The sequence below is a fragment of the Thioclava sp. UBA3469 genome (assembly GCF_002378135.1).
GTDB classification, from domain to species: domain Bacteria; phylum Pseudomonadota; class Alphaproteobacteria; order Rhodobacterales; family Rhodobacteraceae; genus Thioclava; species Thioclava sediminum.
The window spans coordinates 1-49,531 of sequence record NZ_DFRG01000068.1 but is presented as its reverse complement, the minus strand read 5'-3'; the positions used below and the strand labels follow the sequence as shown (position 1 = coordinate 49,531).

General features: G+C 65.6%; 43 protein-coding genes. 25 read left to right on the top strand and 18 right to left on the bottom strand.

Annotated elements, in window-relative coordinates; all coding sequences use genetic code 11:
- The 5 genes from B3D39_RS06090 to B3D39_RS06070 form a co-directional block, all read left to right on the top strand.
- Positions 1-847: hypothetical protein (locus tag B3D39_RS06090; RefSeq protein ID WP_286789510.1), on the top strand; the 847-nt coding region annotated here is incomplete at its 5' end.
- A gap of 38 nt (positions 848-885) precedes the next feature.
- Positions 886-2,085 carry an iron uptake system protein EfeO gene (gene efeO / locus B3D39_RS06085; protein WP_286789509.1) on the top strand — a complete coding sequence of 400 codons (1,200 nt, stop codon included), beginning with the start codon at positions 886-888 and terminating at the stop codon, positions 2,083-2,085.
- Between the two features lie 17 nt (positions 2,086-2,102).
- A complete protein-coding gene (locus B3D39_RS06080) occupies positions 2,103-3,359 on the top strand; it encodes a Dyp-type peroxidase (protein WP_286789508.1) in 1,257 nt (418 codons plus the stop codon).
- Positions 3,360-3,592: 233 nt separating this feature from the next.
- Positions 3,593-4,537 carry a sensor histidine kinase gene (locus B3D39_RS06075; RefSeq protein ID WP_286789507.1) on the top strand — a complete coding sequence of 315 codons (945 nt, stop codon included), beginning with the start codon at positions 3,593-3,595 and terminating at the stop codon, positions 4,535-4,537.
- 154 nt (positions 4,538-4,691) lie between these two features.
- Positions 4,692-5,858: a glycosyltransferase family 4 protein gene (locus tag B3D39_RS06070; protein WP_414717973.1), complete on the top strand. Its 1,167-nt coding sequence runs from the start codon at positions 4,692-4,694 to the stop codon at positions 5,856-5,858.
- A 64-nt stretch (positions 5,859-5,922) separates the two neighbouring features.
- Here the strand turns inward: B3D39_RS06070 and B3D39_RS06065 are convergent, their stop codons facing one another.
- From B3D39_RS06065 to glgX, 4 genes are all read right to left on the bottom strand, one after another.
- The gene (locus B3D39_RS06065; RefSeq protein ID WP_286789506.1) at positions 5,923-6,990 is read right to left on the bottom strand and encodes a sugar phosphate nucleotidyltransferase; all 1,068 of its coding nucleotides are present in this window, start codon (positions 6,988-6,990) and stop codon (positions 5,923-5,925) included.
- A 266-nt stretch (positions 6,991-7,256) separates the two neighbouring features.
- Positions 7,257-9,536: a malto-oligosyltrehalose synthase gene (gene treY / locus B3D39_RS06060; protein WP_286789505.1), complete on the bottom strand. Its 2,280-nt coding sequence runs from the start codon at positions 9,534-9,536 to the stop codon at positions 7,257-7,259.
- The gene (gene treZ / locus B3D39_RS06055) at positions 9,536-11,263 is read right to left on the bottom strand and encodes a malto-oligosyltrehalose trehalohydrolase (protein ID WP_274961811.1); all 1,728 of its coding nucleotides are present in this window, start codon (positions 11,261-11,263) and stop codon (positions 9,536-9,538) included. Before treZ ends, treY begins: the two co-directional genes overlap by 1 nt.
- Positions 11,260-13,335 carry a glycogen debranching protein GlgX gene (gene glgX, locus B3D39_RS06050; protein ID WP_274961810.1) on the bottom strand — a complete coding sequence of 692 codons (2,076 nt, stop codon included), beginning with the start codon at positions 13,333-13,335 and terminating at the stop codon, positions 11,260-11,262. The genes treZ and glgX overlap by 4 nt, the downstream gene beginning before the upstream one ends.
- A gap of 223 nt (positions 13,336-13,558) precedes the next feature.
- Here glgX and B3D39_RS06045 point away from each other — a divergent pair, with 223 nt between their 5' ends.
- A complete protein-coding gene (locus B3D39_RS06045) occupies positions 13,559-15,073 on the top strand; it encodes a catalase (protein ID WP_274961809.1) in 1,515 nt (504 codons plus the stop codon).
- A gap of 77 nt (positions 15,074-15,150) precedes the next feature.
- On the opposite strand, the gene B3D39_RS06040 is transcribed toward B3D39_RS06045, so the two are convergent.
- The gene (locus B3D39_RS06040; protein ID WP_274961808.1) at positions 15,151-15,618 is read right to left on the bottom strand and encodes a nucleoside deaminase; all 468 of its coding nucleotides are present in this window, start codon (positions 15,616-15,618) and stop codon (positions 15,151-15,153) included.
- Between the two features lie 528 nt (positions 15,619-16,146).
- Between B3D39_RS06040 and B3D39_RS06035 the strand changes: the two genes are divergently transcribed.
- The 3 genes from B3D39_RS06035 to B3D39_RS06025 all read left to right on the top strand — a co-directional run bounded on the left by B3D39_RS06035 (position 16,147) and on the right by B3D39_RS06025 (position 19,647).
- Positions 16,147-16,683, top strand: coding sequence for a YcbK family protein (locus B3D39_RS06035; protein WP_274961807.1), 537 nt, complete (start codon positions 16,147-16,149; stop codon positions 16,681-16,683).
- 229 nt (positions 16,684-16,912) lie between these two features.
- Entirely contained in the window at positions 16,913-17,386 is a 474-nt protein-coding gene (locus B3D39_RS06030) for a (2Fe-2S)-binding protein (protein WP_078569612.1), read from the top strand.
- Positions 17,383-19,647, top strand: coding sequence for a xanthine dehydrogenase family protein molybdopterin-binding subunit (locus B3D39_RS06025; protein ID WP_274961806.1), 2,265 nt, complete (start codon positions 17,383-17,385; stop codon positions 19,645-19,647). The genes B3D39_RS06030 and B3D39_RS06025 overlap by 4 nt, the downstream gene beginning before the upstream one ends.
- 52 nt (positions 19,648-19,699) lie before the next feature.
- Here the strand turns inward: B3D39_RS06025 and B3D39_RS06020 are convergent, their stop codons facing one another.
- Entirely contained in the window at positions 19,700-20,131 is a 432-nt protein-coding gene (locus tag B3D39_RS06020; protein WP_274961805.1) for a MarR family winged helix-turn-helix transcriptional regulator, read from the bottom strand.
- 109 nt (positions 20,132-20,240) lie between these two features.
- Here B3D39_RS06020 and B3D39_RS06015 point away from each other — a divergent pair, with 109 nt between their 5' ends.
- On the top strand, positions 20,241-22,136 hold the full coding sequence (locus B3D39_RS06015) for an FAD-dependent monooxygenase (RefSeq protein WP_274961804.1): 1,896 nt from the start codon (positions 20,241-20,243) through the stop codon (positions 22,134-22,136).
- Positions 22,137-22,143: 7 nt separating this feature from the next.
- Here the strand turns inward: B3D39_RS06015 and B3D39_RS06010 are convergent, their stop codons facing one another.
- Positions 22,144-23,004 carry an NAD(P)-dependent oxidoreductase gene (locus B3D39_RS06010; RefSeq protein WP_274961803.1) on the bottom strand — a complete coding sequence of 287 codons (861 nt, stop codon included), beginning with the start codon at positions 23,002-23,004 and terminating at the stop codon, positions 22,144-22,146.
- Between the two features lie 377 nt (positions 23,005-23,381).
- On the opposite strand from B3D39_RS06010, the gene B3D39_RS06005 reads away from it, so the two are divergent.
- The 3 genes from B3D39_RS06005 to B3D39_RS05995 are packed head-to-tail and all read left to right on the top strand — an operon-like array spanning position 23,382 to position 27,068.
- Positions 23,382-24,098, top strand: a complete 717-nt coding sequence (locus B3D39_RS06005; protein ID WP_274961802.1) for a sugar dehydrogenase complex small subunit — start codon at positions 23,382-23,384, stop codon at positions 24,096-24,098.
- Positions 24,098-25,693, top strand: a complete 1,596-nt coding sequence (locus B3D39_RS06000; protein ID WP_274961801.1) for a GMC family oxidoreductase — start codon at positions 24,098-24,100, stop codon at positions 25,691-25,693. Before B3D39_RS06005 ends, B3D39_RS06000 begins: the two co-directional genes overlap by 1 nt.
- 1 nt (position 25,694) lies before the next feature.
- On the top strand, positions 25,695-27,068 hold the full coding sequence (locus B3D39_RS05995) for a cytochrome c (RefSeq protein ID WP_274961800.1): 1,374 nt from the start codon (positions 25,695-25,697) through the stop codon (positions 27,066-27,068).
- Positions 27,069-27,077: 9 nt separating this feature from the next.
- Here the strand turns inward: B3D39_RS05995 and B3D39_RS05990 are convergent, their stop codons facing one another.
- The gene (locus tag B3D39_RS05990) at positions 27,078-28,370 is read right to left on the bottom strand and encodes a sensor histidine kinase (RefSeq protein ID WP_414717974.1); all 1,293 of its coding nucleotides are present in this window, start codon (positions 28,368-28,370) and stop codon (positions 27,078-27,080) included.
- Between the two features lie 17 nt (positions 28,371-28,387).
- On the bottom strand, positions 28,388-29,083 hold the full coding sequence (locus B3D39_RS05985) for a response regulator (protein WP_078539881.1): 696 nt from the start codon (positions 29,081-29,083) through the stop codon (positions 28,388-28,390).
- A 73-nt stretch (positions 29,084-29,156) separates the two neighbouring features.
- Here B3D39_RS05985 and dsbD point away from each other — a divergent pair, with 73 nt between their 5' ends.
- The 3 genes from dsbD to B3D39_RS05970 are packed head-to-tail and all read left to right on the top strand — an operon-like array spanning position 29,157 to position 32,445.
- Positions 29,157-31,085: a protein-disulfide reductase DsbD gene (gene dsbD, locus B3D39_RS05980; RefSeq protein ID WP_274961799.1), complete on the top strand. Its 1,929-nt coding sequence runs from the start codon at positions 29,157-29,159 to the stop codon at positions 31,083-31,085.
- Positions 31,082-31,834 carry a L,D-transpeptidase gene (locus B3D39_RS05975; protein WP_078545931.1) on the top strand — a complete coding sequence of 251 codons (753 nt, stop codon included), beginning with the start codon at positions 31,082-31,084 and terminating at the stop codon, positions 31,832-31,834. The genes dsbD and B3D39_RS05975 overlap by 4 nt, the downstream gene beginning before the upstream one ends.
- Positions 31,831-32,445, top strand: coding sequence for a DsbA family protein (locus B3D39_RS05970; RefSeq protein ID WP_274961798.1), 615 nt, complete (start codon positions 31,831-31,833; stop codon positions 32,443-32,445). Before B3D39_RS05975 ends, B3D39_RS05970 begins: the two co-directional genes overlap by 4 nt.
- Positions 32,446-32,546: 101 nt before the next feature.
- On the opposite strand, the gene B3D39_RS05965 is transcribed toward B3D39_RS05970, so the two are convergent.
- From B3D39_RS05965 to B3D39_RS05955, 3 genes are all read right to left on the bottom strand, one after another.
- Positions 32,547-33,122: a YSC84-related protein gene (locus B3D39_RS05965; RefSeq protein WP_274961797.1), complete on the bottom strand. Its 576-nt coding sequence runs from the start codon at positions 33,120-33,122 to the stop codon at positions 32,547-32,549.
- Positions 33,123-33,286: 164 nt separating this feature from the next.
- Complete coding sequence (locus B3D39_RS05960) at positions 33,287-34,327, bottom strand: glycosyltransferase family 4 protein (protein WP_274961796.1); 1,041 nt, start codon at positions 34,325-34,327, stop codon at positions 33,287-33,289.
- A gap of 158 nt (positions 34,328-34,485) precedes the next feature.
- Complete coding sequence (locus tag B3D39_RS05955) at positions 34,486-35,508, bottom strand: LacI family DNA-binding transcriptional regulator (protein WP_274961795.1); 1,023 nt, start codon at positions 35,506-35,508, stop codon at positions 34,486-34,488.
- Between the two features lie 108 nt (positions 35,509-35,616).
- On the opposite strand from B3D39_RS05955, the gene B3D39_RS05950 reads away from it, so the two are divergent.
- The 4 genes from B3D39_RS05950 (at position 35,617) to B3D39_RS05935 (ending at position 39,208) form a co-directional block, all read left to right on the top strand.
- On the top strand, positions 35,617-36,153 hold the full coding sequence (locus tag B3D39_RS05950; RefSeq protein WP_208607939.1) for a gluconokinase: 537 nt from the start codon (positions 35,617-35,619) through the stop codon (positions 36,151-36,153).
- 24 nt (positions 36,154-36,177) lie between these two features.
- Positions 36,178-37,197 carry a TRAP transporter substrate-binding protein gene (locus tag B3D39_RS05945; RefSeq protein ID WP_274961794.1) on the top strand — a complete coding sequence of 340 codons (1,020 nt, stop codon included), beginning with the start codon at positions 36,178-36,180 and terminating at the stop codon, positions 37,195-37,197.
- Positions 37,198-37,274: 77 nt separating this feature from the next.
- A complete protein-coding gene (locus tag B3D39_RS05940; protein WP_274961793.1) occupies positions 37,275-37,886 on the top strand; it encodes a TRAP transporter small permease subunit in 612 nt (203 codons plus the stop codon).
- Positions 37,883-39,208: a TRAP transporter large permease gene (locus tag B3D39_RS05935; RefSeq protein WP_078519825.1), complete on the top strand. Its 1,326-nt coding sequence runs from the start codon at positions 37,883-37,885 to the stop codon at positions 39,206-39,208. Before B3D39_RS05940 ends, B3D39_RS05935 begins: the two co-directional genes overlap by 4 nt.
- Before the next feature lie 75 nt (positions 39,209-39,283).
- On the opposite strand, the gene B3D39_RS05930 is transcribed toward B3D39_RS05935, so the two are convergent.
- Positions 39,284-40,288, bottom strand: coding sequence for an LLM class flavin-dependent oxidoreductase (locus B3D39_RS05930; RefSeq protein WP_274961792.1), 1,005 nt, complete (start codon positions 40,286-40,288; stop codon positions 39,284-39,286).
- Positions 40,289-40,437: 149 nt separating this feature from the next.
- Here B3D39_RS05930 and B3D39_RS05925 point away from each other — a divergent pair, with 149 nt between their 5' ends.
- Together B3D39_RS05925 and B3D39_RS05920 are read left to right on the top strand one after the other, a co-directional pair.
- On the top strand, positions 40,438-41,241 hold the full coding sequence (locus tag B3D39_RS05925) for a crotonase/enoyl-CoA hydratase family protein (RefSeq protein ID WP_274961791.1): 804 nt from the start codon (positions 40,438-40,440) through the stop codon (positions 41,239-41,241).
- A gap of 59 nt (positions 41,242-41,300) precedes the next feature.
- A complete protein-coding gene (locus B3D39_RS05920) occupies positions 41,301-41,810 on the top strand; it encodes a winged helix DNA-binding protein (RefSeq protein WP_075776310.1) in 510 nt (169 codons plus the stop codon).
- A gap of 19 nt (positions 41,811-41,829) precedes the next feature.
- On the opposite strand, the gene B3D39_RS05915 is transcribed toward B3D39_RS05920, so the two are convergent.
- From B3D39_RS05915 to B3D39_RS05905, 3 genes are all read right to left on the bottom strand, one after another.
- Entirely contained in the window at positions 41,830-43,131 is a 1,302-nt protein-coding gene (locus tag B3D39_RS05915) for a TRAP transporter large permease (protein ID WP_274961790.1), read from the bottom strand.
- Positions 43,132-43,134: 3 nt separating this feature from the next.
- Positions 43,135-43,659 carry a TRAP transporter small permease gene (locus B3D39_RS05910; protein ID WP_274961789.1) on the bottom strand — a complete coding sequence of 175 codons (525 nt, stop codon included), beginning with the start codon at positions 43,657-43,659 and terminating at the stop codon, positions 43,135-43,137.
- Between the two features lie 86 nt (positions 43,660-43,745).
- Positions 43,746-44,711 (bottom strand): TRAP transporter substrate-binding protein, encoded by a 966-nt coding sequence (locus B3D39_RS05905; RefSeq protein ID WP_274961788.1) that lies wholly within the window; start codon positions 44,709-44,711, stop codon positions 43,746-43,748.
- A gap of 135 nt (positions 44,712-44,846) precedes the next feature.
- Between B3D39_RS05905 and B3D39_RS05900 the strand changes: the two genes are divergently transcribed.
- From B3D39_RS05900 to B3D39_RS05890, 3 genes are read left to right on the top strand one after another with little or no spacing between them, the layout of a single operon-like run.
- Positions 44,847-45,617: a 5-oxoprolinase subunit B family protein gene (locus B3D39_RS05900; RefSeq protein ID WP_274961787.1), complete on the top strand. Its 771-nt coding sequence runs from the start codon at positions 44,847-44,849 to the stop codon at positions 45,615-45,617.
- Positions 45,614-46,645, top strand: a complete 1,032-nt coding sequence (locus tag B3D39_RS05895; protein ID WP_274961786.1) for a biotin-dependent carboxyltransferase family protein — start codon at positions 45,614-45,616, stop codon at positions 46,643-46,645. Before B3D39_RS05900 ends, B3D39_RS05895 begins: the two co-directional genes overlap by 4 nt.
- Positions 46,638-47,396: a LamB/YcsF family protein gene (locus B3D39_RS05890; protein WP_274961785.1), complete on the top strand. Its 759-nt coding sequence runs from the start codon at positions 46,638-46,640 to the stop codon at positions 47,394-47,396. Before B3D39_RS05895 ends, B3D39_RS05890 begins: the two co-directional genes overlap by 8 nt.
- 36 nt (positions 47,397-47,432) lie before the next feature.
- Here the strand turns inward: B3D39_RS05890 and B3D39_RS05885 are convergent, their stop codons facing one another.
- A complete protein-coding gene (locus B3D39_RS05885; RefSeq protein WP_274961784.1) occupies positions 47,433-48,242 on the bottom strand; it encodes a hypothetical protein in 810 nt (269 codons plus the stop codon).
- Positions 48,243-48,275: 33 nt separating this feature from the next.
- Entirely contained in the window at positions 48,276-49,331 is a 1,056-nt protein-coding gene (locus B3D39_RS05880) for an AI-2E family transporter (protein WP_274961783.1), read from the bottom strand.
- Positions 49,332-49,531 lie beyond the last annotated feature (200 nt).

Below are 49,531 nucleotides of genomic sequence, written 5' to 3'. Positions count from 1 at the left end.
TCTGGGCATTCCCGCCGATCCGCGCCTGATCGAGGTGCTGGGCTGGATCGCCTATCTGATCCCGGTCGCGGCGCTGACCTATTGGCCGCGTGCACTGCGTCCCGATCCCCGCACGGCGCAATGGCTGCGCGGCTCTCTCGCGGTCGCCTTCGCAGCGCTGGCCGTCGGTATCGCGGCGCTTTGGCCGCAACCGCAGGTGACGCTGCCCGATCATGCGCCGCGTGTGCTGGAAGGCGATGTCGACACCTCCGCCGGGCCCGATCTGCGCTTGCAGGGTGAGGTTCTGGAGATGGGCGCGACCCGCGTCGACCTGACGGGCGCCGAGGCCACGCCGGAGCGGCATCTGGGCCTGCCAAGCCTGCATCGCGAAGTGCAGAGCCAGACCGAGATCGCGGGTGCCCCCGGCCAGATCGATCTCGCCACGCTTGCGCAGCTTGCAGGTGGGCGCCTGCCGGTGGGCGTCAGCCCCGCGCGCAACCCCGGACCTTTCGTGGCCGAGTGGACGCGGCTCGAACAGGTGACCGTCTGGACCGCAGGCGATGCGCTTCTCGATGCGCAGGGCCGTAGTGCCGTTACGCTGCGCCTCTCGGGCGGCGGGCTGACCACGGCACGCACATTGCGCGTCGATATGGCTCCCGGTGGCATGGCGACCGGCGCCTGGGTCATGGCCCCCGCCGCCGCGCAAGACGCCGCCGATGCACTGCGCTCCGTGCGCCGCGCCCGTATCGAGCATCAGTTCTGGGCCCGAGAGTTGCCTGTGATCCTCTTCCTCATCGCGCTCGCACTGGCAGCTTCTGCGCTCGCCCGTGCGCGCCCCACACCGTTTTTCCCCGCCAGGTCCCTCTGACCAAGCCAAAACCGCAGAGCAAATACAGGAGCCTGACAATGAACATGTCGTCCCGCGCGCGCCGCCGCGCTGTCCCCCTTCTCGCCGCAACCGCGTTCTTCGCGCAGCCCGCACTGGCCGATGCGCCCACGAATAACGGGGCTGCGCAGGTCGCGATCACGCTTACGGGCGAGAATGGCGGCGCATGCGTGCTCGATCACGACAGCGCGGCGGCCGGGCCGATCACCTTCACGGTGACGAATGAATCCGCCCCGGCGATCTCCGAGCTGGAGCTGCTGTCGGACAGCCGCATTCTCGGCGAGAAAGAGAACCTCGCCCCCGGTCTGCCCGCATCGAGCTTCACCGTCACGCTCGACGGTGGCGACTATCGCATCTACTGCCCGGGCGCGGTCGAAGACACCGTGGCCTTCACCGTGACCGGTGAGAGCAAGCAGCGCGCCCAAAGCGCGATCGGCGATCTCTTGGACGAAGGCACCGCAGGCTACGCCAATTACGTCGAAGGCATGGTCGACGCGATGGTGACCGCAAGCGAACGGCTCGCCGCCAAAGTGGATGCGGGCGACGTGGAGGGCGCGAAGGCGGCCTATGCGCAGGCGCGTCCGTTCTACGAGCGGATCGAGCCCGACGTCGAAGGCTTCGTCCTTCCCGGCACCGACCCGACCGACAACTCTGGCAACCTCGATTACCTGATCGACATGCGCGCCTCGAACCTCGACCCGGCGGTCGGCTGGCACGGCTTCCACGCGGTGGAGCGCGACCTGTTCGAAAAAGGCGAAATCACCGATGAGACCAAGGCCTATGCGGCGGAACTGGTGAAGAACGTCAAGATGCTCGCCGATCTGTCGGGCGGGATCGAATATCGTCCCGAGGATCTGGCGAACGGTGCGGCGGCCCTTCTGGAGGAAGTGCAAAGCGGCAAGATCAGCGGTGAGGAAGAGGCCTATAGCCATATCGACCTCGTGGACTTCGCGGCCAATATCGAAGGCGCGCATCAGGCGTTTGCCTTCCTCGAGCCGGGGCTGAAGCGGATCGACCCGGACGTGGCCGAAACCATCGCGCAGCGCTTCGCGGATGTGCAGACGATGCTCGAAGACTACCGCGATTCCGACGCTCTGGGCGGCTACAAGATCTACGATGCCGAGCTGCGCAAATCCGACGCGGTGAAGCTGAGCCGCGCGATCCAGATGCTGCAGGAGCCGCTGTCGCGGATCGCTGAAAAAGTCGCGACGGCAAGCTGAAGACGAAGGAGGCCATGATGCGCGGGCAAGACGATAAACCGGCAGGACTGTCGCGGCGTGGGTTGTTTCTCGGCGCGGCAGCGCTTGGCGGCACCTTCGCCACGGCGGGGCAGGCGGCGGAGACCGGCAAGGTCGCGCCCGACGCCATGCCCGATCCGGACCAGAGGCGCTATGCCTTTTACGGCACCGGGCCGCAGGCCGGGATCGCCACGCCGCCGCAGCAGCATCTGATGGCCATGGCTTTCGACCTGACCGGGACCGATCCGCGCGCGCTGCAAGTGCTGCTCGCGCGCTGGTCGGCCTCGATCGGGCTGATGATGGAAGGGCAGCCGGTCGGTCCGGCCGAGCCCGACCGCGAGACAGCCACCGCGCTCGAGACCGGCGAGGCGCTCGGGCTTGGTCCGGCAGGGCTGACGGTGACCGTGGGCCTTGGCCCGCGCGTCTTCTCCAAGGAGATGGGGCTGGCGGCGAAAGCCCCGCCGCATCTGCGCCCGCTCGCCGATCTGCCCTCGGACGCGCTACGCCCCGAGATCAGCGGCGGCGATCTCTCGCTACAAGCCTGCGCCGACGATCCGCAGGTCGCCTATCACGCGGTGCGCATTCTCGCACGGATCGCGAAACGCACCGGCGCCGCAACGGTGCGCTGGACCCAGCTCGGCTTCGGGCGCGCCTCGGCCGGGGCAGGGCAGGAGACGCCGCGCAATCTCTTTGGCTATCGCGACGGCACCCGCAACATCACCACGCCCGAGCAGCTCGCGCAGCATGTCTGGGCCAATGACGGTCCCGACTGGCAGCATGGCGGGACCTATCAGGTGATGCGCCGGATCGAGATGCATATCGAGAACTGGGACAACGCACAGGTCAGCCACCAGAATGACGTCTTCGGGCGGCACAAGCTCACCGGCGCGCCGCTGACCGGAGAGAATGAATTCGACACGCCCGATTTCAAGGCGAAGAACGCGCAAGGCGAGCCGGTCATCCCGACGCACGCGCATATTCGGCTGTCGGCGCATGAAACCAATGATGGCATCCGCATCCTGCGGCGCGGCTACAACTTCACCGGCGGGCTGAATGCGGTCGGACGGCTCGATGCGGGACTGTTCTTCATCAGCTACCAGAACGACCCCGCGCATTTCGAGGCACTGCAACGTCGCCTTGGCGCGTCGGATCTGCTGAACGAATACATCTCCCACACCGGATCGGGGCTGTTCTGGGTGCCGCCTGCGGCGCCGAAAGGGTCTTATATCGGGGCACCGCTTTTCGCAGCGGTCTAAGCCTCCGGGGCGGATCCGGCGGTGAGGCCCTTGCGCGCCGTCGTGGCGGCGAGACCAAGAAGCAACAGGAACTTCAGGAAGTCTGAGCCGTGCCGGGGGCATAGGTACCGGGGGCTGGCGGTTTACAGCAGTTGACTCAGTCGGGGGAAAGGTCACTGTGTCGGGCCGGGCCATTCGGCTCCGCGCCCCGCTCATCCTCCCCCGCACATCGTCAGTACCGAGGTTTCCCCAGCATGTCGCTTCCCCCCATCGGCCTCGAGGACGCATTCGGCATTGCCGGGATCGGCCGCTGGGAATTCTCGGTCGAGGCGCGCCGCTTGGTAATCGACGAGCCGTGTCGTCTCCTCTTCGACATCTCCGAGGGAGAGATGGACTTGCAGGACGCAGTGCGGACACGGGTGGTCGCGGAAGACCGCGCGCGCGTTTTCGAGGCGCTCGACAGCGCCGTGAGCGATGGCGACCTCTATGACGAGGTCTTCCGGATCACCCTTCCCTCCGGCGAGCAGCGCTGGATCCGTGGCGTCGGAAAATACCGCGCGCAGGCGGGCCAGCGCAAAGTCATCGGGGTCAGCTTCGACATCACTTCCGAGCAGGAGTTGCTCGCCGAGCGCGAGCTGCACCTCGCCGAGATGAACCACCGCATCAAGAACCTCTTTGCGCTCGTCTCCGCGATGATTTCCAGCGCGGCCCGCGCGAGCGAAACCAAAGAGGAGATGCTGGACGAGTTGCGCGGCCGCGTGACCGCCCTCGATCGCGCGCATTCCATGATGTTGCGAACGGACAGCACCCAGCCTGTCGCGCTCGGCGGGCTGTTGGAGCGGGTGCTTGCGCCTGCACGCGCCGAGCAAACCATTCTGCTGTCGGGCGCAGAGGTGATGATCCCCGCGCGGGCGCTGACCTCGCTGGCCTTGATCTTGCATGAATGGGTGACGAACTCCGCCAAATACGGCGCGCTGAGATCCGTGGACGGCCAGATCAAAGTGACGTGGGAGCCCTATGAGAACGGCGTTCACCTCACCTGGAAAGAGCAGGTCCCGGATTACGACGCGGCCGCCGAACAGGGCTTCGGCTCGCGCCTGATCCTCGCCTCGGCGATGCAATTGCGCGCCGAGAAAGAGCGCCGCTATGAGGATGGCTGGCTCATTATCGACATGAAGCTGCCACTCGACGGGTACTGACGCGCGCGACCCCCGGGGGGGAAATCGGGCAACAGCCGAGACTTTCTGCATGATCGGCTCCGCGATGCAGGAACAAGCGTCGCACCCATTGGTTCCCCTACACGATACGATTGAAGTCCCATTACCGAAACAGCCCGTTCATCGCCCGGAGCCCATGCGTTTCCGGGAAGGGAGGCACATGCGCATCGCTATCATTTCCCCAATTCGTCACCCCATTTCGGCGCCCTTCATGGGTGGGATGGAGGCTCATTCCTACGCGCTCGCAGGCGCCCTCGTCGCGCGAGGGCATGAGGTGACACTCTTTGCGTCGGGCGACAGTCAGCCGCCCGAAGGGGTGGAGCTGTATCCGGTCACGGAGCACCATGTCGACAGTGCCTATCCGTCGAAAGGCGGCCGCGAGTCCGATGTGCCCGATACCCATCTCGACGGTGCCTTCGCGGGCATCCTGCAAAAGTTGGAGACGGGGGGCTTCGACATCATTCACAACAATTCGCTGCACCGCTATCCGCCGCGGTTGGCGCGGCGGGAGCGGATCGCGATGCTGACGTCCCTGCATGTGCCGCCCCTCGAGACGCTGCGTGACGCCGTCCACGATGCCCGCGCGCCATGGTGTCGTTTCACCGTCTGCACGGGGGCGCAGCGCGAGCGTTGGGCCAAGCCCGACTGCGACCTGTCCTTCCATGTCGTACCGAACGGGATCGATACCGGCGTCTGGGGCTTCTGCCCTCATGCCGATGGCTCGGCGGTCTGGTTCGGGCGCATCACTCCCAACAAGGGCACCGCGGAGGCCGTGAAGGCCGCGCGGATCGCGGAGCTGCCGCTGCGGATTTACGGGCCAATCGAGGATCGTGCGTATTTCGACGACACCATCGCCCCCTATCTCGGGTCGCAGATCACCTATGGGGGTAATCTGACGGCGGAGGACCTGAGCGCCGAGGTCGCCAGGGCGTCGGTCTGCTTTTTCACGCCGGTCTGGGATGAACCCTTCGGGCTCGCCGCAGCCGAGGCGATGTCCTGCGGGGTGCCCGTCGCCGCCTTCGACTCCGGCGCGGTGCGCGAGGTCGTGGGCGAGGCGGGCATGATCGTGCCGACGGGGGATGTGTCCGCGCTTGCGAGCGCTGCGCGCAAGGCGATGACCTGCGACCGACAATTCGTGCGCGACCGGGCGGTCGCCCGTTTCGGGGTGGAGCGGATGGTCGACCGTTACGAAGAGCTCTATCGCATGTGCATGGCGGGGCTCTCGGAGCCCGCGCCCGAGGTCGATTTCGCCCCGGACGACCTGCCGCCGGCAGAGGTCGGTGTCAGGCTGGCGGTGGAATAGCGCGGGACTGAAAAAGGCGCGGACCGCTGAAGGTCCGCGCCAGAAAACGTCTCGGAATTGGCAGCTAGTGCAGCCGCTCTCTGGAGCGATCGACCATCGCCTGCGTGATCAGGTTGGTGTCGCCGCTGCGGCGGAACCAGCGCATATTCGTGCGTCCGATCCCTTCCACGATCGTTCCGGCTGGCAGCGAGACATCGGGTGCCAGCAGCGTATCGGTCAGGTGGCAATCGCGCGAGACGGCCCCTTTTGCCGTCAACGCGGAGCGCCGTCCGACCCCGATGACGCCCGGCTGCGCTTCGAGACGAAGGCAGCTCAGCGGCGGGCTACCCCGTGTCGTGCCGCCTTGTGGTGCCGCGAAATCCAGAAGCGCAGAGCGATAGTCGTCGAGCGTGTCGATATCGCGCCAATAGGCTTCGCGCCCGGCGTCGCTGCGCGGCAGGCGGTAGGCTTGCAGGGCCTTCTCGCGCAGCGCAGCTTCCAGAAGATCCGTCTCGATCGAAATATCGAACCGGCCCCGAGACAGTTCCGGCAGTTCCTTGCGCAGCCACGCTGTCTTGAAGAGGTAGATCCCCGTCGCGACCAAACTGCGCCCCGAGTTTTCGCCGATCTCGGCGGGCGCGCTCGGGCGATGGGTGAGCGCGCTGACATGCCCGTCTCGCGCGACCTCCAGCACCGAATGATGCTCCGCATCCGAGGATGAAAGCGTTGCCGCGACCAGCGTCGCGGGCGCGTCACTCAGACGATGGCTCTGGATGAACGGACGCAGATCGATGTCGCAAATCTGATCGGCGGGCATCACCAGAACGTCGTTAACGCCTTCGCGCTCGAGCAGGTTGAGATTGGCGAGAAGCGCATGGGCCGTGCCGCGATAGCCGCCGCGCGAGAGCCGCGTCGCATCGCGGATGAGCAAACCGTCGGGGAAGGCATCCGCCCATCTGTCGCGCAGGTGCCGGATCAGCGGCGCGGGGCGATACTGGGTCGCGATGATCGCCCGTGTGAACCCGGCAGCACGCAGCGAAGCAAGGGTGAAATCCACCAATCTCTGGCCGCCAGCGCCGAAGGGCAGGGCAGGTTTGCAACTCTCCTCGGTCAGCTCGTACAGACGCTTTCCGCGCCCACCGGCCAAGACCATTGGAAGACAGCCGTTCAATAAATCGGGTCGTTTCTGAGCCAGCATCAGAGTTCCTCCCCCGTGACGCTGCGACATGAATAAGCTTAACGCTTTTCAAAAATGAAAGCCATGAAACGGGTCCGCAGTTCCCGGATTTCCGCCGGTTCGCGGTAAGATTTTTGCGTGTGTTTTTTGACCATTTCGAGAGCTTCCCGATAACCCTTTGAGTCTAGGGGACGGTCTCGGACGATGTGTCAAAAAGCAGGTCGCGCTGATCCGCCGATCAATTAGGCAGGCGGCGGAAATGCGAGGCGGGCGGCAGTGTCTTCTGCTGCCGAATCGCGAATCTCGAAGAGCGCGCCATCGCTGAGATCGCGCAGGTCACGACGGAAGCGCAGGGTGATTTCGCGCCCGCCCGCGCGACGGGTCAGCGTAAAGATGCCGTCACGCTCTGCCGCCTCGGCGGTGCCTGCGCGGAACACGTCCTCCGCCTGTCGTCGCAGCTTCAGAAGGCGTCGGGTGGCGTCCGATTTCGCCTGCTCGAAGGACGTCAGGGTTTCCGGCAAAGCGAAAGGGCGGCGATTGTCGGGATCGGTCAATTCGTAGAGGGCGCGCTCCCCGCGCTGGTAGATGTCGGGCATGCCGGGCAGCATCATCTTCAGCGCCAGTTGCAGCAGCGAAAGCCGCTGCCCCGTCGCGATCAGGGGCGCGAGCTCGGCAGGCGGCTGCGCCTCCCACGCCGCGCAGATGCGCCGCGCCGCGTCCAAGGCGGCGTCCTCGGCTTCGATATCGGGGAAGGACCAGCGCGTGATCTCCCCGCCCTCGCGCAGCGCTTTGCGAAGATGCTCGGTCAGGCGCTCGCACAGGTCCGGACCGGGCGCGGGATCGTCCCAGATGCCCAGAAGACTTTGCGTGGCATACCAGACGAAACCGGAATCCGAGAGTGCGGCGTCTTGCATCGCCGTATCGAACAAATCAGCAAAGGTCTTGGGATGATGAGAGATCGCGGCGATCCGCATCCGTGTGTCCTCAGCGCGTTTCGTGTCGTGGCTCGAGGTGAGCGTCATCGCCGTGTCCCGCTGGCCCTGCGCGCTGGAGAACCACGCGTTCAGCCCCCGCGCATCCAGCAGCGGCGTATCGGGTTCCGCGCCGACCTCATTGGCAGCGAGATAACGGGTGTGGCGGAAGAAGGCCGTGTCCTCCTGCGCCTTCGCCACCACCGCGCCCGTGACCTGCTGGAACCGGATGCGGAACTTGAGGCTCGGCTTGTCCGTCCCGTCGAGCAGCAGCCCGGCGAGCAGATCGAGCGCCTCGCGCTGCGGCAAGGTCTCTGCCGCAGCTTCCACCGTCTCTTCGATGATGGCGCGGTCCTCGGGCGTCGCGGGCGGCGTGGTGATATAGGTTCGATAGCGCGGGAAGAAAATCAGCAGCGCCAGCATCGCCTCGCGCAGCGTCTCGGCATCGGGCGGATCGAGCCGATCCACGACGAGCGCCGCCTGCGCGAGGTCGATCAGCTGGTGCAACTCCGCGGCGAGGTCTTCGGGGATCACCTGCGCGCGCGCCTCGCGGCACATCGTCTCGTAATCGTCGCAGCCGCCGGTGCGCTCGCGCCAAAGCGTGTCGAGCCGCGCGAAGCCTTCGGGTTCGGTCAGCAGGCGGCAAATCTGCCGTCCCGCCTCGTAGCCCGTGGTGCCGTCGGTCTGCCACGCAGGTGGCATCGCCTCATCGTCGGTCAGAATTTTCTCGACCCAGATCGGGACTGCATCGCCGACAGTCTGGCGCAGCCGCTCCAGATAGGTGGCGGGATCGGCGAGCCCGTCGATATGATCGATCCGTAGCCCGTGGGCGAGCCCCTCGCGCACCAGTCGCGCAGGCAGTTCGGTCATCGCGGCGAATACCGTCGGGTCTTCGACGCGCATCCCGATCAGCCCGGTGACGTTGAAGAAGCGCCGATGCGAGAGCGCGCCGCGTTCGCGCGTCCAGTCGCGCAGCTGCCAGTGCTGGTGCGTCAGGACCGCAGCGATGTCTCCCAGCGCCGCCGTGCCGGGCGCGAGCGGCAGCCAGCCGCCCTCCCATTCCACCGCGCCACCGTGATCCTCAGTCAGTCGCAGCTCACCCTTCGCCAGCATGTCGTCGAGCGGCTCCGGAAGGAAAGGCAGGATCAGTTTTTGCGACCAGTCGATCGCGAAGTAATCGGCATAGGCGCTGTCGGGGCCATGGCGCATCGCATCGCGCATCCACGGATTGTCGAGTGAGAGAGCGGTGTGATTCGGCACAAGGTCGAGCACGATGTCCAGCCCCAGCGCCTGCGCGGCCTCCGACAGCGCACGAAACCCGTCCTCGCCGCCAAGCGCCGGGTCGATCTCCTGCGGATTGGCAACGTCGTAGCCGTGGGTCGACCCCGCGGTCGCGGTGAAGATCGGCGACAGGTAGAGATGGCTCACGCCAAGATCCGCGAGATAGGGCAGGAAGGTTTTCGCAGCCGCGAAGTCGATGCCGTTTCGCAATTGCAGCCGGTAGGTCGCGATCATGGGGTGGGCGGTGGCAGCGGGCAGATCGGACGGCATCACTCAATCCTCATGTCGATGGCGAAGGCGTCCCGGCGCGGGTCGCCCATCGAGAATAGCGCAGGCTCGCGGCGTGCAGCATTGGATGCAGGCGCGCCAAGGCTGACGAGAATATCGAGCGTTCCCGCCGCGAAAGGCCAGCGCGCGTTGAAGGCCTTCGCCCCGTGGCGCGTGACCTCTCCGGGCCCGGTTTTGCCGCTGCGCGAAAGCGGCAGCAGATGCGTCCGGCGCAGGTTCAGAAGCTGGCGCGTCAGCCGCAGCCACTCCTGCGCGCGCGGCCCGGTGTCGCGGTAAGGGTAGCACAGGCGCGGCGTGTCGGGAGAGGCGGGGTCGATCATCGCCCCCGTGTCGTAGCCGATGCCTTGCAGCTCTTTCGTCCGGCCCGCGCGCAGTGCGGTGACGGCGTCCGGCGGCGGGTCCGCGAAGAAGGGGAAGGGCGCGGTCGAGCCGACCTCTTCGCCCATGAACAGCATCGGCGTGAAGGGCATCAGCAACAACAGCGCATGGATCACCGCACCCGCCTCGTCGCCGATAAGGCTCAGGAGGCGTTCGCCCTCGGGACGGTTGCCCGCTTGGTCATGGGTGAGGTTGGCGTTCACGAAAGCGGACCATGGCAAATGGGCGGCGGGCGCGCCGCGTGCCTTGATGCCATCGGAACGCGTCTGGCCTTCCTCGACCTGGCCCCGCGCCATTGCCTGCGCAAGGTCACCGAACGGATCGGCGGCATGGGCTTTGTAGTAGCCCTGCGTCTCGCCGGTCAGGGCGACATGCAGCGCATTGTGCCAATCGTCGTTCCACTGCGCATCGAAACCGGCCTCGCGCAGGTCAGGGAGGTTGCGCTCGTCTTCGAGGATCAGGTGGATCGGACGGCCTCGGTCCTGCGCGCGGATCGTTTGCAAAAGCTCGATCAGGAAATGCGGCTTGGACGGATCTCGGATCGCGTGGACCGCATCGAGCCGCAGCCCGTCGAGCCGATACTCGTCGATCCATCCCGTCGCCGTGTCGCGCAGCAGGGCGCGCAGCTCGGGCCGTGTGAAGTCGATCGCATCGCCCCATGGCGTTGCCTCCCCGCCGAAGGTCTGGGGCGCATAGGCGTGCAGGTAGTTCCCGAAGGGGCCGAAATGGTTCAGCACCAGATCGAGGATCACCATGATCCCGTGGCTTTGCGCTGTGCGGATGAAGGCGCGCATCTCGTTGGGACTACCATAGGCGGGATGCGGAGCGCGCAGCAAAACCCCGTCATAGCCCCAGCCATGGGCGCCGTGGAACTGCGAGACGGGCATGATCTCGATGGCCGTGATACCAAGCTCCGCCAGTTCGGGCAGGCGTTCCGCAGCAGCAGCGAACGTGCCCTCGGGGGTGAAGGTGCCGATATGGATTTCGAGGATCACCGCCTCGTCCCATGGCCGCCCTTGCCACGGCGCGCCCCAGTCGAAACGGGCCGGATCAACGGTCAGAGAGGGCCCGTGAACATCGCCTTGCTGGCGGCGTGCGGCCGGATCGGGGTAGTCGGTGCCGTCGAGGCGGAATGCGTAGGGCAGTCCGTCGCGGGCCGCGACTGAGGCCTGCCAGCCGCCGTCTCCGACCGGTGTCATGTCATGTGCCGCTCCGTCCAGCACCAGCTCTGCGCGCTTCGCGGCAGGCGCCCAGATGGCGAAGTCCCAGTTCCCATCCGTCCCCGGATGCGCACCCCAGCGAAGGGGCCGCCGATCGCCTGCCGCCGTCACGTGTCGCCCTCGTCGCTCGCAACTTCACCCTCACGACAGAACGCGTGCAGCGATTGCCACGGCAGCGACTGCACTCCGTCGACTGCCTCGTCGCAGCGCGGATTGTCCCGGGTCGTGTCGAGGATATGGTGCCAGCCGTCGCCGGGCAGGTTGAACTCGCAGGCGTCGCCCGCATTGGCGACGATCAGCAGCTCGGGGTAGCCTGCCAACCGGTGCCGCAATCCGACGCAGCACTGCCCCGCTTCCTGCCAGTCGTCGTCCTTCATCTGCCGCCCCGACGCGTGCCACCAATCGCTGACCGGGGTCGCGGCGTTGGGTGCGAAGGCGGGCGGAGCGAGGTGGTAGCGCCAGTCCTGCCGGAACGCGACCATCGCGCTGAGGCTGTCGCGCAGATCGGTCCGCGCGCCCTCCCAGTCGATCCATGTCGTCTCGTTGTCCTGACAATAGGCGTTGTTATTGCCGTTCTGGCCCTGACCCATTTCGTCGCCTGCGAGGATCATCGGCACGCCGTGGCTGACCATCAGCGAGCCCAGCATCGCGCGCGCCCTACGCAGGCGGGCGGCGTTGATCTCGGGATCGTCGGTCGGTCCTTCGACGCCCATATTGTCGGACAGGTTGTGGTCGTGGCCGTCGCGATTGCCCTCGCCATTGGCCTCGTTGTGCTTGTGGTTGTAGCTGAGCGTATCCCAGAGCGTGAACCCGTCATGGGCGGCTAGAAAGTTGATCGAAGACGTCGCGGGGCGGTGCGTGTGGTCGAACTGCACCGGCGAGCCCATCAGCCGCTGGGAAATCTTCGGTAACAGCCCCGGATCGCGGCGCCAGAACGCGCGGGTGTCATCGCGGAACTTGTCGTTCCACTCGCGGAAGGGCCAGGGAAAACCGCCCACCTGATAGCCGCCTTCGCCGATATCCCACGGCTCGGCGATCAGCTTTACACCGGACAGCACCGGGTCCTGCCGGATCGCGTTGAAGAAAGCACCCTCGCGTTCGAAGCCGGCGGGTTCGCGGCCAAGTGTCGAGGCGAGGTCGAAGCGGAAGCCGTCGACGTGGACCGCCTCCACCCAGTAGCGCAGGCTGTCCATCACGAGGCGCAGCACCATCGGATGGGCGACGTTGAGCGTGTTCCCGGTGCCGGTCGTGTCGAAGCCGTGGCGTTTGTTTTCCGGCGACAGCAGGTAGTAGCTGCGATTGTCGATGCCCTTGAAGCTGAGCGTCGGGCCAAGCTCGTTACCCTCGGCGGTGTGGTTGTAGACCACGTCGAGGATCACTTCGATCCCGGCCTCGTGGAAGCGTTTCACCGCGGCGCGCACCTCGCGCACGTCCTCGCCGGCGAGATAGCTGCGATTGGGCGCGAAGAACCCGATGGAATTGTAACCCCAGTAGTTCGACAGGCCGTTCTCGACCAGGTGGCGATCCTGCACGATGGCATGGATCGGCAAAAGCTCGATCGTTGTCACCCCGAGCGACAGCAGGTGGTCGATGATCGGCGGCGAGGCGAGCGCGCGGAAGGTCCCGCGATCGGCCTGAACGACGCCGGGATGGCGCATCGTCAGGCCCTTTACATGGGCTTCGTAGATCACCGTTTCGGACCACGGGCGGTGCAGCACCTGATCCTGATCCCAGTCGAACTGCGTGTCGACGACGATGGCTTTCGGCATGAACGGGGCGGAGTCTCGGGTGTCCTGCTTCAGATCGGAGCCACCGATGGGATAGCCGAACAGCGCGTCATCCCATTTCAGATAGCCCCGCATCGCCATCGCATAGGGGTCGAGAAGCAGTTTGTTCGGATTGAAGCGCAGCCCTTCCTCGGGGGCGAACCGCCCGTGGACGCGGTAACCATAGGCGAGGCCTTCCTGCGCGCCGGGCAAATGGCCGAACCAGATCCCGCCCTCCTGCTGCGGCATCTCCAGCCGCGCGAGTTCCTCTTGGCCCTCATCGTCGAAAAGGCACAGCTCCACCTTCTCGGCCTCTTCGGAGAAAATCGCGAAATTCACACCGTCTCCGGTGACGCGCGCGCCAAGAGTGTCGGGTCGCCCCGCATACGGATCGAAACGCAGCGAACTGGGGGTCATAGGGGAGGCTCCATGTGCGGAAGAAACGGCGACGCGCCAACGGGATCAATGCGCCGCAGTGTAATCGGTTCCCAAGCGTAAGCCGCTAAGGGCCGGATCGGGACCGGCGCACGCATTTCGACCAACATATCGGAGCCGTGAATTCAGTCGTGGAAACTTCAAGGAACTGCGCCACGCCCCCTGCGTTTCCGAACCGATATTTTCCAAAATCAGAGGTTCCGACATGACGAACGACAAGCGCGGACGCCCCGCCACCACAGATGGGGGCGCCCCCGTCCAAAGTCTCGAACATTCGCTCACGGTCGGTTCCGATGGTCCGATCGTTCTGAACGATCACTACCTCATCGAGCAGATGGCGAATTTCAACCGCGAGCGCATCCCGGAGCGTCAGCCCCACGCCAAAGGTTCGGGCGCCTTCGGCCATTTCACCGTGACGGGCGACGTCTCGAAATACACCAAGGCGAAGGTGTTCCAGCCGGGTGCGAAGACCGACATCGTGGCGCGGTTCTCGACCGTCGCAGGCGAGCGCGGCAGCCCCGACACATGGCGCGACCCGCGCGGCTTCTCGGTGAAGATGTATACCGAGGAAGGCAACTTCGACATGGTGGGCAACAACACTCCCATCTTCTTCGTGCGCGACCCGCTGAAATTCCAGAGCTTCATCCGCAGCCAGAAGCGCCGTGCCGATAACGGTCTGCGCGACCACGACATGCAGTGGGACTTCTGGACCCTCTCGCCCGAGAGCGCGCATCAGGTCACCTATCTGATGGGCGATCGCGGCATCCCGCGCACCTGGCGCGAGATGAACGGCTATTCGAGCCACACCTATTCGCTCGTCAACGAAGCCGGTGAGATGTTCTGGGTGAAGTTCCACTTCAAGACCGATCAGGGCGACGGCAACGCGCATTTCACGCAGGAAGAAGCGGACGAGATGGCGGGCGCCGATAGCGACTATCACCGCCGCGACCTGTTCAACGCGATCTCCGAGGGCAACGCTCCGAGCTGGACGCTTTATTTCCAGATCATGCCCTTCGAGGATGCAAAGACCTATCGTATCAACCCGTTCGACCTGACGAAGGTCTGGCCGCACAAGGACTATCCGCTGATCGAGGTTGGCAAGATGGTGCTCGACCGCAACCCGACCGATTTCCACACCGAAATCGAGCAGGCGGCCTTCGAGCCCAACAACATGGTCCCCGGCGTGGGTCTCTCGCCCGACAAGATGCTGCTGGCACGTGGCTTCTCCTATGCCGATGCGCACCGCGCGCGGCTCGGGGTGAACTACAAGCAGATCCCGGTGAACAAGCCGCAGGCCGAGACCAACGCCTACACCAAGGACGGCGCGCTGCGGGTCAACAAGTCCGAAGACCCGGTCTATTTCCCGAACTCCTATGGCGGGCCGGAAGCGCATCCGCAGCAGGCGGAGGCTGGCCTCTGGTACTCCGATGGCGAGATGGTCCGTCAGGCCTATACACTGCGCGAGGATGACGACGACTGGAGCCAGGCAGGTTCGCTGGTGCGGGACGTGATGGACGACGCGGCGCGCGAGCGTCTCGTGAACAACGTCACCGGTCACCTCTGCGACGGTGTGAGCGAGAAGATTTTGCAGCGTGCGTTTGAGTACTGGCGCAACATCGACGGCGATATCGGCGCGCGCATCGAGAAAGCGGTCCGCGACAAGCTGGGCGGTGAATCGAAAGCGCCGGGCATGGCTTCGGCGAAAAGCATCAGCGGCTAAGCTGAGCGTCAGACAGACCAAAGGAAAAGGCGGGGCCCAGCCCCGCCTTTTTGCTATCCGCTTAGCTTACAGAGGCGTCACTCCTCGCCATCGACATAGAGCGCGACGACATCCTCCTCCAACACGCCGCCGATCGCTTCGAAGGCTTCGCCTGCGTCGCGGAATTCGGTCAGCGTCAAATCGGGAAAGACGAAATACTTCCCCGCGACATTCTCCTTCTGCGCGCCGAAGACGATCCGCTTGATCCCGGCGAACCGCGCCGCCGAGAGGCACATCTCGCAGGGCTGCAGGGTCGTCAGCAGCACGCAGCCCTCGAGCGACGGGTCGTCCTGCGCCCGCGTCGCTTTCGCGATCGCCACGATCTCGGCATGGCGGGTCGGGTCGCAGTTCAGATGCACCTCGTTCTCCCCCTCGGCGATGATCTCCCCGTCGCGCAGGATCGCGGCGGCTATCCCCGCCTTTCCCGGTTCCTGTGCGGCCTCTTTCGCCTTGGCGATCAAGCGGGCCATCGCCTCGCGTTCGGTCGGTGTGGGGTGCTCGGGCATGGATGCGATCCTTTCGGCGGTCGGAGGAAGAGGGGCGGGCGCGGCGGGCGCGCAGGGACGAACGCCCACGGATGCGCGCTGTTCCCCGCTTGCGGTTGCGACCAATCCCACACGCGCGCCGATTTTTTCGGGAACCCATGTCGACATTCGGCGTTGGACGAGACTTACAGGTGACCGAAAGGCGCGCCGCGAAGCTGCTGCGTCTTCGTGGGGTCCAAGTCTCCACGGGGCGAATCGGGTGGTGGTTTCAGGTGCGGTCACGTGTCCGGACGCCAAAATCCGGCCTCTCCCCCGTGTGAGGCTGTCCTCGCGCTCCCTCGCGCCTGCGTGACCTGCAAGGGCTGCGCGGGTTTCAAGAGGTAACATCCGTTCAGATGACCTTGAGGTGAGGGCGTCTGTCGGCAACTCCCTGCTGAGCTCTCGGCATTTGGCTGCCGGTTCCATCGATGGAACCCAGTGCGGCCCTTTTGTTCGTCCCCGAAATTTCGAATTTGCGCCCTTCGACACGCATTCGAAGGGACATCTATCATGGCAAAGGCAACAGGGCTGCTCCGTCGCGAGTTTCTCCTGGGCGCGGCGGGCGCCCTCGCAACCCCCTACATCGTCACCCCGGCACAGGCAGGCCAGACGGACGAGCGCCGCCTGCGCTTCCACAATCCGCATACCAACGAGAATTTCGACGCGGTCTATTTCGCGAAGGGCCAGTATGACGACGACGCGATGCGCGAATTCTACCGGATCGCCCGCGACTGGCGTCAGGAAAAAGAGGTGAAGATCGACAATCGCACGGTCAACATCGCCTACAACATGCAGAACATGCTCGAGCAGAGCACGCCGCTGATGCTGGTGTCGGGCTACCGCACGCCGAAGACGAACCGTCTCGTGCATGGCGCGACGCATAGCTACCACATGCGGGGCGAGGCGCTCGATCTGACGCATCCGAACGTCTCGACCAGCACGCTGCACAAAGTGGCCCTGCGCATCCGTGGCGGCGGTGTGGGCTACTATCCGAGCGAGCATTTCGTGCATGTCGATTGCGGCCCCGTCCGCACCTGGCGCGGCTGAGCGCAGGCCTGCCAAAGACCATCGGCGCGGCGCGCGGTTTCCCTGCCTTCACGGGATCGACACGAGGGCAGGACGCCGCGCCGCGCTGACGCGCCGGCACCCCCGGCGGTTCCATCTTCTCGCGAAGTTTTCACGAAAATTTAGTGCCTCGCGCCACTCGTGCCCTAGGTGGAGAGCGGCCAACCAGCGCCGCGCGAGCGCTCACCGATGAAACGGCGAGGAGGAATTCATGAAATTGAAAATCAACGGCAAGTCCGTCGACGTGCAGTCCGGCCCGGATACCCCGCTCCTTTGGGTGATCCGCGACGAGCTCGGCATGACCGGCACGAAATTCGGCTGCGGGATCGCACAATGCGGCGCCTGTTCGGTGCTGCTTGACGGCACGGTTCAGCGCAGCTGTGTCCTGCCCGTCAGCGCTGTCGGCGACAGCGAAGTCACCACGATCGAAGAGATCGAGAACGACCCCGTCGGCAAGCGTGTCGTCGAGGCTTGGGTCGACAAGGAAGTGCCGCAATGCGGCTATTGCCAGTCCGGTCAAGTGATGGCGGCGACCTCGCTGCTGAAGTCCAACGACAAGCCCACCGAAGATGACATCACGGCAGCTATGACCAACCTGTGCCGCTGCGGCACCTATAACGCGATCAACGATACGATCGCCTCGATCGCCGGTACCGATGCAGCGAAAGCGGAGGATGCGCAATGAACGACCACGATCCCAAAATCTCCGATCCCGGCTACCCGACCGGCGCGCCCGAGAATGTCTCGCGCCGCCGCTTCCTGCTGGCCTCCGCTGGCATCACCGCGGGCTCGCTCGTGCTGGGCTTCGGCCTGAGCGTCGCGCCCAACAAGGCAGCCGCCGCCGCGCAGAAGATGCCGCCCGGCGCCAACGTCCCGGCTTTCCTCGAGTTGCGCAAAGACGGCAAGGTCCGCCTGCTGAGCCCGTTCAACGAGGGCGGCCAAGGTGTCTTCACCGCGATGGCGCAGATCGTGGGCGAGGAAATGGACGTGGCCCCCGATAGCTTCATTGTCGAGAACGCGCCTGCGGGCAGCGATTACCTCGTGGTCTATGGCAAGATTAGGATCACCGGCGGCTCGATGTCGGTGCGCACCAGCTACGACACCATGCGCAAGCTCGGTGCGGCGGCACGGCAGATGATGCTGGAAGCGGCGGCGAAGAAGCTCGACGCGCCGGTGTCTGACCTGTCGACCGAGCCGGGCAAGGTGGTCCACAAGGCCTCCGGCAAGTCGCTGGGCTATGGCGAGCTGGCGGGCGACGCGCTCGATCAGGAAGTGCCCAGCCCGGATTCCGTGACGCTGAAAGACCCGAAAGACTTCAAGTGGATCGGCGAGCCCGTGAAACGCGTCGACGTCTACGAGAAATCGACCGGCAAGGCGATCTATGCGATGGATGCCAAGGTCGACGGGATGCTGCACGCCGCTGTCCAGCACGCGCCGCGTCTGGGTCTCAAGCCCGGCGACATCAGCAACCTCGACGAGGTGAAGGGCATGGCCGGCGTCATGTCGGTGCATAAGCTCGACGGGGCTGTCGCGGTCGTGGCCGAGCGCTTCTGGGATGCGAAGACGGCGGTCGAAGCCGCCAAGGTCGACTGGCAGGAGCCGAGCGAGGACGAGAAGTCCAAGATCCGCTACATGCCCGCCGATTTCTCGACCGAGGAGTTCGCCAAGCAACTGGCCAATACCAAAGGCGACGGCACCGAGGCCGAGAGCGAAGGCGACATCGCGTCGGGCTTCGACGGGGCTGCGAAGACGGTCGATGCGACCTATCAGAGCCAATACCTGCACCACGCCCAGATCGAGCCTGCCTCGACGCTGGCGCGGTTCAATGAGGATGGTTCGCTCGACATCTGGCTGCCAAATCAGGCGCCCGAGCAGTTCCAGGCCCAGATCGCGGATGCGGCTGGCATCAAGCCCGAACAGGTAAAGGTCAACTCGCCGATGCTCGGTGGTTTCTTCGGGCGGCACTTCCTGTATCCGGCGGCGAACCCCTTCCCGCAGGCGGTCCAGCTTGCGAAAGAGGTCGGCAAGCCGATCAAGGTGATCTGGACGCGCGAGCAGGAATTCCTGCGCGATCCGCTGCGTCCGATGGCGGCGGTGCGTTTCCGTGGTGCGCTGGACGATCAGGGCATGCCCGTGGCGCTCGAGGCGATCTCTGCCTGTGAAGGTCCGACCGAGGCGCTCAACGGCCATAACCCCGACAAGGTCGATGCAATGGCCGTCGAGGGGCTCACCGGCAAGAGCTACGCGATCCCCAATCGCCGCATCGCGCAGAACTATGTCGAGAACCCGACCTCGCTCGCCTATTGGCGCTCGGTCGGCCATTCGATGAACGACTTCTTCTATGAGGCCTTCCTCGACGAGATGGCGGATGCGGGCGGGCAGGACCCCTATGAGCTGCGCATGAAGCTGCTCGAAGGGAACGAGCGTCTGACCAACCTGCTGAAAGAGGTCGGTGATCTCTCGGGCGGCTGGAAGCGTGGCCCCTTCGATGCCGAGGACGGCACCCGCCGCGCCCGCGGTGTCGCGATGGCGTCGCCCTTCGGCAGCGAGGCGGCGGCGATTGCCGAGGTCTCGATTCAGGACGGCCAGATCGTCGTGCATGACATCTGGGACGTGCTCGACCCGGGCAGCATCGTGAACCCGTCGATCATCAAGGCGCAGATCATGGGGGCGGCCACGCTCGGCACCTCCGAGGCGCTGATCGAAGAGGTCGCCTACAAGAACGGCGAGCCGACCGCGCGCAACTTCGACTACTACCCGATCCTCGGTGGGGCGCGGGCGCCGCGCATCCATGCGAAGGTGATCGAGAGCGGCGCGAAGATGGGCGGCGTGGGCGAGCCGCCGCTGCCCGCCGTGCCGCCGGCGATCGCCAATGCGGTCTCGGCGCTGACCGGGCAGCGCGTGCGTTCGATGCCGATGGACAAGCTCGACCTGAAGAAGGGCTGAGCTCGTCCGGACGGAAAGAATTGGGGGAGGCGGCGCGATCCGCCTCCCTTTTTCAGTCCTGCGGGGCGACCGCCTTGCGGGCAAGCGCAATGAACTGCGCGGCCTCTTCCTCGCTCAACCCTTCCAGAATCTCCGCCTGCAGCCGCGTCACTACGGGCCGCGCACCCTCCAGTGCCGCGGTCCCTTCCGGCGTCAGATGCAGGCTGCGGGCGCGCCGATCCGTCTCGCTGACGGCCCGCGCCACCAGCCCCTTCTGCACCAGCCGCTTCACCACGTCGCCGATCGTCGCGCGGTCATAGGCGATGCGCGCGGCCAGCTGCGCCTGATCCATTCCCGGCTCACGCGACAGAGCGTCGAGCGCCGCGAATTGCACCGAGGTCAGTTCCACCGGGGCGTCCTTGATCCGCTTCTGAAACACCGCCGTCGAGCGCTGATTGAGACGTCGGATCAGGTGGCCGGGCAGGGTTTCGAGATCGCGTTTCATCGAGGGCGCTCCGGTTTGGGGTTCTATTCGGTATGTATACTTACCATATTGACGTGACGCCAGCCTTTCCGCTAATGATAAGTATGCATATCAATTGGGAGGGCGCGCTATGCAGTTTCATCTGAACGGGTTCACTACCGGCGATCCGGCCATCGCGCCGCGTCATCCGCAGGCGGGGGAGACGCTCGACAAGGTCGATGTGCTGATCGTCGGATGCGGCCCGGCGGGGCTGACCCTTGCGGCGCAGCTTGCAGCCTTCCCCGAGATTTCCGTACGCATCACCGAGCGCAAACCCGGCCCGCTCGAAGTCGGGCAGGCGGACGGCATCGCCTGCCGCTCGGTCGAGATGTTCGAGGCTTTCGGCTTCGCCGAGAAGGTGATGAAGGAAGGCTATTGGGTGAACGAGGTCGCCTTCTGGCGGCCCGGTGCGCAAGGCGAGGGGCTGCGACGGGCCGACCGGATTCAGGACGTGGCCGATGACCTCTCAGAGATGCCGCATGTCATCCTCAATCAGGCGCGGGTCCATGATTTCTACCTCGAGACGATGCGCAACGGCGCGCGCCGTCTGACCCCGGATTACGACCGCGCGCTGACCACGCTCACCCGCACCGACGACCCCGATTACCCGCTGGTCGCGACATTCGACTGCCTCGATGCGCCGGGCGAGACCGAGACGATCCGCGCGCGCTATGTCGTCGGCTGCGACGGCGCACGCAGCACGGTGCGCAAATCCATCGGGCACGAATTGCACGGCGAATCCGCACGCCAGCTTTGGGGCGTGATGGATGTGCTGCCGGTCACCGACTTCCCCGATATCCGGCTCAAGGCGGCGATCCAGTCGGCGACCGAGGGCAGCATCCTGATCATCCCGCGCGAGGGCGGCTATCTGGTGCGGCTCTATATCGAGCTCGACGCGCTGCATGGCGATGAGCGCGCCGCGGATCGCAATGTCAGCGCCGAGATGCTGATCGAGAAGGCGCAGGCGATCCTCGCCCCCTATACGCTGGAGGTGAAGGAGGTCGCGTGGTGGTCGGCCTATGAGATCGGCCAGCGTGTGTGCGACGGGTTCGACGACAGCGACAGCGACAGCGACAGGGACGGCGACGCCGCGTCCGAGCCGCGCATCTTCATCGCGGGCGATGCCTGCCACACCCATAGCCCGAAGGCTGGGCAGGGGATGAACGTCTCGATGGCGGACACGTTCAACCTCGGCTGGAAACTGGCCGCCGTGCTGCGCGGACAGGCGCGGCCCGAATTGCTGCAGAGCTATTCCGAGGAACGTCAGGCCAAGGCGCAGGAGCTGATTGACTTCGACCGCGACATGGCGCGGCTGTTCAGCGCGAAGCCGCAGACCAAGGAAGAAGAGGCGCAGTTTCAGGCCTATTTCCAGAAACACGGGCGCTATACCGCCGGGGTCGAGACGCAATACGCGCCGGGGCTTTTGATTGGAGACGCCGCGCATCAGGCGCTGGCCGCCGGGCAGATCGTGGGCAAGCGCTTCCACTCCGCGCCGGTGGTGCGCTTGGCGGATGCAAAGCCGGTCCAGCTGGGCCATGCGTTCAAGGCGGATGGGCGCTGGCGGCTGCTGGCGTTTGCGCCGACGGGTGACACCGGCGAGGCGGGCGGAGCGATCGCGCAGCTATGCGACCGGCTCGATGGGCCGGAGGGGCTGCTTCATCGCTTCACGCCCGAGGGCGCGGATATCGACAGCGTCATCGACCTGCGCGCGGTCTTCCAGACGCCGCATCGCGAGATGCGCATCGAGGCGCTGCCCGCGCTCCTGCGTCCCAAGAAGGGGCGTTACGGGCTGGTCGATTACGAGAAGGTCTTCTGCCCCGCCGTCACCGGCCCCGACATCTTCGACCTTCGCGGCATCGACCGGACGCAAGGTGCCTTGCTGGTGCTGCGGCCCGATCAATATGTCGCGCAGGTCTTGCCGCTCGACGCGGTGGACGCGGTCGCGGAGTTCTTCGACCGCATCCTGATCCCGCAATCGGCAGGCTGAGGGCGCCTCAGTCGCGGTTCACCTGCACGACGCCGGTCATGTTCTCTGCGCCATGACCGGCCTCGCTGGCCCGCGCAAAGAGGCGTTTCGCGGCCTCGGTCATCGGCATCCGTGCGTCCCCGCCCTCGGCGATGGCATAGCGGAAGTCCTTCGAGATCAGATCGACCGGGAATTGCGGCGTGAAATCCGAGCGCTGCATCGTGCCGGTGATATAGGGCGCGTTCGGCGTCCAGATCGGGGTGGAGGACAACGCCTCCAGCGCAAGATCGACATCCATGCCGCCGCGCTCCAGCATCGGAATGATCTCCGCCCAGGCGGCGACCTGAACGCCCAGCATCGCATTCGTGGCGAGCTTCATCCGCGCGCCCATGCCCCAGGTGCCGACATGGTGCTGCGCCTTGGCCAGCGGGTCCAGCACGTCATGCACACGGCCTGCGGTCTCGGCCTCGCCGCCGAGGAAATAGACCAGCACACCGTTCTCCGCCTGCGGCAGCGTGCCGGAGACCGGCGCTTCGACAAAGCGCCGCTGCTGCGTGATGGCGTAGCTGCCAAGCTCCGCGGCTCCCTCCGGCGTGATGGTCGAGCTTTCGATCGCGATGGCCTCTTCGGGAAGCCCGGCGAAAGCGCCGGTTTCCGGGTCGCACCAGACCTCGCGCGAGACCTCGGTGTCGCGCAGCATAGAGATCGTGAATTCGGCCTGTGCTGCGGCGTCGCGCGGGGTGTCGGCCTGCGTGGCCCCGGCCTCGACGAGCGGCGCGCAGCGCTCGGGCGTCCGGTTCCAGACGATCAGATCGTGGCCCGCATCCAGAAGGGTCCGCGCCATCCGCGAGCCCATCGCGCCCATGCCTAGAAATGCGATCTTTGCCATGCTCTGCTCCTGTTCGTGAGGGTGTTGCTGGCCGAATGCGACGTGCCTGCGCGGGGTTCCGGGCGTGGCGTGCACATCCCGGTGACCACGTTCCGCGTCGGGCATCCAGGTCGTTCCTAAGGCGGACGAGACGGCCGAGCAAACGCGCAGCCCGCGGCATTTGTTCCGTGACGATAACGTGCGCCAGCGGGCGGTTGCTGGCCCCGACAGCGGCCCTACCGTCACCCTACGCCACCCCGAATGCGTGAAAGCGTCACGATTATGACGAAGGCAGCCACGATCCGACCGCTCCTTCCGCGCGATTGCGCGGGGATTGAGGGTCACTGCGCATGGCTGTTGCTTACGCTCCGTTTTTAGCCCCCCGCGAGGAGGATGCCATGAGCCTCGACCGCAGACATTTCCTGATCGCCCTGGCAGGCACTGTGCCACTTGCAAGTTTGACACCCGGTTTCGCCCGCGCCGCCGATAGCGCCGCGCCCAGCGATGCCTTTCTTTCCGTGAGCCGCGCGATCTGCGGTAATGACCGCCTCTCGAAGGAAACCGCCGCGCGAATCGAGAAGCTGCTGAGCGAGGACGATGCAGGCTTTGCCGGGAAGCTGGACGGGCTCGCTAAAGCGTTCGACGGCAAGGACCGCGCCGCCGCGATCGACGGGCTGAGCGACGACCAGACCACCCTCGCGCTTAACATCGCGAAGCCGTGGTATCTCGGGTTCACCGGCTCCCCCTCCGCGCGCATCCTGAAAGACGATGCCGAATTCGCGACCTTCCTCGAGGCGCAGGCGCTGACGAAGGTGAGCGACATCGTACCCTTGCAGACTTACCCCTCCGGCGGTGCCGGCTGGTGGGAAGCGGTGCCCGAAGATGTCGATGCCTCGGACCTTCCCGAGGGGGCCACGAGCTGGGAGTACCAGCCCAAATCCAGCTACGAGCTGCAAGATCCCGATCCGGCATGGCTGGCCTATGCCAAGGGCGAGGCCGACAGCGTCGACGCCGCCCGCAAAGCGCAAGGCGCGGGCAGCGGAGGCGGCTCCGGAGGTGCCAGTGGCTCGCCGAACCCCGCATCCAATTCCGACTCCCAGCAGGAGGCACAGTAATGGCTGATTTCGATGCAGACGTGATTGTGGTCGGGTCGGGCTCGCTCGGCGGTTTGGCCGCGCAGCAGATCGCACAGGCGGGCCATTCGGTGATCGTGCTGGAGGCAGGTCCCGACATTCCCGACTGGAAAGTCACCGAGAACTGGCGCAATTCGCCGCGCAAGAACAACTTCAACGACCCCTTTGGCGATGTGCCCTATGCGCCCAACAGCTTCACGCCGGGCTATGTCGATCCGCACCTGACGGGGGGGCTCGAGGTGTTTCCCGGCACGCTGCGGGTGCTAGGCGGTACGTCGCGGCACTGGACGGCGGCGACGTGGCGGCTGCTACCCGAAGACATGGCGATGCACTCGACCTATGGCATCGCCGAGGACTGGCCGATCAGCTACGACGATCTGGAGCCCTTCTACACGCAGGCCGAATACGAGATCGGCGTGAACGGGCAGAAAGGGTTCGACGAGAGCGGTCTGGGCAAGGGCGAGACCTACCCGCCGCGCTCGAAACCCTATCCGCTGCCGCCCGAGGCGAAACCCTACGCGACCCAGAGGTTGCAGCAGCAGGTGGCGTCGATGGGCTTTCGCGTCGATATCGCGCCCTCGTCACGGCTGTCGCAGCCCTACGACAACCGGCCCGCCTGTATCGGCAACAATATCTGCAACTGGAATTGCCCGATCGGTGCGAAACATTCGGGCTATCACGTGGTGCAGAAGATCCGCGATCTGGGCGTCGAAATTCGCACGCAGGCCATCGTCGACAAGATCGAGACCGGCGACAAGGGCAAGATCACGGCGCTCTCCTATATCAACCCCGAAGGCGACCGCACGCGGCTGACCGCAAAGATGTTCGTGATCGCGGCGCATGGCTATGAGACGCCGAAGCTCTTGTTGATGAACGATCTCGCGAACAGCTCCGACATGGTCGGGCGGCGGCTGATGATCCACCCGACGATCGACATGACATGGCTCTCGCCCGAGCCCTATTGGACCGGGCGCGGCCAGAATATTCACGGTGCGATCATGCAGCGCCGCGCGCTTCCCGATCGCGACAAAGTGCCGTCGACGCGCTACGACCTGCTCAATGCGCCACCCGAGGAAGGCATCGCGCAGGGGCTGTTGAAGGACGGTACGCTTGGCCCAGAGCTCGACGCGAAGATCCGCGACCACTCGGCCCGCGTTTTCACCGCCGAGGCTCTGACCGAAGACCTTCCCGATCCCGCGAACCGGATCGAGGTGAACCCCTCTTGGAAAGACGCCGTTGGGCTGCCGGGCATCAAACTGACCTACAAGCTCTCGGATTACACCAAGGCGAACCTGCCGCGGCTGATGGAGGATTACGCGCGCTTTCTGCAGGCGACTGGTGGCACCCGCGTCTCCGCGCCCGAGAAGTTTATTTGCCAGCAGCACGTGATGGGCACGACAGTCATGGGCAGCAAGGCCGAAGAGGCGGTCTGCGACGCCGATCTGCGCTGTTTCGACCACGAGAACCTGTTTCTGGTGACGACCGGCGTGATGCCCACGGCGGGCGGGGTGAACCCGACGCTGACCGGCATGGCGCTTGCGATCCGCGCGGGCCAGACCATCGCGAAGGAGCTTTGAGATGCGTGTTCTGATCCTGGCCACCGCCGCCTTCGCCGCGATCTCTCCGCTGGCAGCCAACGCGCAATCCAGCTCCGATGCTTCGGGAGGCGACCTCGTGAAGCGCGGTAAATACCTCGCCATTGCGGGGGACTGCTCCTCCTGTCACGCGGAGAATTTCTCGGGCGGCAAGAAGATCGAAAGCCCGATCGGCGCGATCTATGCGCCCAACATCACGCCCGACGAGAAGACCGGGATCGGCGACATGACCGAGGCGGAATTCGAAGGCGCCCTGCGGCGCGGCAAGTCCGACACGTGGCTTTATCCGGCGATGCCTTACACCCATTACACCGGCCTGACCGATGCCGATGTGAAAGCGCTCTGGGCCTATTTCAAACAGGTCGAACCCGTCGAGAACGAGGTACCTGAGACCGATCTCGGCTTTCCTTTCGTGCGTCCGGCGATGATGGGCTGGAACACGCTGTTCCTCGACAAGGGCCATCCGCCCGGCGCGGTGGATGTCTCGGGCGATCAACTTCAGCGCGGGCGCTATCTTGTGGAGACGCTGGAGCATTGCTCCTCCTGCCACAGCCCGCGCGGGACGCTGATGCAGGAGGACACCAGCAAACACCTCGCCGGGGGGACGCTGAACGGTTGGTATGCGCCCAACCTCACGCCGTCGGACAAGGGCGGTCTGGGCGACTGGAGCGAGGCCGATATCGTGGCCTATCTCAGCAAGGGCCGAAATGCGCACGCCGTCGCGGGCGGCGAGATGGGGCTCGTGGTCTCGCGCTCAACCTCGAAGCTGTCGAGCGACGACCTCACGGCGATTGCGAAATACCTGAAGGCGGTGAAGCCGGTCGACACGCAACCCGAGGCCAGCGGACCCGACGGTCAGGCGACGCTCGATCTGGCCGCATTGGAGGTGCCCAACGGCGATTGGCAATCCGTGGTCGGCCACGACACGACAGACGGGGCGACGCTCTATCAGGGCGCCTGTGCGACCTGCCACGGCATGAACGGGCAGGGCACCGCCGCGCCAGCGTTGTCCAAGATCTCTGACGTGCGCGCTGCGAATGCAGCGAATGTCGTGCAGGTGATCGCGCATGGGATCAACATGCCCAATGACGCGCGCCACGTCGCCATGCCTGGATTTCAGCGCACGATGAGCGACGCGCAGATCGCCTCGGTCGCGAGCTATGTGCGCACGAATTTCGGAGGTGTCGACGGCGAGGTGACCCAAGGCAGCGTCGCCAATATCCTGAGCGGCAAGCAGCAGGTCAGCTGGATCATCGCGAACGCCGCACAGTTGGCTTGGGCGGCGATCGCCTTGGCGGTGCTTCTGGTACTGGCGCTGATCGGTTGGGCTGTGATGCGGACGCGGCGCAGGGCCTGACGCCGCACCTCACGCGGCAGGCAGATCGACCCGCGTATGATGCCCGTCCGCGCGCATCTCGAAGCTGAGCGTGCCGCCCAGACGGGTCAGCGCGTCGTGCGCGATCGAAAGGCCGAGGCCAGAGCCATTCGCATCCGCGCCCTTGCCCTTGACGAATTTCTGCCCCGCCTGCTGCGCGATCTCGGGCGGCAGGCCCGGTCCGTGGTCGTGAATGTCGACGAGGAGCGTATTGCCGGAGGTGGTCACGCTGACCTTGATCGCCGCCCCGTCTGGGCTCGCCTGAACGGCGTTCTCGATCAGGTTGCGCAGGGCGAGCGATAGAAGCAGCGGGTCGCCTTCTACCGTCGGCGCGTCCGGCGCGCTGTCGAGTTCCAGCGTCACGCCGCGCCGCGTGGCCAGCCCCGCCAGATCGCCAAGCACCTGCCGCAGAAGCCCGTTCAGCTCCACCGAAGTGGCGCGCGCCTCGCGACTGTCCACCTGCGCCAGATCGAGAAGTTGGCGCACCATCCGATCGGTCCGGTCCACCGAGGTCGAGATCGCGGCGAGGGCGTGTTCGCGCGTGTCGGTATCGGGCGCGTGGCGCGCGATGTGCGCTTGCGTCTTCAGCCCGGCGAGCGGCGTTTTCATTTCATGCGCGGCATAGGCGATGAATTCCCGCTCGCGCCCGCGCGCCGCAGCCAGACGCGCCAGAAGATCGTCGAGCGCGCCTGCGAGCGGGCGGATTTCACGGGGCTGTCGTGCGGTGCCGGGCAGGGCGCGTAGATCCTCGCTCGGCCGCGCGTCCAGATCGCGGGCGAACCGGTCGAGCGGCGCCAGACCGCGCGAGATCGCAAACCAGATCAGCCCCCACATCACCGGCAGGATCACCAGCGCGGGCCAGAGGAACCCCTCTATCACATCGCGTACCAGCCGGTTGCGCATCGCGAGACTGTCGCCCACCGTGACCTGCCCGCCCAGATCGGGATCGATGATCGTGTAGACCCGCAGGTCCTTGCCGTCGCGTGTCACATCGCGGAAGCCGGTCGCATCGGCGGGCACCAGCTGCGCGCTCGGCGCCCCGTTCGAGCGTCCGACGAGCCCTTGGGTGAAAGACCAGATCTGGCAGAATTGTTGATGTTCGTAACTCTCGTCATGCGACAGCGTGATCTGTGCGGGACCGTCCCGGTTCAGCGCAATCTGGTTTTTCGAGACCAGCGACGAGACCATCCGCGCCGCCTCCACCAGCCGCGCGTCGAGCACCCGCGTCACCTCGGCGCGGGTGGAGTGCTCGATCCAGAACACGGCGGACAGCCAGACGGCCAGCGTCGCGCCGGTGAGGATCAGGAAGAGGCGGAGGCGGAGCGAGATGGCGAGGTCTCCTCTGGGCGCAGCCGGTAGCCGATGCCGCGCAGCGTTTCGATGAAGTCGCGCCCGAGCTTGGCGCGCAGATGGTGGATATGGACTTCGACGGCGTTGCTCTCGACCTCCTCGTCCCAGCCGTAGAGCCGGTCTTCGAGGTCCGATTTCGCGAGCACCCGTCCGGGGCGTTCGGCCAGCGCCTGCAACACCGCGAATTCCCGGCGCGAGAGTTTCAGCGGCTGGCCGTTGAAGGCGGCGCTGCGGGTGCCGGGGTCGAGCTCGAGCCCGGCATGGGAAATCTGCGCGACCGCCCGCCCATCCGAGCGACGCGAAAGGGCCCGCAGCCGGGCGGCCAGCTCGTCCAGATCGAAGGGCTTGCCGAGGTAGTCATCCGCGCCCGCATCCAGACCCGCCACCCGGTCCTCGACCTGATCGCGCGCGGTCAGCAGCAGGACCGGCAGCCCGGCGCGGCCCGCTCGCAATTCGCGCAGCAGCTCGAGCCCGGAGCCATCGGGCAACATCAGGTCCAGCACGAGCGCGCGATACTCCGCCCCGGCCAGCGCCGCGCGGGCATCTTCGAGGCAGGACACGACATCGGCGGTGAACCCGGCCATGCCGAGCCCGACCCGCAGGCCGTCCGCCAATATGCTGTCATCTTCGACGACGAGTATGCGCATCTTTTCTCCTTCGCGGCGGATACACCGCACGAATCTTAAGACTGACTTAAGCTTCGCCCGCGATCCGGCCAACATGAACGCAAAGGCTCTTTCCCGTCTATCGCTGCGCGCCCTCTGGGGCGTGTTTCTGGTCTCATTGCTACTGCCCGGCCTCGCTGCAGCGCAAAGCTTCGATCTTTTGAAGCCCAAGGGAGGCAGCGGTCCGCTCTCGCCGGAAGAGGCGTTTCAGGTCGAGACCGAGTGGCAGGATGACGGGACGCTCGCGGTCTCCTTCGATATCGCGCCGGGCTATTACCTCTATCGCGACCACCTGACGGTTAGCGCCGAGGACGGCGACGCGCCAGTGATCGAGACGCAGCCGGGCGAGATGAAGGACGATCCGAATTTCGGCACGGTCGAGGTCTGGCACGATCATACCGAGGCCGTGGTGAGCGACATCACCGGCCCGTTCACGCTGCACTGGCAGGGCTGCGAGGAAAAGGGTCTCTGCTACCCGCCGCAAAGCCGCGAGATCGTGCCGCCGGGCGGGGCTGCGACTGCCTCGGCATCCGGCGCGGCGCAATCGAACCAAGCCGCCGGAGTGCCGGATTATGCACAGAGCGACGCGCCATCCGCGCCTGCTGCGCGTCCCGAGGCCGATAAGCCCACGCCTCCCGCATCCGCCTCCGAAAAAAGCGGAAACAGCCTGAGCCTCTCCTCCGATGACGGCCTCGTCGCGGGGATCGCGGCGAAGGGCGGCTGGGCTCTGGTGGTGGCCTCGTTCTTCGGCTTCGGTCTGCTTCTGGCCTTCACGCCTTGCGTGCTGCCGATGGTGCCGATCGTGGCCGGGATGCTCGGCGCGCAAGGCAAAGACCTGACGCCCGCGCGCGGGCTGGCGCTGACCGGGACCTATGTGCTGGCGATGGCCGTGGCCTTCGGGCTTCTGGGCATCGTGGCGGCGTGGTCCGGGCAGAACCTGCAATTCCTGATGCAGGCCCCTGCGACGGTGATCGCGCTGGCCGTGCTGTTCGCCGTCCTCGCGCTGTCCTCCTTCGGCCTGTTCGAACTGCGCCTGCCGCAGGCGCTGACCAACAAGGTCAGCTCCGTGCAGGGGCGGCGGGGTACGTTGGCGGGGGCGGCGATCCTCGGCTTCACCTCGACGCTGATCGTCGGACCTTGCGTGACGGCCCCGCTGGCCGGGGCCTTCCTCTATATCGCGCAGACGGGTGACGCGGGGCTCGGAGCCTCGGCGCTGTTCGCGCTGGGGCTGGGGCAGGGCGTGTTGCTGATGGCCGTGGGGCTGTTCGGCTCGGCGATCCTGCCGCGCATGGGCGAATGGATGGTCGGCGTGAACCGCGCCTTCGGCTTCGTCTTCCTAGGCGTGGCGATCTGGCTCTTGAGCCGCGTCGTCGCGGGGCCTGCGATCCTCGCGCTTTGGGCGCTGCTGCTGATCGCGGCAGGCGTGGCCCTGGGCGGTCGCGACCGGTTCGGACCGGAAAGCTCGGGCCTGCGCCGCGTGGGCGGCGCGCTGGGTGTCGCGGCGCTGCTGGCCGGTGCCATCGAGGGTGTCGGCGCGGCGAGTGGGGCTGCTGATCCGCTGCGCCCCCTCGCGCCCTTCACCGCAGGCCAGACAGTCATGGCGGCCTCCTCGGACGTGCTGACCGAAGACGACTTCACCCATGTCGAGACGCCCGAGGCGCTCGACGCTGCGCTGGCCGCCGCGAAGGGCGCGCCGGTGATGCTGATCACCACTGCCGAATGGTGCACCGAATGCGTCACCATCGCGCGCGAAGTGATCCCCGACCCGCAGGTGCAGGCCGCGCTGCGCCGCGTCACGCCCATCGCGGTCGATGTGACCAAGACCGGCGCGCCGCAGCAGGCGCTTCTCAAGCAGTTGGGCGTGATCGGCCCGCCGACGCTGATCTTCCTCAGCCCCGACCATTCGGAGGCGCAGGGCACCCGGCTGATCGGGGATGTGACCGCGCCGAAACTCACGACCTCGCTTTCGGAGATCGCTCAATGACCCTCACCCGCTTCGCCCCTCTCGCGCTGATCGCCCTCGCAGCCTGCGCGCCCGAGCCACCTGCCTCGAACCCGCCGCCCGCGCCGCAGGCGCCGCAGCTCAGCGCGCGGGTGAAGGCGATTTACAGCCAGATGGAAGATGACGGCCGCACGATCCCGGCGGTGGACCCGAAACTGCTGAGCGAGGAGAAAGCTCGCCAGGAGGTCGATTACTGGACCGACGAGCCGCCCGGCACCATCATCGTCGATCCCTGGGCGCGCAAGCTCTACCTCGTGCAGAAGAACAACCGCGCGCTGCGCTACACGGTCGCCGTGGGCGAGGACGGGCGCGGTTTTTCCGGCGAGGGGCATATCCCCTATCAGCGCGACTGGCCGAGCTGGACGCCGACCAAGAGCATGATCAAGGAAGACCCCGAGCTTTACGGCCCGGTGAAGGACGGGCTGGCCGGTGGCCTCGACAATCCGCTCGGCGCGCGGGCGCTTTACCTGCATCGCGGGAACAAAGACACGCTTTATCGCATTCACGGAACGATGGATGACAGTTCAATCGGCAAGGCGACCTCGGCGGGCTGCATCCGGCTGTTCAATCAGGACATCATCGACCTCGCCGACCGCGTCCGCTCCGGCACGCATGTCGTCGTGCTGACCCGTGCCGAGAGCGGCAAGGGCACGGTGCCGCCGGGCCAGCCGCTGCCGCCCGTTCCCTACTCCCCCGAAGATTTCCCCCAAACCACAGGAGACGACACATGATCGATCGCCGGAATTTTCTGACCCTCGCAGGCGTTGCCGCGGGCTCCACGCTGATCCTGCCGACGGCGAGCCTCGCGCAGGCCGACATTTCGCCCGAAGCCGTGTTCCACGACCCCAAAGCGCCCGCGCTCGGTAACCCGGATGGGGACATCACGCTGGTCGAGTATTTCGACTACCAGTGTCCCTACTGCAAATCGAACCATCCGGTGGTCGAGAAGGTGACGAAGGAAGACGGCAATTTGCGCGTCGTGATGAAGGATTGGCCGATCTTCGGCGCGCCTTCGGTCTACGCCTCGCAGCTTGTGCTGGGCGCGCAGAGCATGGGCAAATACGAAGCGGGCCTCGAGGCGCTGATGGCGACGCAAGGAAAGCTGTCGAACGACCTGATCGAGAAGACGCTCTCCGAAGCCGGTGTCGATCCGGACAAAGCGATGGCGGGCTACAAGGCCAACCGCAAGGAGATCGACGCGCTGCTGTCGCGCAATGATGCGCAGGCGGTGGCGATCGGGCTGCGCGGGACGCCCGCCTATATCGTCGGCCGCGACGTCTATCCCGGCGCGGTCGATGCCGACACGCTGCGCAAGGCGATCAGCGACGCGCGCAACGCCTGAGCCGCGCGACTTCGCCGGACACACAAAAGGCCCCGGGGGTGAAGCGAACCCCGGGGCCTTTCTCATCGCGGGCCTCCCCCAGACGGGGAAGACGCCTGCGATCAGCTGTTGTCGCCGTCTTTCCAGATGCGCAGCGTGCTGACCTTCGCGCCACCGTTCAGGCCCGAGCTGTCGAAGACATAGACGCGCGGCTTGCCGGTCTCGACATTCGCGGTCGCATTGGCGTTGACGACGGTGATGCCCGCGCCCGCGCCGACATGCCATTCGCCGCCGTTTTCGACTTCGCTGACCGATTTCTTGGTCGGGAAGACGTAGATTTGGCTCGCCTGCTTGGCGCCGAGCTGGAGGCCGACCGAGGCCTTGCCGATGTCGTAATAGCCCTGAACCTTGCCGTTCTCGATCAGCGCGCCGGAGCCGCCCGAACCGCCAATGCCGAGGTCGACCGTGGTCACTTCGGGGAAGACCAGAACGGCCGCGGAATTGGTCGCGACCTGCTGGCAGGTCTCCTGGAGGCTGGCGCATTGCTGAAGCGCAGCGGCCACGTGCTTGTCGAGATCCGGACGCGGCTTGACGCCTTGCGCGTGGTCCATCGCATTGGCGGGCGAGCCTGCGAGCGCCATCGTGCCCATCAGGGTTGCGGCGATACCAGCGGTGAGGGTGCGGGTCTTGGATTTCATGAGATGCCTCCTTTTGAAATTACGAGAATGAAACGGCCCCGCACGCTTAACGTTCCTTTTCGGATCAATCACATAGGGCAAAAAATCGTGTCGGAACCGAAGGCGCGATCCGTGAATTCGCGCGCCCGGAGGGAAGAGGCGAGGCCGCCCGGTTTTCGTTCCGCTCAGAGGCTGTCGAGCACCGCGCCCATGATCGCCGCAGTGTCGCGCCAATCCGGCAGGGCGGTCCCCGCCACCGCCGAGGCCGCGCCCATTCGCTCGCGCAGATCCGCGTCGCTAAGCAGCTGTCGCAGCGCCTCGGCGAAGTCGAGATGCGCATCCACCGGCACGAGAATCCCGGCATCGGGCGACACCGTGTCGGGCACCGCGCCCGTGCGGCAGGTCACGATAGGCAGCCCGTGCAGCATCGCCTCGCCGAAGACGATCCCGTAGCCCTCATAGCGCGTCGCCAGCGCGAAGATCGAGGCCGCGCGATAGGCGGTGTCCAGAGCGTCGCGCTCCATCCGTCCGGCAAGCTGCACGCGTTCCGCTAGCCCGAGCTGATCGATCCTTGCCGCGAGCGCATCGGCGACCTCCGGGTCCTGCGCGCTGCCCACGATCTGCGCGCGCCAGTCCAGATCGGCGATCTCGGCCAAGGCGTCGATCAGCACGTCATGCCCCTTGCGCGGCGCCAATAGCCCGACCGCGAGGATCAGCGGCGGAGTGGGTTTCGCGCTCTCCATCGCCGGCGGACGGTCGAAGCCCGGCAGCGCGATCGAAATCCGCTCCGGCGCGACGCCGAATTCCTTTTGCAGAATGGCGCTGGTATGCGGGCTCGGCACGACGACGTGGGCAGCGCGGCGCAGGTTCTCTGCCTCACGTGTCAGCAAGTGCTGCGCGCGGTCCTCGGTCAGCCCGGTCTCGAGCCCAAGCGGATGGTGCAGCATCGCCACCACGGGCGCGGACATCGCGTCGAGCACCTCCGGGTCGATCGAGCCAAAGACCAACCCGTCGAGGATCACCGGCACCTCCGCGGGAATGGCGGTCAGTTGACGGCGCGCGGTCTTGGTCTCCTCGGGCGTTGCATCGGGGAAGCCGGGCGGCAGTTCCAGATGCTCCACGCGGCGACCCTCGGCCCGCAGCGCCTCGAGCAGCTTGCGCTCGTAGATGAACCCGCCGGTCAGTTGCGTGATATCCCCCGGAATGGCGAAAACGGCTGGCGTCATGTCATGTCTCTCCCGATCTTATCTGGCGCGTTGCTCGGCCCCGTAGCGGCGCAGCACGGCGCGCTCGACCCGCTCAATTCCGAGATAGGCCGCAACCGCCACGAGGGCGAGGAGAACGACCGAACTCCAGAGCATTCCGTAATCCGAGGTCGCGGCGGTCAGCGCCCGCGCGTGGATCGACGCTGGATGATCTGAAAGCCGAGGTCGACGACCTTTTCCTGCGCCGCACTCCCCGACAGCGCATCGAGGATCAATTGCACCGCGCCTTCGCCCATTTCGCGGCGGAACGTGCGCACCGAGGAAATCGAGGGCTCCGCGGCAGCCATCATCTCCATGTCGTTGAACCCGCAGATGCCCAGATCGTCGGGAATGCGCAGGTTGCGGCGCTGCGCTTCGAACATCGCACCAAGGGCGAGGTCGTCATTGATGCAGAAGATCGCGTCGGTCTCGGGGGCGAGATCCATCAGCTGCGCGAGCAGATGGCTGCCCAGCGTCACAGAGGAGGGGCGGGTGGTCGTCTGGATGCGCTTGCCTTCCTCGATGCCATGCGCACGCAGCTCGTCGCGGAACCCGTGCAGGCGGCGCTGCGTGCGCGGATCCATTCGCGCACCCAAGAAACCGGGGCGGCGATAGCCCTGTGCGATCAGATGGGCGGTGGCGGCGCGGGCGGCATCGTAATGCGAGAACCCGATCATCCGGTCATAGGGGTTGCTGCCGGTCTCCATGATCTGCACCACCGGACAGCCCGCCTCGCGCAACAGCGCCTGCGCGGCCTCGGTCTGATCGATCCCGGCCACGATCAGCCCGGCGGGGCGCTGGCGCAGGAAGACGCGGATCAGGTTCTCTTCCGACAGCGGCGCGTAGCGCGAATAGCCGAGCTGCACCGAATGATGCGTGCCCTCGACCGCGGAATAGATCCCATCCATCACATCGGCGAAGACGTTGTTCGACACCGAGGGCAGGATCACCCCGATAATGTCCGACCGTGTCGACGCGAGGGCGCGGGCCGCAGGGTCCGGCAGGTACCCGAGCGATTCGATTGCGGCGGCGATTTTGTCCCGCACCGCCGGCGAGACGACCTCGGGATTGCGCAGGGTGCGCGAAACAGTGGCAACGCTTACACCGACATGATCGGCGACGTCGCGCATCGTAACTGATTTATTTACATTGTTTTTATTCATTGCCCCTCCCCGTGGTCGCACCCCTTTTTTAAAAGGGCGATTGACGAATGTAACCGCTTACATTACGCCTCTGTGTCCAAGAAACACCTGCGAACCCGGTAAGGCAAGATGGTAAACAGCAGCAATGCGAACGCGACACCGGTCCTTGTGATGGGCGTTTGCGGCACCGGCAAGACGACGGTGGCGCAGCGCGTGGCGCAAGCGGTGGACGGCGTGTTCCTTGATGCTGATGATTTTCACCCGCCCGAGAATGTCGCGCATATGGCTGCTGGTCTGCCGCTCAACGACGAGATGCGCTGGGACTGGCTCGACCTCGTGGCGAAGGGCGTGATCGAGGCGGGGCGCGACGGCAGGACGGTCGTTTTCGCCTGTTCGGCGCTCAAGCACTCGTACCGGGATCGCCTGCGCCAGAGCCTCGGCGTGATGCATCTCGCGCATCTCACCGGGCCGCGCGACCTGATCGCCGAGCGGATGGCCGCGCGCGAAAACCACTACATGCCGATCGCGCTGCTCGACAGTCAGCTGGCCGATCTGGAAATGCCGGGGCCCGACGAGGCCCCGCTGAGCTGCGATATCCGCGAAGCGCCAGAGGCGCTTTGTGCGCAGATATTGAACGCCTGGGGCCTCACGGCTCCTCAAGTTTGATTTCGTCTTTTAAGGGAGGACACCATGACGAAACCGATCCGTAAAATCGCCCTCGCGAGCGTCGCCGTCGTGGCGCTGGCCAGCGCTGCGAATGCCGAAACCCACAAGTACAAGTTCCAAAGCTCGGACCCGGCGGGTAACCCGAACTTCGAACTGCAGCAGAACTGGGCGAAGGACCTCGCAGAGCGCACCGACGACCAGATCCAGATCGAGATGATGCCCGTGGGCTCCGTCGTCGAGCATAACGAGACGCTCGACGCGACCGGCGCCGGCATCATCGACGGCATCGTGACCGACATCTCCTATTTCGCGGGGAAAGATCCGGCCTTCTCGCTGCTGGGTAACCCGGTCGGCGCATGGTCGAGCACTGATCAGCTGCTGGACTTCATGAACAATGGCGGTGGACAGCAACTCGCGAACGACCTGTTCCAGCCCTATGGCCTGCACTACGTCGGCTCGACCACGACGGGCCTCGAGTCGCTCGTCTCGAAAGTGCCGCTCGACGGCGTGGCGGACCTGAAGGGTCTGAAGATGCGTGCGCCGGAAGGTCTCGTGCAGGACGTCTTCGCGGCGGCTGGCGCGGCTCCGGTGAACCTGCCGGGTTCGGAAGTCTACACTGCGCTCGACAAGGGCGTGATCGACGCGGCCGACTACACCGTGTTCTCGACCAACCAGGCGCAGGGCCTCAACGACATCGCGCCGAACCCGGTCTATCCGGGCTTCCACTCGATGCCGCTCGTGGGCGTTGCGATGAACAAGAAGGAATGGGACTCGCTCTCGCCCGAGCTGCAGAAAGCCTTCGAAGAGTCGGTGAAGCAATTCGCGGACAAGGAAGTCAGCGACCTCGCAGCGGCCGACAAGAAGGCCGTGGCCAAGGCTGAAGAAGGCGGCAAGATCCACGTCCACGACTGGTCGGCCGAAGAGCGCGCCAAGTTCCGCCGCATCGCGATCACCCAGTGGGAAAAGGTTGCCAAGAAGTCGGACAAGGCGCAGCACGTCTATGACGTCCTGACCGACTACCTGAAGAAGAACAACCTTCTCTGATCTGATATCCTATCGGTGCGGGGCTGCGATCGCGGCCCCGCATCTTTTCCAGTTTCCTGACAGCAGCGGTTTTTGCAATGTCACAACCCGATAAGACCGGGGTGGATCACCCCGCACATGATCCGCACACGCCGGAACCGGTGCAGACCGAGGACGAGGCGGCGACCATCCCCGAAGCAGGCATCCTCGGCCGCGCGATCAACGCGGTGGGCATCGTCTTCGCGCTCGGCATCATCGCCTCCGCGCTGATCCTCCTCAACGAGGTCGTGCTGCGCTACGGCTTCGACAGCCCGACGATCTGGGCGCATGAGACGACGATCTTCCTCTGCGCGATGGCCTTCGTCTATGGCGGGCTCTACTGCGTCGTGCGCAACAGCCATATCCGCGTCGTGCTGATCTACGACATGGTCACCGGCCGGGCGAAGCGCATCCTCGACGCGATCATCTCGTTGATCTGCCTGTTCGCGGCCGGCTTCTTCGCCTGGGCCGCCTACGGCATGGTGATGAAGGCGACGTTCCGCCCCGGTGGCGATGTCCATTTCGAGACCTCGGGCAGCGCCTGGGATCCGCCATTCCCGGCCTATCTCAAGATCTTCCTTCTCGTGGTGCTCTGCCTCATGGTTGTGCAATTCATCATCATGGCGGTGAACTACCTGCGCGGCGCCTTCGCATCGGAGGCGGGTAAATGATCGAACATCTTCTGAGTTTCGACCTCTCCGCGCTGGGCATCGGCTACGGCACGGTTCTTCTTTTCGCGCTGCTGATCGGTCTGCTGCTGACCGGCATGCCGCTGGCTTTCGTGACGCTGCTGGTCGCGCTGATCTTCGCGCTTGGCTGGTTCGGGCCGATGGCGGTGCCGCTGATCACCAGCCGCGTCTATTCCTTCGTCTCGAGTTTCGTCTTCGTCTCGGTGCCGATGTTCGTGATGATGGCGGCGCTTCTGGACAGATCCGGCATCGCGCGCGATCTGTTCGAGGCGATGAAGCTCGTCGGCGGCCGGATGCGCGGCGCAGTCGCGGTGCAGACGATCTTCGTCTCGGTCATCCTCGCGGCAATGTCGGGCATCATCGGCGGCGAGATCGTGTTGCTGGGCCTTCTGGCCCTGCCGCAGATGATCCGTCAGGGCTACGACCGCAAGCTCGCCATCGGCGTGATCTGCGCGGGCGGCTCGCTGGGCACGATGGTGCCGCCGTCGATCGTTCTGATCATCTACGGCCTGACCGCAAACGTCTCCATCGGTGACCTCTTCACCTCGGCCTTCATCCCGGGCTTCATGCTCGCGGCCTTCTACGTGATCTTCGTGATCATCCGCGTGAAGCTGAACCCCGATCTGGCCCCCATGCCGGAGCCCGACGACCGTCCGTGGTCCGAGAAGATCAAGCTCCTCAAAGGCCTGATCCTGCCGGTTCTGGTGATCGGTTTCGTGCTGGGCTCCATCTATGGCGGGATCGCCTCGGTCACCGAGGCCTCGGCGCTTGGTGTGGCGGGCGTTATGCTCTCGACCATCATCCGGGGCGAGCTGACGCTCTCGATGCTGAAAGGCGCCGCGCTGCAGACGCTCGCGACCTGCGGGATGATCGTCTGGATCGGTATCGGCGCCTCGGCTCTGGTCGGCGTGTTCAACCTGATGGGCGGGATCGACTTTGTCTCGTCGCTGCTGAAAGGCGTCTCGGACACCCCGATCATCGTGATCCTGACGATGATGGCGATCCTGTTCTTCCTCGGCATGTTCCTCGATTGGGTGGGGATCGCGCTTCTGACGATGCCGATCTTCGTGCCGATCGTGAAAGACCTCGGCTACGATCCGGTCTGGTTCGGCGTGGTCTTCGCAATGAACATGCAGGTGAGCTTCCTGTCGCCGCCCTTCGGGCCAGCCGCGTTCTACCTGAAATCGGTCGCACCGAAGGACATCTCTCTGGGCGAGATCTTCCGCTCGCTGCTGCCCTTCATCGCGATCCAGATCTTCGCGGTGGGGCTGCTGGTGGCCTTCCCGGCGATCACCGGGCACTGAAGCGAAACGGATCGAAACGAAAAGAGGCGGGCTTTCGGGCCCGCCTCTTTGTATGTCTGAGTGTCGCGCCGTGCCTCAGGCCGCGGCGGGTTGCTCGCGAAATTCGCTCAGGACCTCGGCGGCGATCTTGAAGGACTTCTGACGCGCATCCGCGTCGTGGATCATCCCGGTCACCATCAGCTCGTCGGGCTCGTATTGCGCGATCAGGCGCGCCAGATCATCGCGCACCTTGTCCTTGGAGCCGGTGGCCGAGCAGGACAGCGCGCGCTGCACCTGAACCATCATCTGCGGCGGCACTTCCGAGAGATCGTCGGTCGGGCGCGGCAGCTTGCCCGGCATCCCCGAGCGCAGCCGCGCGAAGGCCAGCACCTGAGACGAACGCAGATACTGCGCCTCCTCATCGGTGTCGGCGGCAAACACCCCGGCGGCCATCATCGCATAGGGTTTGTCGAGATAGGCCGACGGGCGGAAGCTCCGGCGATAGATGTCGAGCGCGTCGCCCAGCATGTCGGGCGCGAAATGCGACGCGAAGGCGTAGGGCAGGCCGAGATAGGCGGCAAGCTGCGCGCCGTAGAGGCTCGAGCCAAGGATCCAGATCGGCACATGCGTGCCCGCGCCCGGAATGGCGCGCACCCGGAAAGTCTCTGCCTCGTCGCTGAAATAGGCGAGCAGCTCCTGTACGTCCGCGGGGAAGGTGTCCTCGGGCGACATGTTGCGGCGCAGGGCGCGGGCAGTGCCGCCATCGGTGCCGGGCGCGCGGCCGAGACCGAGGTCGATCCGGTCGGGATAGAGCGTGGCGAGCGTGCCGAACTGCTCGGCGATCACCAGCGGCGCGTGGTTGGGCAGCATGATGCCGCCCGCGCCGACGCGCATCGTCTTGGTCACCGAGGCGACATGGCCGATCAGCACCGAGGTCGCGGCGCTCGCGATGCCGGGCATGTTGTGATGCTCGGCCAGCCAGAAGCGGTGATAGCCTGCGTCTTCGGCCATCCGGGCCAGATCGGCCGTTCCCGCGAGCGCATCGGCTGCGGTCTTGCCTTCGGGCACGGGCGACAGATCGAGAAGTGAGAATTGCTGCATGGGGAACCTCCGTCGGGGCAGAGCTAGCGCGCCGCGCAGAGCTGTCCAACGCCGCGCGGCAGTTGATCCCTGACTTATGACCCCGCGTTCCGCTTTGCGAGGGGGCGGCGGGTCTGCATAGTGCGCAGAACCAAGCGAGGAGGATGGACATGGCCGACCCGGTGCAGATTTCGGTAAGCGCGCAAGGCGTGGCGGAGGTGACCCTCAACCGCCCCGAAAAGAAGAACGCCTGGACCCTGGAGATGTTCGATGCGCTGGCCGAGGCGGCGCAGAGCCTGTCGCAGCAAAAGGGTCTGCGCGCGGTGATCCTGAGCGGCGCAGGCGGCTGTTTCTCGGCCGGGCTCGACCTGACCGTGATGCAAAGCTTCGCGGCCGATCTGGCGGGGGTGAAGACGCAGATGGCCGGACGCGATGCGCAGGGCGCGAACCGCTTTCAGCGCCCGGTGACACGATGGGCCGAGCTGCCCGTGCCGGTGATCGCCGCGATCGAGGGCGTGGCCTTCGGGGCGGGGATGCAGCTGGCTCTGGGCGCGGATTTCCGGATCGCGGCACCCGATGCGCGGCTGTCGATCATGGAGGCGAAATGGGGGCTGATCCCCGATATGGGCATCTCGCAGAGCCTGCCGAAACTGACCCGCGCGGATGTCGCGAAAGAGCTGATGATGACCGGCCGGGTGCTGGAGGCCGAGGAGGCGCAGGCGCTGGGGCTGATCACGCGCGTGGCCGAGAATCCTCTGCAGGCGGCGCGCGACATGGCCGCCGAATTCGCCCTGCGCTCCCCCGAGGCGCTGGCGGCGAGCAAGGCGCTGGTGGAGCAGGCATGGACGATGCCGCCCGGCGATGGGCTGGCACTGGAGGCCGAGTTGCAGGCGGAGATCATCGGTGGTCCCGCGCAGATGGAAATGGTGATGGCGAACCTGCAAAAGCGCGCGCCGAATTTCTCTCAAGGATAGAATGTCAGCGAAATGTCTATAAGGTGAGGGCGTAAACGCACGAAAGGAGAGCGCCGCTCATGCCTGCAGGAGAACGCCGCATCGTCTCATCCCGCCATCTGGCCGAAGGGCCGGGCTGGGAAGCCTCGGAATTCGAATACGGGATGATCATCGCCTACAACTCCTTCGCGCGATGGATGCAGCGCTGCATGGCGGCTTCGGGGATGGAGCTTTCGCCGCTCGAAATCCTCGTGCTGCACAACACCAATCACCGCGACCGAGAAAAGCGGCTCAACGACATCACGTTCCTGCTCAATATCGAGGACACGCATACGGTCAATTACGCGCTGCGCAAGCTGTTGAAGCTGGGTCTTCTGGATTCCGAGAAGCGCGGCAAGGAAGTGTTCTACCGCACCTCGGAAAGCGGGCGCGAGCTGTGCGAACGCTATCGCAAAGTGCGCGAGGAATGCCTGCTCGAGCCGATCCAGAAAGGCGGCATGGCAGGGGAGGACCTGCGTGAGATCGCCTCGGCCCTGCGCGTGCTCTCGGGCTATTACGATCAGGCGAGCCGCGCGGCCTCTTCGCTCTGAGGCCGCGCGGGTCGTTGGCTCAGTTGCCCATCAGTGAGGGCAGGTAGGTCACGATCCCCGGGACCAGCGTAATCAGCAGAACCGCCAGCAACAGCAGCCCGAAGAAGGGCAATGCTGCGCGGGCGACCTTGAGGATGTTGAAGCCGGTCAGCCCTTGGATCACGAAGAGGTTGAAGCCCACGGGCGGGGTGATCTGGCTCATCTCGACGACCAGCACGAGGTAGATGCCGAACCAGAGCGGGTCGATCCCGGCGGCCTCCACCATCGGCAGGATGATCGAGGTGGTCAGCACCACGACCGAGATCCCGTCGAGGAAGCAGCCCAGCAGGATGAAGAACACCGTCAGCACCGCCAGCAGGGCCGTGGGCGACAGCCCGAACGTGCCGATCCACGCCGCGAGGTTGCGCGGGATGCCGGTGAACCCCATCGAGACCGACAACACCGAGGCCGCCAGCAGGATGAAGGCGATCATCGCGCTGGTGCGGGTGGCCGAGAACAGCGCGTCCTTGAAGTTGCTCCAGGTGAAGGTGCCGGTCACCATCGCAAGGATCACCGAGAAGACAACGCCCACGGCAGCCGCATCGGTGGGCGAGGCGACGCCGGTATAGATCGAGCCGATCACGCCGCCGATCAGGATCACGATCGGGATCAGGCGACGCGAGGCACGCAGCTTCTCGCGCAGGTTTAGGGTGATGTCCTCGCGCGGAACCGCGGCGGGGTTCATCCAGGCGCGCAGCGCGACATAGCCGCCGAACAGCGTCACCAGCATCAGCCCCGGCAGGATGCCCGCGATGAAGAGCCGCGCGATGGATTGCTCGGTCGCGACGCCATAGACGATCAGGATCACCGAAGGCGGGATCAGGAAGCCAAGCGTGGCCGAGCCCGCGAGCGTGCCGAGGATCAGGCTCTCGGGATAGCCGCGGCGGGTGAGCTCGGGCACCGACATCCGCCCGATCGTGGCCGCGGTTGCCGCGGACGAGCCCGAAACGGCGGCGAAGATCGCGCAGCCCAGCACGTTCACATGCAGCAAGCGGCCCGGCGCGCGGCCCAGCCATGGGGCGAGGCCGGAGAACATATCCTCGGACAGCCGCGAGCGGAGCAGGATTTCTCCCATCAGGATGAACAGGGGCAGAGCCGCCAGCGGCCAGCTATGGCTGTTGCCCCAAAGCGTGGTCGCCATGACCAACCCGGTCGGCGCGCCCGAGAAGAAGCTCAGGCCCGCAAGCGCTACGATCAGCAGCGACAGCGCCACCCAGACGCCGCCCGCAAGCAGCACCAGAAGCAGCCCCAGAAGAATTGCGAAGGTCATCGGATCGGACATGGTTTACTCCGAAACATCATCGACGAGCACGGGGCGCTTGGCGCGGATGCTCTCGATCAGCGTGTCGAGGAAGGCAAGCGCAAGAAGGCCCAGCCCGACCACCATCGCGCATTGTGGGATCCAGATCGGGATCGCGACGATGCCGGTGGACATATCGCCGTAATGTAGGCTCTCGAGCATCAGCGAGGTCGCGAACCACACAGCATAGGCGCTGGCCGCGAAGCCAAGCGCGAGCGCCACGATCTCGGCCACCCATTGGCCGCGCGCGGGCAGGCGGGTCAGCACGAGATTGACGCGGATATGGCTGCCGTGGCGCAGCGTGTGGGCCAGCGCCATGAAGCTTGCCGTCGCGAGGAAGTAGCCCGCGAAATCGGCATAGGAGGGGATCGTGTAGGAGAGGGCGGGACCGCCCAGACGGGCGAGCACGTTCAGCCCGACCTGTGCCGTGACCAGCAGGCAGATCGCGAGGATCGAGACGGCGGCGATCCCTCCGGACAGAAGATAGACCTGATCGAGCAGGCGACGCATGGCGAAAGCTCCGAAGGCTTGAATTGGGGTTGAGCATCGAAAAAGGCCCTCCCGCGCGGGACGCGGAAGGGCCGGATCGGGCGGGCTCAGTTGCCCTGATAGGTCTTGAGAACCTCAAGCGCGTCGGGGCTGGCTTTCTCTTTCCAGCTCGCCAGCATCTCGTCGCCGATCTTCTTCAGCCCTTCTTCCAGCTCGGGGCTCGGATCGACGATCGCCATGCCGTTTTCCTTCATCACGGCGGTTTTCTCGGCGGCCTCTTTCTGCGACATTTCCCAACCGCGGGTCTGCGCGGTGGCGGCGGCATCCATCACGGCCTTCTGCTCGTCTTCGCTCAGACGGTCGAAGGCGCGCTTGTTCACCACGACGATGTTCTTGGGCAGCCAGGCGTCGATCTTGGTGTAGGTGTCGACGAAGTCCCACGCCTTGGAATTCGCACCGGTCGAGGGCGAGGTGATCATCGCCTGCAGCTGACCGGTCGAGAAGGCCTGCGGAATGTCGACCGCTTCGACTTGCACGGGCGCGGCCTTGGCGAGCGTCGCAAATTCTTCCAGTGCCGGGTTATAGGCACGGAAGCGCAGCCCCGCGAGGTCGTCCACGGACTTGATCTCGCCATTGGTGTAAAGCCCTTGCGCCGGCCACGGCACCGAGAACAGCGGCATCAGGCCCTGCTTGTCGAGAAGTTTGGTGATGACGGGCTTCTGCGCCTCCCACAGCTTTTCGGCCTGATCGTAGCTGGTGGCGAGGAAGGGCTGGCTGTCGACGCCGAAAGCCAGATCCTCGTTCGAGAGCGTCGAGAGGAAGAATTCCCCAAGCGGCACCTGACCCGAACGCACGGCATTCTTGATTTCGGAATGCGGGAACAGCGAACCCGCGGAATGCACCTTGATCTCCAGCTTGCCGTCGGTCGCTTTCGACACGTCCTCGGCGAAATCACGGATGTTCACGGTGTGGAAGGTGGTGTCGCCATACGGCGTCGGCATGTCCCAGGTCTGCGCCTGAACGGCCGTGCCCAGCCCCAGCGCAACCGCGAAGCTTGCAGCAAATCTGATCATATCTCTCTCCTGTCGGGTCGCGGCGGAATTCGTGTCCGCCTCCTTTTCATAACGTTGACAAATTGTCAGTAAAATGAAATCAAAGTCAACGATAACTTTTTACATCACGGTCTGAGCCAGTGGAGATGCCCTGACATGATGCTCGAAGAAGCATTGCGGCCCGGAACGGCCCAAGCGGATCGGCCGCAGATTTTGCCGGCTGGCGGAGACGGGCTGCTCGTGCGGTTCGCGCTGGTCGCGGAGCCGCGCGCGATTGCGGCGGCGCAGAGCTTTCATCAGCGCGTGACGGAAAGCGATCTGGCCGGTCTGCGCGAGATCGTCCCGAGCCTCGTGTCGGTTCTGCTGCGCTTCGATCCGGAGGCGGTAACGCGGGCCGAGATGGCCCAGCGGCTGGAGACCCTGCTGTCCGAGGCCGATTGGCTGAGTGCGGCGCCGCATCCCGCGCAGCGCGTCTGGCATTTGCCCGTGGCGTTCGGCGGCGTCCACGGTCCCGATCTGGAAGAGGCGGCGAAGCTTGCGGGTCTTTCCCCTCAAACGGCCATCGACGAGATCACCGCGACCCCCCTGAGTATCCTCGCCATCGGCTTCGCGCCCGGTCAGCCCTATCTCGGCCTTCTGCCCGAGCATTGGAATCTCGCGCGCCGGTCCGAGCTGAACCCGCGCGTCCCGAAAGGGGCGCTCTGCGTGGCGGTGCGCCAACTGGTGCTGTTCGCGAATGCCTCGCCCACCGGCTGGCATCAGATCGCGCGGACCGCCTTCGATGTGTTCCGCCCCGATCAAAGCGACCCCGTGCCGCTGCATGCGGGCGACGAGGTTCGCCTCGCGCCGGTCTCCGGCACCGAGATGGATGCCTTGTTGAAGGCGGGCGATCCGATGGGCGGCGCGCGCTGCGAGGTGCGGTCATGAGCGACGGATCGGTGATCCTGCGCGCCCTCGGGCCAAGCGTGAGCGTGCAAGACATGGGCCGCCCCGGTCGCATGGCGCAAGGCATCTCGCGCGGTGGCGCGGTCGATCCGCTGGCACTGGTCGAGGCGGCGGCGCTACTGGGATCGCGCAAACCGCTTCCCGCGCTGGAGATGGCGGTGAGCGGCGGGCGGTTCGAGGTCACCGCGCCGACGCGGATCGCGCTGACCGGGGCGCCGATGCAGGCGGAGCTTGACGGACGCCCCCTGCGCTGGGGCGCGAGCCACAGAATGGAAACGGGCGAGGTGCTGTCGATCGGAGCCGCGCGCACGGGCATGTTCGGCTACCTCACCTTCGCGGGCGGGATCGAGACACCCGAGGTTCTGGGCAGTCGCGCGGCCCACTTAGCCGCTGGGATCGGATCGGCGCTGGAATCGGGCGCGCGCCTGCCGCTGGGCGTGGACCCCGAGCCTGATGCGCCCGCGCTGGTTCTCACGCAGGACGACCGTTTCTCGGGTGGCACGCTGCGGATCATCCCGGGGCCGCAGACGGGCCTGTTCGACGAGGCCACTTACGAGCGGCTCACCACGACCGAATTCACCCGCGCGCGACAGGGCAACCGTCAGGGTGTGGCGCTGGAGAGCGATGCGCCTGCGCTGACCTCGGACAAGGCCAAGGGGCTCGCCTCGGATGTGATTTTCGAGGGCGATATCCAGATGACCGGGGCGGGCACGCCCTATGTGCTGCTCGCCGAATGCCAGACCATCGGCGGCTACCCTCGGATCGGCACCGTGCTGCCCTGCGATCTGCCGCGCGTGGCCCAGGCCGCGCCGGGGACGAAGCTACGGTTCAAACCCGTGACGCTGGACGAGGCCGACGCGCTGGCGCCGCTTTGGGAGGCGCAGCTGCAGGCGCAACGCGCCAAGCTGCGGCCGCTGATCCGCGATCCGCACGACATCCATGACCTGCTCGGCTACCAATTGATCAGCGGCGTGACGGCAGGGCGCGAGTTGGAGGAAGAGAATGGCTAAGATCGACCTGAACGCCGATATCGGCGAAAGCTTCGGCCCGTGGGTCATGGGCAACGACGCGGCGCTGATGGAGGTGATCTCCTCGGCCAATGTCGCCTGCGGGTTCCACGCGGGCGATCCGGATGTGATGGCGCAGACGATGCGCGCGGCGGTGGCCAATGACGTCGGCATCGGCGCGCATCCGGGCTTTGCCGATCTACAGGGTTTCGGACGCCGTCGCCTCAACCTCAGCGCCGAGGAACTGACCAATCTGGTGACATATCAGCTGGGCGCGGCGCAGGCGATGGCCCGCGCGGCGGGCGGCGCAGTGCGGCATTTCAAACTGCACGGTGCGCTGTCGAACATGGCCTCGGAAAATGCCGAGATCGCCCGCGCCTGCTATTCGGCCGCCTTGAAAGTGCAGCCCGAGATCATCCTCGTCGTGCTGCCGCAAACCGCAATGGAGCAAGTCGCGCGCGACTTGCAGGCCAATTGGGCGGGCGAGATTTTCGCCGACCGCGCCTATGAGGATGACGCCTCGCTGGTGGCGCGCTCGAAACCCGGGGCGGTGCTGCATGACGCCGAAGAGGTCGGCGCGCGGATCGAGACGATGCTGCGCAAGGGTGCGATCGTGACCGCGTCCGGCAAGGAAATCCCCTGCAAGATCGACACGGTCTGCCTGCATGGCGACGGGGCCGAGGCGTTGGCAATGGCGCGCGCACTGCGCGGGCATCTGACCGGGGCCGGGTTCGAGATCGCGCCCTTCGGCTAAGCCGCGTTTGCCGTCAGCTCATCTGTACGCACCGCATCACGCGCGGCGCGTCATGTCCTGTGGACACAGATCGTGGCGCTTTGCCCAATGCAGGAGTGTGTCGTCGAACTGCTCGGGCGGGACGCCTTCGAGCCCGGGAAATTCGTGCAGGATGATCCGCAGCGCGCGACGCTGATCCTCGGTGAGCCGGTCGTCATGCCAGAGCCGATAGATGCCGCGCGGCAGGCGGCGCTCGGGTCTCGCGGTGCTGTAGAACAGCGCGAAGGGGATGGATTTCACCTGCGCCACGTAGCTTGATAATTGCGGCAGAAACTGCCCGGTGAACTCGTCCGAACCAGGTGGGAACACCTCGGCCAGCGCCATGACTGCACGCCCCTGCGCCGCCGCCTGCGTGGTGGAGAAGACGAAACTCACCGCGAGCGTCAGCACCAGCATCCCTGTCACCCCCGTGATGACCGAGATCAGCGACCAACCGGTGCCTGCGGGCGTCGCGTAGCCCCCACCCAGCGTCGAGAGCAGATGCCCCGCATAGGAGAGGCTGTCCCCGAAGCTCGCCGCGGGGAGCCCCTTGGTCGTCTTCAGAGACCGGGTCGTGGCGAAGAAGATCAGGCTCCAGCCGAAGGCGACCATGATGATCCAGACGCCGCCGAGCCATGCCATCGTCACCGGGCCGCAGATACGATGCGCTAGCCGTGTGTGCCCGAAGCTGCGGATGCGCTTGAAGCCGAACCGCGCGATGGCCAGCGAGATTGCGCCGGACTGGCCCGCACCAAGCGCGCAGAGCAGAATGTCCCAAAGCGAGATCGCAACGATGGCGGCGCCGAGGAGGATCAGGAAAGTCGTCAAAACGGGCTCCGGAAGGTTGAAAGGAGGGTCAGGTCAGGCGGTCTCGGGCCTGACCAGCGGCAGGTAGTGGCGCCGTGTCATCATCATCAGAACGGCCAGCAGCGGGGTTGCCAGCGCAAGGCCGAGAAGGCCGAAGAAGCTCCCCATCAAGAGCTGGAAGGCGATGATGAGGGCCGGGGGCAGCGACATCGCCTTTTCCTGAATTTGCGGCGTGATCAGGTTGCTCTCGAGCGCCTGTACCGCGAGGTAGAGGACCACGACCCAAAGCATCGTGATCGGGCTGACCGTCAGGCCCATCGCCAACGCAGGGATCGCCGACAGGACCGGACCGATATTCGGAATGAAGGTCAGAAGTCCTGCAAGGATCGCAAGGATCGCGGCCAGCGGCACGTTCAGCAGCCACAGCCCGACAAAGGTCAGCAGGCCGATTACCGTCATCGAGATCAGCTGCGCAAAGAGCCAGCCCGACAGCGCAGCCCAGCCGGTCGCGAAGCTCGCAACGACCCAGTCACGCTTGGAAGAGGGGAACAGTGCGGCGATCCCGCGCCGATAGAGCTGCGGCTCCACCGCGCCATACACACCGATGAACAGGATCAGCATCGCGTTCCCGATCACGCCGATCGACATCATCACGGTCGTGGCGGCCCCCTTGCTCGACGGGGCGATGGAGCCGAGGTCAATCGAACGCGTGATCGAATGCAGCCAGCCATGCGAGTCGATAAAGTCCTGCACCTGCTTCATCGCCTTGGGCAGGGCGGTCGTAAGTTGGTCGAGCTGATCGGACAGGCCCTGCGCCGCATAGAGAAAGAACAGAACCGCGAGGCAGACCAAGATGATCGAATAGAGCGCGAGCCCCCAGCCTTCGCGAATGTGCAGCCTGCGCGCGATGGCGTTGCCGCCCATCCGCAGGAAGACCGCGACCAGAAGTCCGGCGAAGACCAGCAGCAGGATATCGGGCGCGATCAGCACCAGAAGCGCGAAGATCGCGATCGGCAGCCAGAAGGCGATCTGCTCACGCGAGGCCTTCGCGCGCAGTCCGGCCGGCTTGGGGTCCGCATGGTCGGCGCGATGCGGTCCGGGATCTGACATGGTGCTCTCCGTCGCGGCTTGTGTCGTGTGACAGGCCAACCTGTCGCGCGCGCCGTGGTTCCGTGCCCAAAGCGCGTCGCGGCGGAGAAATTGTTACCCGCCATGTGTCCGGCGCCGCATGCGCGCGAGCTGGGAGAGATGTCACAAAACATCGCGGAAGGGCTTGAAAATGTGTAAAAAAATGCATCCCGGTGAGCCGG

Coding starts and splice junctions, on each gene's coding strand:
- B3D39_RS05895 (WP_274961786.1), top strand. CDS start 45,614: ATGAGCGACGGATCGGTGATCCTGCGCGCCCTCGGGCCAAGCGTGAGC.
- B3D39_RS05905 (WP_274961788.1), bottom strand. CDS start 44,711: ATGATCAGATTTGCTGCAAGCTTCGCGGTTGCGCTGGGGCTGGGCACG.
- B3D39_RS06020 (WP_274961805.1), bottom strand. CDS start 20,131: ATGAAACGCGATCTCGAAACCCTGCCCGGCCACCTGATCCGACGTCTC.
- B3D39_RS05920 (WP_075776310.1), top strand. CDS start 41,301: ATGCCTGCAGGAGAACGCCGCATCGTCTCATCCCGCCATCTGGCCGAA.
- B3D39_RS05955 (WP_274961795.1), bottom strand. CDS start 35,508: ATGAATAAAAACAATGTAAATAAATCAGTTACGATGCGCGACGTCGCC.
- B3D39_RS05930 (WP_274961792.1), bottom strand. CDS start 40,288: ATGCAGCAATTCTCACTTCTCGATCTGTCGCCCGTGCCCGAAGGCAAG.
- B3D39_RS05900 (WP_274961787.1), top strand. CDS start 44,847: ATGATGCTCGAAGAAGCATTGCGGCCCGGAACGGCCCAAGCGGATCGG.
- B3D39_RS05975 (WP_078545931.1), top strand. CDS start 31,082: ATGACCCTCACCCGCTTCGCCCCTCTCGCGCTGATCGCCCTCGCAGCC.
- B3D39_RS06075 (WP_286789507.1), top strand. CDS start 3,593: ATGTCGCTTCCCCCCATCGGCCTCGAGGACGCATTCGGCATTGCCGGG.
- B3D39_RS05910 (WP_274961789.1), bottom strand. CDS start 43,659: ATGCGTCGCCTGCTCGATCAGGTCTATCTTCTGTCCGGAGGGATCGCC.
- B3D39_RS05880 (WP_274961783.1), bottom strand. CDS start 49,331: ATGTCAGATCCCGGACCGCATCGCGCCGACCATGCGGACCCCAAGCCG.
- B3D39_RS06065 (WP_286789506.1), bottom strand. CDS start 6,990: ATGGTCTTGGCCGGTGGGCGCGGAAAGCGTCTGTACGAGCTGACCGAG.
- B3D39_RS06010 (WP_274961803.1), bottom strand. CDS start 23,004: ATGGCAAAGATCGCATTTCTAGGCATGGGCGCGATGGGCTCGCGGATG.
- B3D39_RS05995 (WP_274961800.1), top strand. CDS start 25,695: ATGCGTGTTCTGATCCTGGCCACCGCCGCCTTCGCCGCGATCTCTCCG.
- B3D39_RS05950 (WP_208607939.1), top strand. CDS start 35,617: ATGGTAAACAGCAGCAATGCGAACGCGACACCGGTCCTTGTGATGGGC.
- B3D39_RS05985 (WP_078539881.1), bottom strand. CDS start 29,083: ATGCGCATACTCGTCGTCGAAGATGACAGCATATTGGCGGACGGCCTG.
- B3D39_RS06035 (WP_274961807.1), top strand. CDS start 16,147: ATGGCAAAGGCAACAGGGCTGCTCCGTCGCGAGTTTCTCCTGGGCGCG.
- dsbD (WP_274961799.1), top strand. CDS start 29,157: ATGAACGCAAAGGCTCTTTCCCGTCTATCGCTGCGCGCCCTCTGGGGC.
- efeO (WP_286789509.1), top strand. CDS start 886: ATGAACATGTCGTCCCGCGCGCGCCGCCGCGCTGTCCCCCTTCTCGCC.
- B3D39_RS05915 (WP_274961790.1), bottom strand. CDS start 43,131: ATGTCCGATCCGATGACCTTCGCAATTCTTCTGGGGCTGCTTCTGGTG.
- B3D39_RS06070 (WP_414717973.1), top strand. CDS start 4,692: ATGCGTTTCCGGGAAGGGAGGCACATGCGCATCGCTATCATTTCCCCA.
- B3D39_RS06025 (WP_274961806.1), top strand. CDS start 17,383: ATGAACGACCACGATCCCAAAATCTCCGATCCCGGCTACCCGACCGGC.
- B3D39_RS06030 (WP_078569612.1), top strand. CDS start 16,913: ATGAAATTGAAAATCAACGGCAAGTCCGTCGACGTGCAGTCCGGCCCG.
- B3D39_RS05945 (WP_274961794.1), top strand. CDS start 36,178: ATGACGAAACCGATCCGTAAAATCGCCCTCGCGAGCGTCGCCGTCGTG.
- glgX (WP_274961810.1), bottom strand. CDS start 13,335: ATGACCCCCAGTTCGCTGCGTTTCGATCCGTATGCGGGGCGACCCGAC.
- B3D39_RS06015 (WP_274961804.1), top strand. CDS start 20,241: ATGCAGTTTCATCTGAACGGGTTCACTACCGGCGATCCGGCCATCGCG.
- B3D39_RS05970 (WP_274961798.1), top strand. CDS start 31,831: ATGATCGATCGCCGGAATTTTCTGACCCTCGCAGGCGTTGCCGCGGGC.
- B3D39_RS05940 (WP_274961793.1), top strand. CDS start 37,275: ATGTCACAACCCGATAAGACCGGGGTGGATCACCCCGCACATGATCCG.
- B3D39_RS06045 (WP_274961809.1), top strand. CDS start 13,559: ATGACGAACGACAAGCGCGGACGCCCCGCCACCACAGATGGGGGCGCC.
- B3D39_RS05935 (WP_078519825.1), top strand. CDS start 37,883: ATGATCGAACATCTTCTGAGTTTCGACCTCTCCGCGCTGGGCATCGGC.
- B3D39_RS05960 (WP_274961796.1), bottom strand. CDS start 34,327: ATGACGCCAGCCGTTTTCGCCATTCCGGGGGATATCACGCAACTGACC.
- treY (WP_286789505.1), bottom strand. CDS start 9,536: ATGCCGTCCGATCTGCCCGCTGCCACCGCCCACCCCATGATCGCGACC.
- B3D39_RS05925 (WP_274961791.1), top strand. CDS start 40,438: ATGGCCGACCCGGTGCAGATTTCGGTAAGCGCGCAAGGCGTGGCGGAG.
- B3D39_RS06005 (WP_274961802.1), top strand. CDS start 23,382: ATGAGCCTCGACCGCAGACATTTCCTGATCGCCCTGGCAGGCACTGTG.
- B3D39_RS06080 (WP_286789508.1), top strand. CDS start 2,103: ATGCGCGGGCAAGACGATAAACCGGCAGGACTGTCGCGGCGTGGGTTG.
- B3D39_RS05890 (WP_274961785.1), top strand. CDS start 46,638: ATGGCTAAGATCGACCTGAACGCCGATATCGGCGAAAGCTTCGGCCCG.
- B3D39_RS06040 (WP_274961808.1), bottom strand. CDS start 15,618: ATGCCCGAGCACCCCACACCGACCGAACGCGAGGCGATGGCCCGCTTG.
- B3D39_RS06000 (WP_274961801.1), top strand. CDS start 24,098: ATGGCTGATTTCGATGCAGACGTGATTGTGGTCGGGTCGGGCTCGCTC.
- B3D39_RS05965 (WP_274961797.1), bottom strand. CDS start 33,122: ATGAAATCCAAGACCCGCACCCTCACCGCTGGTATCGCCGCAACCCTG.